Genomic DNA, 57,671 nt, shown 5'->3' on the forward strand with positions numbered 1-57,671 from the left:
CATGGGGCGCCTTTTGAAAGGGGAGGTGGTCCGAAAAAGGGGTGGGCAGTGCAGCTTAAGCTGCACTGCCCGTGATCGCGGTTGACGTCAGCTCGACTTCTTTTCTTTCATCAGCTTCTTGCCGCTGGTCTTCTTGAGACGTTCGGGCAGGTCGTATCCGGACTTGCGAAGCAGGTCGGCCACGGTGCCGCTGGGCTGAGCGCCGACGCTGAACCAGTATTGGATGCGGTCGGTTTTCAGTTCGTGCTGCTTGCCATCGGCGGCCAGCGGGTCGAACCAACCGAGTTCCTCGATAACCCGACCGTCGCGAGCGGCGCGCTGGTCCATGGCATTGAGGCGATAGTAGGGACGGTTACGACGACCGAAACGCTTGAGACGAAGTTTGACCATTGGGTCTCTCCGGGTGGGTCGGCAATGTTCCGGAGGAGTTCCGGGGGCCGACGGTGTCCGTGAGCAGGTGCCGAGGCGAACGCTTCGCCAGGGCGAGTCGGGGAGTATAGCGGTTTTGGTGGGTGGGGGCTACTTGAGGGTTTGTGGCGGGCCCACGGTCGCCGACCGTAGGCTTTATTGGGGGGAGAGTCGTTGTCGGGGGGTTAGTTGTCGAAGGTGTGGGTTGAGACGAAGTGGCCCGGTTCGCCTGGCACTTCTTTGAGCGGGGGGCGGTCGAGCAGGCTTTCGCGGGAGATGTAGGTGACACCTTTTTCCTCGCGTACGGCGGGCTCGCCGGAGTGGGCCTTTACAGCGTCGCCGTGGAAGAGGCGGATGGGGCTGGGGACGTCGCCTTCGAGCATGATGCGCTGGCGTTTGGTGTTCGGGTCGGGCGTGGGGGCGGCGGAGAGCAGCGCTTTGGTGTACGGGTGAAGCGGGTTGCGGTAGAGCGTGTCGCGGTCGGCGAGTTCGACAATCTTGCCGAGGTACATCACGGCGACGCGGTCGCAGAAGTGTTCGACGACGGCGAGGTTGTGGGCGATGAACAGGTAGCTGAGGCCGAACTCATCCTGGAGATCGTTAAGCAGGTTGAGGATCGCGCTCTGAATGGAGACATCGAGGGCGGACACGGGCTCATCGCAGACGATGAAGCGGGGTTCGAGGGCGAGCGCCCGGGCGATGCCGATGCGCTGGCGTTGACCGCCTGAGAATTCGTGGGGGTATCGGTGGCCGTGGTCAGCGTGGAGGCCGACGCGTTTGAGCAGGGAAGCGACGCGGTCTTCGAGTTCGCTGCCGGAGGCGAGGCCGTGCACGTGAATGGGTTCGCCTATGATGCGTGCGACGGTCATGCGTGGGTTGAGCGAGCCGACGGGATCCTGAAAGATGATCTGCATCTGGCGTCGGAGCTTCTTCATCTCCGCGCGGTTGGCGTCGAAGACGTTTCGGCCGTCGAAGATCACTTCGCCGTCGCTGGCGGGGATGAGTCGAAGGAGCGTTCGTCCGACGGTGGACTTGCCGCAGCCGGACTCACCAACGAGGCCGAGCGTTTCCTGTTGGCCGATGGTGAATGAGACGTCGTTGACGGCTTCGACCTGGCCGACCGTTCGGCGAAGCAGGCCGCGCTTGACGGGGAAGTAGGTTTTGAGATTGCGCACCTCCAGCAGCGGCTGCTGGCTGGCGGGAGCATCGTGCACGGCGGTGGGGGCGGTCGTCGGGGCGGCGATCATATAACAAAAGTGTATTAGGCTACTTGAAGAACGCAACCGGCTTTACGGATGTTCCCCGCTCACAGCAACTCGCGCGGGATCACGCGATGCCAACTGCGGGAGAAGACGCGTCGCTCGCCCTCATACGCGTCGAGGTCGGCAATCAGGTGAAAGTGGGTTTCGTCCGAGGTCAGCACCGTTCGGCTGATGGACTTGACCGACCAGTCGCCGCGGCTGTAGCTGCGGGTCCAGTGGGTATCGCCGCGCAGCGATTTGAGATCGTCGTGTTGCACGGTGTACTTTTCCACTGCTTTGCTTTCGATGGTCCAGCCGGTGTCGTCGACGCGCCAGGCACCGTGGTCGCGGACCACTTCGAGGCATGACTCGTCGCGCGGCAGGTCACGGATGACGCGCCAACTCGGCTCGGCGGGCCGTAGTGGTACCAGCGGCTTGCCCGGGGCACCCTCCGGCTCGGGGAAGCGTACCTCCGGCCCGTCAGCTTCATGCGGTAACCGCTGTGGCAAGAGCAGCCGCGACGCCTCGGGGTAGACCGTTAATGTCACCGGCTCGGGCGGGGGCCATGCGAGCGGCCAGTAGCTGGTCGACAGCGCGACGCGGACACAATGACCGGCGGGGAAGAGTTGGCCGATGTCGTTCAGTTGAATCTGGACACGGTATCGCTTGTGCGGGACGACCGGTTCGGGGTGTTCGTGGCTGTGGCGGTGGGTGAGGTTCAACAGGGCATAGCTGACGCGCGTGGCCCGGCCGTCGGGCAGGATGTCGGACAGCCGTACCGCCACCATCGCCACAGGGCGGTCGACGCTGAGTTCCAACTCGATCACCGGCGGGCCGAGCACTTCCAGGTCGTTGCTGAGCGGCGCGGTATCGAAGGTGAGGGCGCCGCCATCTTCATGTCGTTGGTCGTCGGGCAGGTCGGGCGGGGCGGCTTCGGAACACCACTTGCCCGCGAACAGTCCGAGCGACAGCGGCGACTGCACGGACATACTGTGTTGCACCGGCAGGGCGTCGTGCAAGGTATCGGGTACGAGGCCGCGATAGGAGAGGTGGAACCGGCGCGTGCCGATGTTCGGTGAAGGCCAGGTCGGTTCGCCGACCCACCAGCCCGGCCGACGTTTGTAGCCGGTCGCGGGGGGCACGCTGTCCTGCACGTAGGCCCGCAGCATCGGCTCGTTCATGATGCCCGTGTCGATGTGCTTGAGCCATTGGTCCCACCAGCGGACCGCTTCCTGCAGGAAGCCGATCGCCGGGCCGGGCACACCGAAGTGCGGATACTTGTGACTCCAAGGCCCGACGAGCCCGCAGCGGGGCACGTTAAGGTATTCGAGCAACCGGAACACAGCGTTGGTGTACGCGTCGGCCCAGCCGCTGACCGCCATGACGGGGCATTGAATGGCGTCGAAGTATTCGTTGATCGAGCCGTGCTTCCAGAAGTCGTCGCGGCGCTGGTGGGTGAGCCAGTCTTCCAGCCAGAGGCCGCTGTCTGCCAGGCGCTTAAGCCACATGTCGCGCCAGCCCTCGCCGACGTGTTCCGGGTCGGGCGGGCCGGTGTTGTAGGCGAACATGGTCGAGGCCCATGAGAGGTTTTCACCCAACAGACAGCCGCCGGCGTAGTGCACGTCGTCGGCGTAGCGGTCGTCGGTGCTGGCGATGGTGATGATGGCCTTGAGCGCCGGCGGTTGACGGGCGGCGATCTGAAGGCCGTTGAACCCGCCCCACGAGATGCCCATCATGCCCACAGAGCCGTCGCACCACGGTTGGTCGGCGAGCCAGGCGATGACGTGTTCGCCGTCGATGAGTTCCTGTTCGAGATATTCGCCTTGCAGGACGCCTTCGGAGTCGCCGCTGCCGCGCAGGTCGACGCGGGCGCACGCGTAGCCGTGGCCGGCGAGATAGGGGTGGGTGATCGAGTCGCGTCGGGCGGTCCAATCGCGCTGGCGGTAGGGAATATATTCGAGGATGGCGGGTACGGGATGTTGCTCGGCGTCGACAGGCAGCCAAAGCCGCACCGCGAGGCGGATGCCGTCGGGCATGGGGATCTGAACGTACGTCATTTCGCGGATTTCACGCGGCAGGCGCTCGACGGTTTTCATGCGGCCACTCCCGTATGCGCGTTGGCTGGCCGACTTCACCGATTCCGAATGGAAGCATTCGAACGCTTTGCTCGTAACGTTCGAGCAATTGCGCTTCGTCGGGCGCAGACAGCGTGATTTCGGCCAGCAGGTAACTGTAGCTGTCCTGGCTGAGCAAGGTCGACAGCCGATCGCCCGGCCGAACCATCAACTCCACCACCGCACCAGGGAACAGGTGCTCCACGCGGAGGCAATCTTCCGCCGACGGGACGTGACAGACGACGCCGTCGTGAAAGGCGCGCAACGAGAACTTCGCCGCGCAAGCCGCGCGGCCGAGCTGCTGCGGCATCTCCGGCAGACGCCGCAATGCCAACTCAACCAGCACGTGAAAATTGGCGACGCCGTCTACCTGCTCGAACAAGATCGCGTGCGACTGCGAAACGCGGGGGTTGATTTCCAGCAGCCACAGCCGATCTGTCACGGCGTCCCAGAAAAACTCGACATTCACCGGCCAGTCCTCAAAGCCGATCTGCCGTAGTACTGCTTCGACAATGGCTTCGACGCGTCGCTGCACCGGCTCGGGCAGGCGCGAGGGATATTGCAGGCGGTGGAACACGCTCGTGCCGGGATAACAGATTGAGTCGACGATGCCGTGGCTGTGCAGACGGCCCGCGTGGAGGAAGCCTTCGAGCGTCGCCTGCCAACCCTGGACGCTTGCCTCGGCAATGCAATGTCGGCCGTCGACCGCGGCGATCTCCGGCGGCAGCTCGACCATCGCGAGAATGTGATTGAAAGGCTCGGCAAGGCGCGGCAGCTTGTCGCGGATCGATGCCACAGCGATATTGAAATCATGCTCGTCATTCACCCGGTAGCTGAGCTGTCCCAGAAACGACTTGACCGGCTTGATCCAATAAGGCGTGGCGAGTGTCAGCTTTTCAAACGCGCAGTTGTCAAACGGATTAACCGCTTCGAATCGGGGACAGGCGTCGGTGGCCTTGGATTGTTCGCATCGGGACCAGTACTTGTGCTCGCAGCGCAGGGTGGCTTCAAGCGACGGGCTCGCGCAGCCAAAGCGTCGCGCGAGGATTGGGGCCAGCAGCGTGCCGGGAAAGTCCCAGAAGCTCAGGATCGCGTCGATCGTGCCCGTGAAGCGATCCAGTCGGTCTGTGGCTTCGCGGATGAGCGATTCTACCGGTACCTTGGCGCCTTGCTGGAGCTGTTCGAAAGTTAGCAGCTGGTGAAAGTGACAATTCGAAGCGTACGGCAGACGTTGAAGGCAGCGGTGGTTCAACGGGTCCAGGCCGATCACAAAGACATTGTTCATTGCTCGCGGGTCCACGCCCCTCATTCGCGATGCGGGTGCTGGACCGACGAAGCCCGAGCCGCAGTGCGAGTGATTCTTAAAGACGTTACGTCGCGGACACCCGAACGTGCGGACATGTCGGCTAGGGGAGCGGGGGCTACTTTTGGTAGGGGAACCCCCGGCTAGCGGACGAGCCGCGTCGGCAGGTCGAGCGATTTCAAGTGATTGGTCAGATCATCGCGCGACCAAGGTTCGAAATCGCCGTCCCATGGCTCGATCAGCCGAAGCTGCTTGCGGCGATGCAACAGTCGGTAGCAGTCGGGCAGATCGAAGTGGTGCAGCGCGTCGGCAGGGAGTGCAGACAGCGGCCAGCGGAAAGCCGGGCGCTGAGTCAACTCGTGGTACGAGAGCAGGGCGTGTTTGAGCGTGACCTGCTTGACCAGCGGATGCAGGCAGCCGGCGAAGGTCGCAAGGATCGCGCCGATGCCTCGGCCGACCAGATGCACCCGCTTCGCACCGCGGTGGGCGAGCAGGTCGAGCGAGGCGAGTACGTCGTGTACGCGTAGGCCGAGGTAGCTTTGGTCGAGCATCTGGCCATGGGCGGCGTACATGTAGTCGCTGCCATAGGGAGCGAAGAAGTCGCCGTCGTTCGCGGTCATGGCCATCGACTGTCCGATGCCACGCACGTCGAGCGTGAGCAGCCGATCGGGCGGTGCGGGCACTTGCCCATTTGCAACATCCTGCAAGCTGGAAACGTGCGGCAGATAGAGCATTGCTTCCCGGTCGGCGGGCGGATGGGCGAGCATTGGCGGCCGAGTACCGTCCGGCTCGGTTGGCTCCCAGGTATGGAGCATCGCGCGGATGTCGGGCTCGGTTTCGATAGCGAAGTTCCATCGAACGCCGTACGGCTTGGCAGGGCTCGGCTGCTGAGGCTGCAGCGTGCGGTAATGCGGTATGCCTTTGCGTGACGAGAGGTCCAGCTGCCGGGGCAACAGCCTTTTGAGTGCGGCTTCACCGACCCGGCCGCGCTGCGCGGCAAGTGCTTTGCCGGCGTCGCGGATGAACGAATGCACGAGGCGGTTGTCGGGTAGACGGTGCACCTGGCCATTGGGGGTGGCGTGTAATGCTTCGACTGTTTCAAGCGGCCGATCGAGTTCGCGAGCGGGCGCATTGACTTTCGCGGTCTTATTGAAGAAGCGGTACATCGCTTTGCGTGCGTCGGACTGGTAGCCGTGCGTGCCTGGGCCGATGTGCAGTTGTACGCGATCGCCGGCGCGGAGGAGCTTGTAGAACCGGCGTACTTCGTTATACGTGCTTTCCAGCCCGCGGCGATCGAAGAAGTCCTGCTCTTGGCCGAGCAATAGCACGGGGCGGGGCGCGCGGGCGATGAGGAAGTCGCCCATGTCGAGGCCGAGGCTGAGGATTTGCGGCGGGACCTGTTCGGCGTCGGTGGGAAGTTCGTTTTCGAGGTTGTGGATGAAGCGGGTGATGAAGCAACTTGGCGCCGCCATGGTGAAGCGGTGATCGAGCGCGCTGATGTAGCTGGAGAGTGTGCCGCCGCCGGAGTTTCCAGTGATGCCGACGCGTGAGCGGTCGGCCTCGGGACGGGCGAGCAGGTAGTCCAGCGCGCGGATGCCGTCCCAGGCCCGCCACATGCCGAAGAACTCGCCGACGAGCGACATTTGCTTGCCTGACATATTGTGCTCATGGGTCGGCGCGGCCTGCGGCAACGCCGGCTGCTGGACGGGATATTGAAGGCGCTCGCCTTGCGAGAGTGGATCGTAGATGAGCACCATGTAGCCCATGTGAGCGAGCGTGCGAGAGTAGGCCTGGTAGTTGCCCGCCGCTTTGCCGGTTGCCGCATGTCCGCAAGGGCTCAGCACGACTGGGAAGGGGCCTGTGCCTTCAGGTCGATAGAGGTTAGCGGTGACGATCAGGCCCGGCCGAGCGTGGAACGTGAGCTTTTCGATCGTGTAGCCGTCGCGAGTGAGCACGTCGCGAACTTTGGCGTTCAAGGGCGTGCGTTTGGGGAGTCGGCCGAAGCATCTGCGAAGCTTGCGCAGTACGCCGTCGCGATATCTTTCAGCATCGGCACGTGTGCGCAGTGATGCAAGCGTCTCCTGTCGACGCTTTGCCAACTCGCGGACGCGAGCGACGTAGTGGTCCTGAACCATGGACGGAAGCGTATGTTCTGGCATCATCATGATGTCGATTCTACAGACTGTGGCTATTAGTGTGATACAGGGTGGCCGCGCTGTTCATCATGGCGAGTAGGACGATGGTATAACTTGGAGTGGAGGTAGGCGGGCTATTATTCGAACGTGATGGATACCGTCAGTCAGCTTACACTCGCTGGACAACTGCGTAACCTCGGCGTGCAGCCGGGGGGTGTGCTGCTTGTGCATACTGCGTATTCAAAGATCAAACCGGTCGAAGATGGGCCAAAGGGGTTAATTGCTGCGTTGCGCAAGTCCGTCGGGCCGACGGGGACGCTTGTCATGCCGAGTATGTCATTTGACGATGAACACCCCTTCGATATCACGGCCACACCTTGTCCGGAGATGGGGGTTGTGGCGGATATGTTCTGGCGGCAGCCGGGCGTGCTTCGCAGCGACAGTCCGCACGCGTTTGCCGCCGTCGGCCGACATGCTGATGTGATCACCGCCGACCATCCCATCGATCCGCCACATGGCATGAACAGCCCAGTGGGGCGTGCATACGAACGAGATGCGCAGGTCCTGCTGCTGGGCATCGACCACACTGCCAACACCACAATACATCTTGCAGAAGAACTGGCAGGTGTTCGCTATCGGCGTGATCAGCGGATCACGATTCTTCGCGATGGCGAACCTGAAATATTCGAGTATCGCGAAATTGATCATTGCTGTGAGAACTTCGCCTTCGTCGACCGCTGGCTCGATGAGCGGTCATTACAACGACGCGGTGTCGTGGGCCACGGCGAAGTACGGCTCGTGCGATCGCAAGACATCGTTGACGTCGTGACATATCACCTGCGCGACAACGAAACCACATTCCTTCACCCCAAAGGCGTCTGCGAAGAATGCGATGACGCATGGCGAAGCTTGTCGAACGATGCACCGCAGTAAGTCTCGAGCGGCAGGCACGGTGCGCGTCATACGATGCAGCGTACCGCCAAGCCAGGCACATGGGAGTGCGGTGAGCACCAAGGCGTGCATTGGCTCGCCCCACGGTGGATACACTTCAAGCGAATGGAACAGTTGGCGTTGGGGAGGGCATTGCGGACGGTATCGCGTATGGATGGAAGTGGTGGGCTCAGCTTGCCTGCGGCGTGGCCGAACCCGTGAGTTGATCGAAGAGCGATGCAACTACGGCGGCGCAGGCTGCGGGCGTGAACATCGTCAGCGCTCTTTCACGGGCACGTTTACCGAACGAGGCACGCTTCTGCGGGTCGCAGAGCGTCGTCAGCGCCTCGGTCAGCGCTTCGGTCGAGCCGGGTTCGACGAGCAGACCGGTGTCGGCCAGTGCCCAGCGGATGGGCGGTAGGTCGGAGGCGATGACGGCGCGGCCGAGCATCATGCCGGCGAGCAGTTTTGCGGGCAGTTGTGCCGTACCGTAGTCGACTGCGATTGAGGGCAGGGCCATGATGTCGGCTTCGGCGGTGAGGCGGTGCGCGGATTCGATCGACACTGTGCCGAGCCACTGCTCCCAGGGCTTGGCGTCGGCGGGGGCGTCGGCGGTAATCTTCAGGCACACGGGTTGCGCGTCTTGTATGGATGCGACGGCACGGCGGAGACTGTCGATGCCTTTGTGCTCGCGCACCGTGCCGACGAATGCAACGGTTGGGGCGTTGTTGACGTGTGGTGCGCCGGGGCCGGTGTCTTCGATAGCATGCGGTACGATGATGCCGCCGTAGCGTTGCTGGAGCATTGGGTTGGAGGTCGTGCCGGGCAGGGTGCGAGTCAGTCGCTCTGCCATCGCCAGTTTTGCGAGGCGACCAAGTCGTCGTGGAAGCTTACCTAGCCGTTTCCATTGAGGCTGAGCGTAGACGGCCCGGCGGACATCAAAGTCCGGGTCATCTATATCGATCATCAGCGGCAAGCGGTGCTGCCGGGCCACGCGTTTGGCGGGGAGGAGGCATTCTGGCATCGGCTTGCATGCGACGACAAGCCGGGCGCGCTTCGCCAGTGACGAGAGCGCCGCCTTGCTGCCGTCGGTGATGGTCGTTTGTTCGGTCCATCGCGGCGTGCCCGCCAGGGGTTGCCAGATTGCGCCGGTGGCTGAGGGGCCAGCCACGTGCCAGCCCCAGCCGATTTGATCGCAGATCAGGCAGAGCGAGCGCAATCGATTCATGTGATTGCTGCCGACGTCGGGTACGACGAACAACACACGGTGGTCATGATGCATTCGCGGCTTTCGATGTGTCGGCGTGCTGCAGATGATGCTCGATGGTCATCGTCAGCGTGGTGTCCAGATCATACTTGGGCGTCCAGCCGAGGCCGGCCATTTTTTCGATGGACGGTGGATGTCGGCCGGCGTCGTCGTACCCTTCGCCATAGAACGTTTCGCCGGAGATGTTGATGATTTCACATTCCGATCGCGTACCGGTGAGCTTTTCGTAGATACGGATCATGCGATCAGCCAGCTCGCGGATAGTCAGGTTGTTGCTGGGATTGCCGATGTTGAATGCCTGGTTGTTGGCGCGTTCGGGCTGTTCGAGGATGGCGGTGATGCCGCGTGCGGCGTCGTTGGCGTGGGTGAAGCTGCGAGTGGCCGTCCCGCTGTCGACCAGGTGGATCGGTCCGCCGGAGAGCAGTGCGGACATGAAGTGCATGAACACGCGGGGTCCGCCGAGGGTGCCTGCAGGCACGAGGTAATCCAGGCGGGGGCCGATGACATTGAACGGGCGGATGACGCTGAACGCCAGTTCGCCCGAGGTGCCGTAGGCGAAGAGGATGCGTTCGAGCATCTGCTTGGCGTTGGCGTAGATCCAGCGTTGCCGGTGGACGGGGCCGTAGGTGAAGTCGGTTTCATCTTCAATGAACGCGGTTTCGCCTTCGCGTGGCTTGCCGTAGATCTCGGCAGATGAGAACTGGATGATTCGGCGTTTGTGACGTCGGCAGGCGTCGACAACCAGCAGGTTGCCGTGCAGGTTCAAATCGACTACCTGAATCGGCTCGGTCACGTACAGGCTCGGGTTCGCGTACGCGACGAGGTTGACGACGCAATCGCTGGAAGCGACCGCTTCTTCGAGCAACTCAGGCGACTTTGTCACATCGCCGAGGTGAAACGTCATGCCTGTCGTATCAACGTTGGCCAACTTCTCATCGGTGACGTCGACACCAAGGACCTGGTGGTCAGTCTGATGTAACAGGTGCTCGACTAGATGCGAACCGATAAAACCGCCCGCTCCCAATACCGCGACTTTCATAATTCGATTCCTGAAAAAAGAACAAAAAGGGCCTTGCATCCATCGGAGTTCAGGCTTATCGGCCTTAACCGTGGGCATCGCCAGGCTTGCACGGGTTTTGCGCATAGCCTGCAGGCCCCTCGCTGTGCGGTCATGCTAAGCGTACTCCGCTGCAACCAGCTTGCAATTAAAAATACTGCTCCCTATCCATTTGATCGGTCGGATAAGCCGTACGTCCTGCATAAACGGGCGGCCATCAACCCTTCTCTACGTAGCAGAGCCCGCAGATGGTTTGGTGCGGCGTCAGCGAATATTTTGTAAAGCACCCTGAAAGCAGGTATTGCGACCCTGAGTCGCAAGGGTTGGCATTCGTCCGCGAAAGGCGATCAATTTTGCATGACGGCGAGAAAGATCTCGCGCGGCGCGGGTCGGCCGGTCCACAACTCGAACTGGGCGGCGCCCTGTCGGACGAACATTTCAATGCCCGAAACGGTGATGCAGCCGAGGGTCTCGGCCTGGGCGAGCAGTCGGGTCCGCGCGGGGTTATAGATCGTGTCAAAAACGACCGTGGTCGGGCCCCAGTCGGCGATCGCGTTGGCGTCGCCGAGTGGCGAAGCGTCCACCTTCGGGTGCATGCCGATAGGTGTGCAGTTGATGTAGACGTCGCAGCCGCCGGCGGGCAGGTGGTCGATCGGCTCGATAGTGATGTCGCCTTGCAGATCGTCCGCCATCGCTTGAGCGCGCTCGAGCGTGCGGTTGTAAACGACGACGCTCGCGCCGTGGCCCGCAAAGCCGGCGGCGATGGCTCGCGCTGCGCCGCCGGCGCCGATGAGGCCCACGCGTCGGTCGGCGAGCTGATCTCGCTGGATGTTCAAGCCATCGCATACCGCGTCAAGGGCTGCGGCGTAGTCGGTGTTGGACGCGTAAAGCGAGCCGTCGTCGCGGACGGTCAGCGTGTTGGCAGCGCCGATCATTTCGGCAAGCGGCTCGATCTCGCCATCGCGTTCGCGGACGAAGCGCAGCAGGTTTTCTTTGTGCGGGATGGTGACGGATGCGCCGCGGAAGTGCAGCGGCTTGTGATCGAGCCAGGCGGAGACGGTGGCTTTGAAGTGTTCGTACTCGGGAGGGATGGGCATGGGCAGGTAGACGCCGTTGTAGCCGGTGGCGTCGAAGCCTGCGTTGTGCAGAGCGGGGCTTTTGGAGTGGCCGACGGGCCAACCGATGACGCCGAAGACTTCGGTGTCGGGGGTGAGGTGGTCCCAGCGAAAAAGTTGCTTGAGCTGGTCGAGCGTGGGTTGGCCGGGGGCGGTGGCGCTGTCTTCGTCGAGTGCGGCGAAGGTGAGGAGGCCGGCGAACTTTTTTGCGAGGATGCGCGACGCTTGGCCGAACTCGCCCATGCATAGGGCGATGGTGGGCTTGTACTGCTGGGCGATTACTTCGAACGCTTCGAGGTTGTCGCGCAGCGAGCGGGCTTGCCAGGCGAGCTTGACGACACGGCAGGCGGGCTCTCGCACCATCGCTTCGAGCGTTTGCAGGAGGTTGCGTGGCCGTTGGTCAAAGTCGTGGCTGGAGAGGATCAGGCCAGGCCCGTTGGCGCTGGCGACGATCGGGCCCAGCGTGTCGCGGAGGTTTGGCTCGCGCTGCCAGGCGAGCAGTTCGATGTCGAGGTAGGCAGGCGGGTGGGTCGCGGTGGCGAGGCGGTGTAGCAGGCGATGACGGTCGGCTTCGTCGCCGGCGTATTCACCGCCTTCCCATGTCGGGCGGCAGGTGATGATGCAAGGCAGGGCGGATCGCTCGACGAGCGAGAGCACAGCGGCTTCGCCCTCGTCGGCAGCGGCGAGTCGATCGATGCGGTACTCGACCAGGTCGGCCCCGAACTCGGCCGCCCGCGCCGCGTCGGCCAAGGCCGCGTCGGGCTGGTCTACGAAGATGGATACGGTCAGGTGCGTCATGGGGCAGGGTTTCTGGTTTCTGGTTTCTCGTTTCTGGTTGAATTGATGCTGGCCCGCTGACATGGGTCGGCCAATCTCTGCCAACGCGAAACTCGAAACTTCAAACTCAAAACTGTATCGTTCTGCCATGACCGACGCCAGCCAGCAATCTTCCAGGCAACCGCGGCAGCGCCCATTGTGGCGAAACCTCAGCTTTACTTTGATGTGGACCAGCACGGCGGCGAGCGGGTTCGGCGATCGCATGATCATGCTCGCGGCGCTGGCGCTGCTCGGCGGACTGGTCGCGGGTACGCTGGAATCGACGGCGATCCAGGCGTCGACGCAGTTCTGGTTCTTCCTGCCTTACGTACTCATCAGCGCACTCGGTGGCTGGCTGGCGGACCACTTACCGCGCAAGTGGCTGCTGTTGAGCTGCGACGAAGCGCGGGCGATTATCCTCTTCGCCTGCTACTTCCTGCTGGCGGAAGCGAGCGGGACGGCTGACATCGACCGCGACCTGGTCTGGTTCAGCGTCGCAGGCTATGACGTGCCAACCTTCTGGAAGGTCTATCTCGCGCTGTTTCTGATCGGCTGCTTCGCCGCGACGTTCAACCCGACGCGCAACGCGATCATCCCGCAGATCATCCCCACGCCACAGTTGCAGGCCGCCAACGCGGTCATCCTCGTGATCACGGTCATCGCGTCGCTGGTGGGCATGGTCGTGGGCGAGCGGATCATCTCACAGGAAGCGGCCGACTCAGTGCGGTTCGGGCTGCTGCTCGGCGGGCTGTTCTACCTGGTGTCGGGCACGTTCTTCGCCTTCCTCAAGCCCGTCGAGCCCGAGAAGGCAATCGTCGGCTCACGACGTACGATCCGCCAGGCGGTGCGCTACGCGCTGGCGCATCGGCGGGTGATGATTGTCATCGGCCTTAACGTGCTGATCTGGGCGTCGGCGGCGGCGGTCTCCAGCGGGCTGATGGGCATCGGCAAGACGCACCACGATCTGCATGGCGACGCGTTGTTGTCCATGTTCGCCCGAGCGAGCGTCTTCCTCGGTGCGGGTATGCTGGTGGGGTCGGTGGTGATTATCGCCATCCGCACGCGACGCGAGTCGACGCTGTTCACAATGCTCGCGGTTATCGGCGCGGGCGTGGGCGTGTTTGTAATGTCGATCGTGCCGCTGCTGTGGGTGACGTATGCGGCGGCGTTTTTCGTGGGGCTGTGCGGCAACGTGGCGATCATCGCCCTGGTGACGATTCTGCAGTCGATCACCCCCAACTACATCCGCGGCCGAACGATGGGGCTGAACTCGATGGTCAACACCATCTTCAGCGTCACGACGTATTTTCTTATCTGGCAGTTGCCCGATGCGGACGAAAACATCGTTCGCGTGATGTTCGTGCTCGGCCCGGCGCTGATCGGCGTCGGGCTGCTGGGCATGGCCCGCTATCTGACGGTCGGGCCGATGCCGGCGAGGCTTGCCAATGCGATTTGGCATGCGAACCGGGCGTATGCACTGGTGTGGCATCGGCTGTCGTTTCAGGGCCGGGGCAACGTGCCCACCGAGGGGCCGGTGATCCTTGCGTCGAACCACACGACGGGCATCGACCCGGTCCTCATCCAGGCCGGCTGCTCGCGCGTCGTGCGGTGGGTGATGCTCGCTTCGTTCCGCAGTCGGCTGATCGAACCGCTGTGGCGGGCGATCAATCCGATCACGCTCGATCGCGGCAACGCGGGCGTCGGTCAGGTGCGGAAGATCGTTGAAGCGCTGGAGCAGGGCGATCTCGTCGGCCTGTTCCCCGAAGGCGGGCTGCAACGCGAGAAGCGCGAGCTGCAGCCGTTCCAGGCGGGGGTCGCCCGCATCGCCCAGCGAAGCGGTGCGTGGGTCGTGCCGGTCTGGATCGAGGGCACGCCGAGGCGCCGGTGGATGGTGTGGCATTTTGTTCAACCCAGCCGATCGCGGGTGGTGTACGGGAAGCCTTACAAGGTCGATCCGGAGGCGGACACGCAGCAGGTGCTCGACGAGCTGCGCGAGCGGATGGTGGCACTGAGCGGTGACGGCGAGGGTGGTGAGAAGTCCTAACGGACCCGATGGCTCCGTAGGGCCGGGGGCGCAGCCTTGCGGTGGGGGGCGTCGTCCGCGTACGATATGCACTTGGTTTGAAACTCCGTGTTTGGACCCTCGTGGCCGAGTCGGGCGGTGCGGGGCTTTATAAAAACACTCACCCGACGACAGTTTGCCTGATTCGCCGTGCCCGTCGGCTTGCCCGATGCGGTGTGCGGTGTTGATACACACGGAGCCCCCATGTCAGGATCCATTACCCCGTTGCCGGTCATGCTTGAAGAGGAAGCGGACCGCAAGGTATACGAGCACCTCGAGCCGCCGAAGACCATCGTCGTCCGCTACGGCTATCAACGCCTCGTCGCGGAGCTGGCTTACGACGGCCAGGACAAGCCCGGCTGCGGGTCGAAGATGGTCATCCGCACCCGCCGCGGCGTCGAGATCGGCGAGATGCTCACCAGCACCTGCCCCAACGCAGGCTGCTCGAAGAGCGTCACGCGCAAAGAGATGCTCGACTACATCCAGAACTCCGGCGGCAAGGACTACCCGTTCACCACCGAGGGTAAGGTGCTTCGCGTCGCCACTGTCGAAGACCTCAACGAGCAGGGTCGACTCGACGCGGGCAAGCCTGAGATCATCAAGACCGCCAAGCGCCTCATCAAAGAGAACGAACTGGCGGAAGAAATGCGCCTCGTCGACGTCGAGCTGCTGCTCGGCGGCGAGCGGATGCTGTTTTTCTACACGGCTGAGAATCGCGTCGACTTCCGCGAGCTGGTCAAACAGCTTGCGGCCGAGTATCAGACGCGCATCGAGATGTTTCAGCTCAACGCCCGCGAGGAAGCGCGCATCGCCGCCGACTACGAGAAGTGTGGCCAGCACTGCTGCTGCAAGCAGTTTCTTAAGGTCCTCAAGCCCGTGTCGATGCGGTCGGCCAAGGTGCAAAAGGCCACGCTCGACCCGATGAAAATCTCCGGCCGATGCGGTCGACTGATGTGCTGTCTCCGCTACGAAGACCAGACCTACTCCGACCTCAAGAAACGGCTGCCACATCGCAAGACGGTGGTGGAAACCGAAGACGGCATCGGCATCGTACTAGACACGCAGATCCTCACGCAGTTGGCGCTGGTGAAGGTGGGGCTCGATAAACCCGCGGCGTACCCGGTGGAGAACATCCGCATCCTGGAGAAGGACGAAGTCAAGGCCTGGCAGGATGAACAGCAGCAGCAGGCCGAGGCGCACGCGGCACGTGTTGCCTCACGGTCAGGTGGTGGCGATCGTCGGCCGCCCGCGCCGCGTCGCGAGCGTCCGGCACCGCAGGCGGGTAACGGCAACGGCAACGGCGACGGCCACGCCGACGACAAGGCGGACACATCGAGCACGTCGCGGGGTTACAGCAATGCCCGCACAGGTGGCAAGGCGAAGTCGGGCCCGCCCGCCGCCGAGCCGCGTCGCCCGCAGCCAGGCAAGCCGGTGACCGAAGACGAAGTCGAGTCGCGCGAAGACGTCGAGTCGCGTGAGGACGACACGTCGGCCAATGACACGTCGGTCAACGACGTGAAGTCGGCCGACGGTGGGGAGGGTGCTGCCGATGGCACGGCCGACGACAACGCAACGCAGGGCGAAGCCGGCGGCGCGGAAGGCGATAAGCAGTCCGGCGGACGTCGGCGTCGTCGGCGTCGGCGACGTCGCGGCGGTCGCGGCCGACGTGGCGGGTCGTCGGGTGGCGATGGCGGCAGTTGATGCGACCCACCGCATCGCGTGTTTAGCCCCGCCGCCCACGGCGGGGCATCCCCGCAAGTAACCCCGGATCATCCCCGGCTGCGCCCCCGCGTCGGCGCGGGGGCTAAACCTCGTGGTGGGGTGATGACGCAATGGTTTCAACGTTGCTTTGCACGTTGCGACTGCTGCGGAGCAGTTCGCGAAGGCTTAGCGTGTCGGCTTCACGAGAGGGGCGGTAGCAGGCGAAGATCAACCCGCCGACGATGCACCACGCAGCCCAGCAGCCGAACCCGCCGAGGCCGATGAGCACAGCGGCCTCGGCGGGCACGTCGGCCATCGCGTGCAGCATGTTCTCCAGCAGCGCTTCGCGGACGCCCAGGCCCGAGATCGAGATCGGCAGGGCGGAGGCGACGTCGATCAACGGCATGACGGAAAACACGTCGATGAACGAAGCCGGTGCGTTGAACGCCCGTCCGGCGGCGTAGAACACCGCGAAGTAGCCGTGCAACGTGACGAACGACAGCGCGATACCCGCAAGCGACCACCGCCATTGGGTGAGGAAGAGCGTGAACGCAGCGAGCAGGGCGTTGAGCTTGTCGCGTGCCGGGACGAACTCGGGCAGGCCGCGGTCGAGCCGACGCTTGCTGACGATGAGCATGGCGAACAGGCCGAGCACTGCGAAGCTGAGCCCGACGAGCACGCTGGCCGTGCCGCCGATGCCCACCGGCGACTGCGCCAGCCACTCGTAGCGGAATGCGACGATCGCCGCGGTCGTGGCGAGCATTGCGACCATGCCTGCCATGTGGTCCATCATCACCGATAGCGCAGCGGCGGTCTTCTGCTTTGGTCTTTCACGGCAGATGTAGACCATCCGCACGGCCTCGCCGCCGATCAGCCCAGGCAGGAACAGCGTGAAGAACATGCCGATGAGGTAGATGCCCGTCGATCGTCGGAAGCTGATGCGAATGCCCTGAATGCGCAGGAAGATCTGCCACCGACACGCCGCGGCCGAGATCCACACCGCTCCCAGCCCGACGCCCACGAGCAACCAGCCGAGATTCGCTTGCGTAAGCGTGCGGGTGATGCCTTCGCGTACCGCTGGGTCGCTGAAAAGCCATGTCAGCAGGGCGACCGTGAGCCCGACCTGTATGAACGTGCCCAGCCATGCCTTGACGGATCGCCGTCCGCCGACGGCGGCGTCGACGTGGGAGGGCGGCGAGTTGGTCAGCGAGTCGGTCATAGGTCAAATCGACGTTTGCCTGTTAGCCGCGAAGCATCGCGGAGTGCGGGCGTGGATGGAAGTTCACGAAACCTGACCGCGACGATCCACTGCCCCCCCTATGCAAAGTGGGGCGAAAGCGCCCATAATAGAGGATCGTCGCAGCTGTGAAGCGACCTGTCGATTCAGTGCCCGCACGCCGTTGCGGGTTGTGGAGATATTCAAGTGACGCATAACGACCCGACCCACGCCGGCGTGGCGCTGGATCAGCCCAATCCCCTCGCCGACGTTCCGCCCGCGGGCTCTGCCCCGGTATCGCAGCGCCCAATGATCCGCCGTATCGCCAAGCGCTACCCCGGCCATTACCTGCCCGGCTATGCCAAAGGCAAGTTGCGCACCGACCCGGCGTACGCGGCGGTGTGGCATTACCTCAAAGGCTCAAACCTACCCGTGCTCGACCTCGGCTGCGGCATCGGCCTCTTCGAACAATACATCCGCGAGCTCGGCTACACCGGCCTGGTCGTCGGCGTCGACCCCGATGAAAGCAAAATCACCGCTGCCCGCCATGCCACTCGCGACCTGCCCGACCTGACCTTCAACGTCGGCAGCGCCACCGACGCCATCGACTTTCAAGGCCACGTCGTCATCCTTGACGTGTTGCACTACCTCCGCCCGGAAGATCAGCAAGCCCTGTTGCACCGCCTCGCTGAGCAGGTCGCCCCCGGCGGCTACTGCCTCATCCGGGCCACGCCACGCGACAGCAGTTGGCGATACACGTTCAGCCGACTCGAGGAATGTTTCGTTCGGCTGATCGGCTGGATGCAGCGGCCGGCGGTCGCGTTCCCGACATGTGATGAAATCACCGCCCCCTTCCAGCAACGCGGCTATCGCGTGCACGTCACACCAGCGTGGGGCAAGACGCCGTTCAACAGTTACCTGTTCGTCTTTCAACGCGCCGCCGAAGGTGATCAATCGGGATGATCAGCTTCATGGCAAGGCAATCATTGCGCTACGGATTCTCCCCAACTGGCTGCGAATTACGTTGATCTGCCGAGCGGTGGGGATATAGTCGAAATCAGTCACATTGATCTTGCACCTTTATTCTGAAGGGGGCGTGCGATGCAGCGAACAGCGTGGTTGTTGATGGCGACGGCCAGCCTGACCTTAGGGTGCGAAGGGTTGCAATCGCCTGCGGGATTGGACCATGTACACGAGGTGGCGGCGGTGACGCCCGAGCAGGTCGCGTGGTCGCCGGCGCCGGAGGTCGTGCCGGAAGGGGCGGAATTGGCCGTGCTCGAAGGTGACCCCGCCGAGGCCGAGCCGTTCGTGGTTCGGATGCGCATGCCCGACGGCTATAACTTCCCGGCTCACTCGCACCCGCACGCCGAGCGCGTCACGGTCATCGAAGGCACGATGCACCTGGCGATGGGCCACCGCCTCGATCGCGATGCAGCGGAGGCCTACCCGACCGGCAGTTACGTCGCCATCCCCACCGACGAACCGCACCAGGTCTGGGCCGAAGAGCAACTGGTGATTCAGGTTACCGGCGTTGGTCCGCTGGAGGTGGACTACGTCGACCCCGCCGACGATCCGCGCACCGGGCAGACGGCTGCGGTGGGTGGCGGCTGCCCCCTATGCCAACTCGCCGCCGCCTCCGAGCCCTCGCGATAAGCCTGGCCCGCGTGACACCGTCGGCCAAGCAGCACGTATCGCATGTGTTCAAAGGTAAGGCGACGCCAGCCGGGCAATGCCGTCGCGGATCTTCCAGATGACCCGACGGCTGGCCAACTGCTCGGCGGTCACACGCTCCGCGTTGCGCAGTTTCTCGTCGATGATCGTGTTCAACTGAGCGGCTAGGCCCGTATCGTAGTACTCGACGTTGAACTCGAAGTTCAGCCGAAGGCTACGTGCGTCCCAGTTGGCCGAGCCCAGCAACGTCCAGCGGTCGTCGACGAGCATCAGCTTGCTGTGATCGAATGGCGGGGGGGTGAGCCACAACTCGCAGGCGTTGGCGACGATGCGCGGCCAGATCGCCATCGACGCCCACTGCACCAGCCGAAGGTTGCTCGTTCGCGGAAGGATGACCTGCACCTGTACGCCCCGTCGCGCCGCCAGCGCCAGCGAAGTCATCACCGCGTCGTCCGGCAGAAAGTAAGGCGACACCACCACCACCCGCTTGCGCGCCGCGGCGAGCGCGCCCATCAGCGTCATGCGAAGGTTGTCAAAGTCTTCATCCGGGCCATCGGCGATGCCCCGCGCCAGGCCCGAGCCGACCGGTGTGATTGTCGTCGTCCAGGCGGGGCCGTCGAGCACTTCGCCGGTGGCGAACGCCCAGTCCTCGGCGAAGGTTTCTTCCAAGTGAGCGACCACCGGCCCGCGCAGGCGAAAGTGCAGGTCGTGGATGGGCGAGCGCGGGTTGGTCGCGAGCATGTTGCCGACGCGGATGTTCATGCCCCCGGTGAAGCCAATCTCGCCGTCGATGACGAGCAGCTTGCGGTGGTTGCGCAGGTTGGCGTAGGCGAACTTCCACGGGATCAACGATGGCATAAAGCGCGCGGTGGTGATGCCTGCCCGCCGCAGCGACCGCAGCACGGGCGGCCAGGTGTAGCGCGACCCCACGTCGTCGATAAGCACGCGCACTTCGACGCCGCGCTTGACTGCGTCGGCCAGCGCGGTGCGAAACATCTTGCCCGCGTCATCGTTATCGAAGATGTAGCTGCTGAGCGCCACGCTTCGCTGAGCGGTGGTGATCGCATCGATCATCGCAGGGTAGGCCATGTCGCCGGTGGACAGCGGGTCGATGGCGTTGCCCTGGAGCAGGGGCCTGTCGGTGATGTTGCCGATGAGGTTGGCCAGCGGTCGCAGGTTGACCGGCTCTTCGCCGAACGCGACGTCGCGCTGAGCGTCGGTTGCGGTGGCTTCGTCGGTGGCGACGTGCACCTCCGGCTGCGCCTCGCGAAGCGTACGCGCACGTCGACGGATGCGGTTGACGCCGAAGAACCAGTAAAGCGACGCACCGAGAAGTGGCGAAAGCCAGATCAGCCCGGCCCAGCCGATGGCGGCGCGCTCGTCTTCCTTATGCAGCACCACGTGGATCGACGCGAGGATCGCGATCGGAAGGTGGAGGCTGGCAATGAGCTGCGACGCGTAGAAAAGCAGTTCCTGAATCATGTGCGTTGGACGTGAACATAACACAAACCACGGACGAGCATCGGCAAGCGATGGCAGAACAAGCCCTGCCCCGGCTGCTGATACGATAACGCGGCCTCGCCTCCCCCATTTAGCCGCGGGCCTTGGCCCGCGCTTTGGGTTCGTGACGCCGAAGAGCGCGGTGCAAGCACCACGGCTAAATATTGCAACTGAGAAACTTGTCGCGGTATTAATCGGCTGTGTGCTGGGCGCTGAGTGTTTGCGTCTGGCAGGGCGGTTCGTCGGCGTGTTTGAGCATGGTGATCTCGTTGCCGGCGTCGTTGAAGTGGACTTCGTCCATGAACGAGTGGATCAGTTGCAAACCGCGGCCGTCGATGCGTTCGAGGGTGGTGGGGTCGTGGAAATCGGGCAATTGTCGCCAGTCGAAGCCCTGGCCGTCGTCGCGGATGACGAATGTGCCCAGGTCGCGGGTGAAGTGGATGTTGACGTTGACGTGGCGGTCCGCGTAGGGGGCGGTTTTGCGTTGGTGGTTGAGGTGGGCTTCGTATTCGTCGTGGCTCATCTCGCGCAAGTGTGGGCCGGCTTCGAGGTTGCCGTGGCGGATAGCGTTGGTGATCGCCTCGTCGAGCGCGACGCCGACGCGCATCATGGTTGACTCGTCGTAGAGGTGCATCTGCAACAGGTCTTCGCCGAGGTAGTGGATGAGCGGTTGAATGCGGGCGGTGTCGTTGTCCAGTTGGAAGTGATAAGTCGTATCGCGGAGCACTTCGAGCACGGGCTGATACTTGCGTCGCGGCCGAACGAGTTTGAGCACTCGGCGGACGGTGGTGGCGAGGTCGCGGGCGAGGTGTTTCTTGGGCACGTAGCCGGTCGCGCCGCATCGCAGCGCTTCGGAGGCGACCTCTTCGCTGCCGTGTGCGGTCATGAGAATGACGGGCACGCCGGGGTATTTTTCGCGGACGGTCGCGACGAGTTGGAGCCCGTCGAGGACGGGCATCTGCAGGTCGGTGAGCACGAGGGTCGGCAGTTCGTCTGCGATGGCGTCGAGCGCGGCTTGTCCGTCGGCGGCGTAGCGCATGTTCAACCCGGTCCAGTGTTCGAGCAGGCCGCCTGCCCGTCGCGCGTCGACCGCCGCGTCGTCCACGATGAGGATGCTTGTCGACTCTTCCATCGCAGGTTGCCTTTCATACGGATTGCCCATCAAGCTCGAGTGCTTTGTATTAGGGCTGACGCCCACGGCGTCACGCCGTGGGCGTCGAGCGCATCCGAGATTCATATCCGATCCGTATCATCCGTTCTTTTCGCTGGTGGTGTTCATCGCGACGCGCTCGACCGTTTCGTACAGCAGGCCGGCACGGATGGGCTTGGCGAGGTAGTCGTCCATGCCGGCGGCGAGGCAGCGTTCGCGGTCGCCTTTCATGGCATGAGCCGTCATCGCCACAATCGGTACGTGGCCGCCGTCGGCTTGTTCGCGATCGCGAATGTGGCGGGTTGCCTCGAAGCCGTCCATGCCCGGCATCTGTACGTCCATGAGCACGAGGTCGAACGCCTCTTGCGACAGCTTGGCGAGGGCTTCGTGCCCGTTGTTGGCCACCGTCGCGCGATGGCCGCGATGCTCAAGTAAGCGAACGATCACCGTCTGGTTCACCTGCCCGTCCTCGGCCAGCAGCACGTGCAGCGGCCGGGTGGGTTTGCTTGAGGAGGCGGCCTGTGCGTCGTCGCCGTCGGCCGGTTGAACGTGCAACGCTTCGGTGATTGCCTTGAGCAGGTCGGACGGCTTCACCGGCTTGATCAGATACCGCCGTACGCCCAAGTCGCGCGACCGCGAGACAGGCCCGCTCTCGCCGCTTGATGACAGCATGATCACCGCTGTGTCGCGCAACGCCTGTGATGCTCTGATTCGTCGCACGAGTTCCAGGCCGTCCATGTTCGGCATCTGATGATCGACCAGCGCCAGCGGCACGGCTTCGCCCATGGCGGCGCGGCGTTCGAGTTCGTTGATCGCTTCGACGCCGTCGTGGGCGGTGGTGGGTCGCATCTCCCAGCCGCGGAGCATTTCGTCGAGGATTTGTCGATTCGTGCGGTGATCGTCGACGATGATGGCGGACACGCCGTGCAGTGAGGGCGGTTCGATGCGCTTGCGTTGCGGCGCGTCGGGGTCGAGCTCGAAGGTGGCGGTGAAGTGAAACGTACTGCCTCGGCCGAGCTCGCTGTCGAGCCAGGTCCGTCCGCCCATGAGTTCGACGAGCTGACGCGAGATCGCCAGGCCGAGCCCCGTGCCTTCGAAGCGTCGCGACGGCGAGCTGTCCGCCTGCTCGAAGGCTTCGAAGATCAACTCGCGCTGTCCGCTGGCAATGCCGGGGCCGGTGTCGCTGACCGCGAAGTGCAGCGTGATCGATTTGTCAGGTTCAAGATGATCGACAGACACATCGACGACGACTTCGCCTTCTTCGGTGAATTTGATCGCGTTGCCGACGAGGTTGACGATGACCTGTCGTAGCCGGTTGACATCGCCGACGACGACGTCGGGCACGTCGGGTGGGATGTGGTAGGCGAGTTCAAGGTTTTTTTGTGAGGCCTGCGTCATGAGGGCCTGCAGCGTGTCGCCGAGCATTTCGTTCAGGTCGAAGCCGGCGCGTTGCAGTTCGAGCTTGCCCGCTTCGACCTTGGAAAAGTCGAGGATGTCATTGAGCAGTCGCAGCAGCGACTCGGCTGAGCGGTCGACGAGGCGGAGGTATTCGCGCTGCTGCTCGGTGAGGTCGGTCGCCAGCAGCAGCTGGGTCATGCCGATGATGCCGTTCATGGGTGTGCGGATTTCGTGGCTCATGTTGGCGAGGAATTCGCTTTTGACGCGGCTGGCCTGCTCGGCCTGCGCCTTGGCGCGGACGAGGTCGTGTTGTGAGCGTTGGAGCTCTTGCGTGCGTTCGTGTACCTGGCGTTCGACGAACTGCGTGCGCGTGGTTTGCGAACGGACGAAGGTCGCCAGCAGTGCGGTGAACAGCAGGCCGGCGACGAGCGTGACCGTCGGCGTCCACGTGCGACGCTGCTGAAGATAGATCGGCAGCGGCGCGACATGCACCGTCCACCGTCGGCCGGCCAGGTCGAACGTCTGCTCGACAAGCATGGACTCGGGCGGCTCGGGCCCCGGCGCGTCGGGGTTGCTCAGCAGCCGCGACGGGGCCATGTGCAGCAGCACGGGTTTGTCGTGCGTTACGTCATAGACGTTCAGATTCAGCCCGCGGTCGGGGATGTGCTGTAACGCTTCGTTCACCAGGTCGCGTACGCGGAAGGCGACGATGACGAAGCCCTTAAGCTGTTCGCGGCGCTGCTCAACGGTGTCGATGGCTTCGATGATACCGTCTTTGAAAAAGACGGGGCTGATCAGCAGCAATGCGTTCGTTTCTTCAAAGGGCATGGACTCCGGCACATCGGAGAGTCGGCCGGTGAGCGTTGGTTCGCCGGTGTCGCGGGCGCGGATCATGGCCTGGCAGACCATGGGATGCGACCACCAGTCGTAGCCGTGCTGCCAGCCGTGCCCGGTGGTGGGCGCCAAATAGAGGAGGGGGAAGTGGGCGGGTCGTTCGTCGGCGCGAACGAGAGTTTGTTGTTCGCGGTCAAATTGGAGTATTTCGTAGGATTGGCCGAGTTCGGCACGGCCGTAGGCTTCGTGGGCGGAACGTGTGGTGGGGTGCAACGATCGCGGGAGGCTTGGGTCGGCGTTGATCGCGTCGTCGGCGTCGTCTGCGATGACGCGCGGCGCCCACTGCAACGAGAGCACGGTGGGCTTGTGCATCAGCAGCGGGTGGCAGAACGCGGGCCATTCATGCCACTCCACCAGCCCTGAGCCGGCAAAGAACGCTTCGAGAGCCGAGCCCGCGCCGCCGACTTCGGCGAAGACGCGTTCGATGACCTGACTGCGCGTTTTGGCGTGTGAATGCAGACCTTCGACGACCAGATCGCGATCGCGACTGACGAGCGTCTGCCACGCCGCCAGCGTCATGACCACGCCGAACAAGGCCACGACCAGCGCCGGCCACCAGCGGCGCACAAACCCTTTGGCCGACTGCTGCGGCGTCGATGGCTCGGGCGAAGAGGTGGCGGAACTGGACATGCTGCTGGCCTGCGTTGCGCAACGACTACGCTCGCTCGGCTCGACATTCCGCGGCCGCGCCTGGTCCGCGGCGAAACGGCGAGCGTAGCAGCTATATCTTACGCTCTGCGCATGGCCGGAGTTTTCCGCGACGCCGGGTCGAGCTGCTCATACAACGCGGCATGCCGGGCTTTCATCTGCTCGACCTGTTGCATGTCTTCCACCAGCCAGCCGGCGATGGTTTCGTCCATGCCGGCGAGCGGGTCGGGGATGACGAAAACCGATCGGCATGCCGAACATCTCGCTCGTCGGCCCACCTTGTCGTCGGGAACTTGAAGTGGCTTGTCGCAATCTGGACATCGCATCAACATGACTGTCTCCCGGGCTGGAAGGGCTAAAAAAGACGTGTACCCCATCTCCCATTACTTTCATCATAAGATACAACGCGCCGGCCACCAATCGAATTCCAGCAGCGAATCAATTTTTACAGTGGCGTGCCGGCGGGCGGGAGGCGCGAATCATGCGAGCGACATTCGACCGAGAAATCGCGCTGACGCAGGCCGGCGGGAGCGAGTCATTGCTGGCCGAGCTTGCCGGGGTGTTTCGACGGGAATGCCCTGCATTGCTGGCGCAGCTGCGCGATGCGATTGAAAACGGCGATGCGGCGAGCGTTCGCCGAATCGCCCACACGCTCAAAGGCTCGGCCGGCGTGTTCGGCGCTGAGCCGGTCGTCGAGGCGGCGCTGCGGCTGGAGCAGATGGGCAAAGCTGAGCAACTCGGCGATGCGCCCGAGGCGCTCGCTAGGCTTCAGGTTGAGGCCGACCGACTCATGGAGGCGCTTGCGGCCGAGGCCGAGTGACGTTTGCCCGGCTACACTGGACGCCATGCATACGAAGATGGACAACTCACCCACGCCCGGCCCGGCGAGGCATAAGCCGGTGATCGGGCTGCTCGGCGCGCCGGGGTCGGGCAAGAGCTTCGTGGCGAAGGTGTTTCAAGAGCATGGCGCGGGCGTGATTGATGCAGACCGGTTAGCGCGGGAAGCGCTCGATGAGCCGACCGTCCGCGAAACGCTGCGGCAGTGGTGGGGCGACGCGGTGATTGACGAGCATGGTCGAGTCGACCGCCGAGCGGTGGGCGAGCGGGTGTTTGATGACCCTGCGGCGCTGCGTCGGCTGGAGGCGGTGGTGCACCCGCGCGTGCACGCCGGGCGGGCGGCGATGCGGGCGAAGTACGAGGCGGACCCGGGAGTGCGGGCGATCGTGGAGGACTGCCCGCTGCTGCTGGAGCAGGGGTTGGACGGGGATTGTGATGTGCTGGTGTTTGTGGACGCCCCGCAGGCGGTTCGTGAGGCGCGGGTGCGGGAGCGCCGGGGCTGGTCGTCGGCGGAGCTGGCGCGGCGGGAGAAAAATCAGGCGTCGCTTGACATCAAGCGAGAACGAGCCGATCATATTGTGAACAATGGCGCGGAGCGTTTGCTTGCTTACGAGCAGGCTCGCCGCGTGCTCTCTCAGATACTCCAACCCTCAGAACCAGCCTGATGGAACGCCAGCTTCGCTCTGGAGCGAGCTGTAAGTCGAAAGTGTATTTCGACACCCGTCGCCGTTCGCTGTGGTTGACCTGCGATTGATTTCGGTTTGTGCCGACGATCGCGGTTAATGGACGGCGGCGACCAACTTCCAAACGAAATGGCCTGTTGATCCGATTGATCAAAAGATTCGGTTTTTAACCAACCCGCCGTGGCCGGTATCTAAGCCGTGCCACACCCGACCCCAAAGGAGCTTCGATAAGCATGGCTACGACCCCCCGCACTCGCCGCAAATCCTCCAGCAGCACTGAGGAGACGGAGAAGAAAACCACCAAGACCAAAGCCAAGGCCGAGGCCGCGACCGCTGTGGACGACGGCGACGCGGAAACCGAAACCGACGCGAAGACCGACGCGAAGTCTGAGGCAAAGGCTGACGCGACGTCTGACGAGCAGTCCGACGAGAAGGCGGAGGCTAAGTCGCCGCCCAAGCCCAAGTCGCCGCAGACCGACGCGCAGCTCGACGCCGAGACGCAGGAGCGTTACGAGCTGGCTAAGAAAAGCGACCTTTCCATTCGCGACCTTCAGAAGCTCACGGTTGAAGAGTTGCACGAGATGGCCAAGGCCGAGGGCGTTACCAACTACTCGGGCCTGAAGAAGCATGACCTGATTTTCCAGATCCTGCAGAAGCATGTGACCAAGCAGGGTTTGATGTACGGCGAAGGTGTGCTCGAAATTCTGCCGGACGGCTTCGGCTTTCTGCGCAGCCCCGAGTTCAGCTACCTCGCCTGCCCGGACGACATTTACGTTTCGCCGTCGCAGATCCGCCGTTTCGGGTTGAAGGTCGGCCACATTGTGCAGGGCACGATCCGTCCGCCGAAGGAAAGCGAACGCTACTTCGCGCTGCTTCGCGTTGATGCGATCAACGGCCAGGCACCCGATGCGCTCAACGATGTGGTGCCGTTTGAAGACCTGACGCCGTTGCATCCGCACGAGCGTTATGTCATGGAAATTTCCGGTGCGGACGACAATCTTGAGATGCGCATTGTTGACCTGGTCGCCCCGATCGGCCGTGGGCAGCGCGGTTTGATCGTCGCGCCGCCGCGTACGGGCAAGACGGTTCTGTTGCAGAAAATGGCCAAGTCGGTCATCACCAACTATCCGGACGTGAAGGTGTTGGTGCTGCTGATCGACGAACGGCCGGAGGAAGTGACCGACTTCCGCAACAACACGCCCGACGAGGTGGAAGTTGTCGCCAGCACGTTTGACGAGCAGTCGGCCCGCCACGTGCAGGTGTGTGACATGGTGATGGAGAAGGCCCGCCGACTTGTTGAAAGCGGCGAGCACGTGGTCATCCTCATGGACTCGATTACGCGTATGGCCCGGGCGTACAACACGGAAATGCCGCATTCGGGCAAGATCCTCACCGGCGGTCTGGACTCGAACGCGCTGCAACGGCCGAAGAAGTTCTTCGGCTCGGCCCGAGCGATCGAGAACGGCGGCTCGCTGACCATTATCGCGACCGCGCTGGTCGACACGGGTTCGAAGATGGACGACATCATCTTCGAAGAGTTCAAGGGCACGGGCAACAGCGAGTTGCACCTTGACCGCCGACTGGTTGAGAAACGTGTTTACCCTGCGATCGACATCGCGGCGTCGGGCACGCGTCGTGAGGAGTTGCTGCTCGACCCGAAGGAACTGGAACTGGTGTATCGCCTTCGCAAGGTGCTCGCGGACATGAACGTGGTTGAGGCCATGGAATTGATCAAGAGCCGACTGAAGAAGGTCAAGACCAACGCCGAATTCCTGATGACGATGAGCCTGGACTGATCGTGCGGATCGTGGATTGTGGATCTGGGTAAGTTGGGTGTTATTGAGAGTTATCGAAGCCCACGGCGACACGCCGTGGGCTTCTTTTATATGGGTGGTCGCGGCCGGGGGAGCATCCGGCGAGGACGCGGTTGCGTATACTGGCTAGGGTGGGCTGTGATGTGCTGCGCTGGGGCGGGAGGGGGAAATGGGGGATTTCCTGAATGCTAAAGCTGCTGTGTGGTGTATGTTTATTAGCGGACGGGCGTGGCCCGCTGCTGAAGAAGTTGTTGTAAGGAGGGTCGGCTTGGGGGAAAGCCGACAGCAGGTGGCCCGATGAGCAGTGTTTCGATATCTCGCATTTTCGCCCGACCGTCGGGTGGAGGAGATGGCTCACCCTCGGGGGGGGATGTGAGTCTGAGAGAGACGCCTTGGGGGTGGGGGCGGTTGCTTGGTGCGCTGGCGTTGGCGGCGTTGGCGGTGTGGCTGACGCGCGACGCGTGGCAGGCGATTACGCATTACGCGCTCAACGACGAGGAGTCGAGCCACGTTCTGCTCGTGGCGGTGATTGCGCCGTGGCTGTTCTGGGTGCGTCGGCACCGAATGGCGGCGTGTCGGCGGCGCGGGTTCTGGGTCGGGCCGACGATTGTCGCGGTGGGGTGGGCGTGTTTTCTTATTGGCTACGACTATCGCTTCGACGTGCTATGGCATGCGGGGAGCGTGATGTTGGTGGCCGGCGCGGCGCTGACGTTTCTGGGGCGGGATGTGCTTTTACGGTTTTTGCCAGCGTTCGGTGCGCTGGCGTTCCTGCTGCCCGTACCGGGTCGTATCCGCACGGGGATTGGTATTCCGTTGCAGAATGTGATGGCCCAGTTGGCCGAGTCGCTGGGGCAACTGCTGGGGATGGGCATCAGTCGATCGGGCAACGTGTTGATCGTCAACGGCCAGTGGATTGAAGTGGCCGAGGCGTGTAACGGGATGCGGATGTTTTTCACCTTCTGGGTTGTCAGCTATACGCTGGCGTTTGTGATGCCCTGGCGGTTGAGCATTCGGGTGTTGTTGCTGCTGGCGACGCCGGTGCTGGCGCTGGTGACGAACCTGGCGCGGATTGTGCCGACGGTCTGGCTGTACGGGCACGCCAGCGAGGAGGTCGCGTCGGGGTTTCACGATATGGCAGGCTGGCTGATGATCGTCGCCAGTTTCCTCGCGCTGCTGGGCCTTCTCCGCTTGTTGGAGTGGGGGGGGCTGCGTGTGCATCGCGAGGCGGGTGAGGGCGATGATGCAGGCAGCGGCGAGGGGGCCGCTGGCAGCAAGGCGGTCGCGTGGCGGGGCATGCGAAGCTTGCGCTGGGTCACGCCGGTGGTGACAGTGCTGCTGTTGTCGGGGCTTGCTTACAGTCAACACACACGCGGTGTGCCGGCGGATGCGGACTGGTTCCACCAGACGCTGCGCGAAGAGGCGCGCGAGATGCCATACCTGATCAATGACTGGTACGGCCGGGACGCCGAGGTGCCCGCGGCAGCGCAGGTCATTCTTCAGCCGAACATTCTGATCAGTCGGCGATATGAGAACCTGACCACGCGACAGTCGGCGCATTTCGTGCTCGTGCAGTCGCGGGACGCGAGGCATATGGCGCACCACTATCCGCCGGTGTGTTATCCGTCGGCCGGGTGGCAGTCGATGTGGGCCGAGCCGCGGGACTGGCAGCTGGGTGCAGGCGTGATGCCTGTGACGGAGTATGGCTTCCTCGAAGAGACATTCGACCGCTCGCGGCGGATTGTGGTTGCCAACTGCATGATTGTGCCCGAGACTGGATGGGACCGGGACATGACCCCGATTTATGCCCATGCCCGCGATCCGGTGCGCCGACACTACGGCGCGGCGCAGGTGCAGATGGTTTTTGATGCGGAGATGCCCGAGCACGAACGCCAGGCGATCTTTGAGATGTTTGTAGAAGAGAACCTTGAGTTGCTGGAGCGGATCGCCGGTGGCGTCGCCGTTGCGAGGGAGCAGTAGTTTATGAACACGATGCAACCGAGAACGCACCGGCGCTTGTGGTGGCTGGCGGGCGTGACTTGCCTGTTGACCGCATTGATTGTCGTTGGCTTGCTCGTTCGCGTGCATCAGGTGCGCGTGCAGACGCAGGCGGACCGGCAAGACGGCTTACAGGCGGTCGAGTCGGGCGAATACGAACGTGGGCTCGGTCTGCTCGGGTCGTACCTCAACCAGAAGCCGAACGATGTTGAAGCGTTGTACGGCTTCGCCCGTGCTCGGCGTGAAGTCGAGCAGCCGCGGCGTGAGCACCTTGCCGCGGCTGCAACGGTGCTCGAACGAGTCGTCCGACTGGACCCGGATCATGATAGTGCTGCGCGCGAGCTTGCGGATCTTTATCTCGTTGGCGGCCGATATGATCAGGCGGTTGAAGCGGCGGACCGCGTGCTTGATCGCAAGCCGGGGGATGAGGCAGCGCTGCGGGTGCGGATGATGGCGTTGCGCCAGCTTGATCGCAATGACGCGGCGATCGCCACGGCTCGTAGCGCGGTTGAGGCGAACCCTGACGAGCTGAGCTGGCAGTTGTTGTTGCTGGATCTCTACGGCGAAGCCAATCGGCCGGGCGAGGCGCTTGAGCATGCACGCAGTTGGCATGCTCGTAACGAAGGCGACGCTCAATCGCTGCTTGTGCTAGCTGCGGCGCATTACCTGGCCGGCGAGACCGACGAATCGCTGGCTCGGCTGGAGGAGGCGGCGGCAAGCCCGGCGTCTGATGCGAGCTTTGTCCGCGAACTGGCCAGGCGTTTCGATGCGTTGGGGGAGCACCAGCGTGCGACGGAACTCATCGAACATGCGGTGATGGAGGACGAGCCTGAGTCTGAGACCGTTCAGCTGTATGCCCGCCGGCTGTGGCATGGGGGCGACGCCGTGGGCGTGCTCGCTATCCTCGATGACCATGCACAACTCGAGCCCGGCGACAACATCGAGTTGGCTGCGATTGAAGTGCAGGCTGCATTGTTGCTTGACGAGCGAGAGCGTGCCGCCGATCGGATCAATGCTTTGCGCACAGTTGACGAGCCTTTGGCGCGTGCATGGTCGGCGTTGCTCGAAGTGATTGCCGAACCGGGGCCGATGGATTCGCTTCGGGTGATCGATTATGCAAGCGAGGTGCTCGCCGAGACGCCGACGAATCCGGAGGCGCTGTTGCTGCTTGGTGATGCGTATGCGTTGAGTGATGAGCCTTATGCGGCGATCTCCGCGTGGTCGAGCGCGGCGGAGCGTGCGCCGGCGTGGGCGGAGCCTTTGCTGCGTGCTTCGGAGCTGGCGCGGACGCATCCTCATGCGGGGCGTGCGCTGGCATTGGCGCGTGAAGCGCGCCGGCGTGCGCCGGAGCAGGTTGAGGCCAGGGCCGCGGTGGTGCTTGCTCTGGCGGAACGGCCACACATTACCGATCGCGAGACGCGTCAGTTGCTTGAAGCCGTGCGCGAGCTTCAGGCCGAGCATCGTTTCGAGCCGGGCACGTTGCCGTTGTATGTTGCATTGCTGTTCGACGCCGGGGAGCCTGATCAGGCTGAGGCGGTTGTTCGCGATGTGCTCGAAAGCGAACCGACGCTGGACGAGCGGGTGTGGCTGCGCCTCGCCGCGTCGACGCAATTGAACGACGATGCGCTTGCCGACGACGTGCTGGCCAAGGGGATTGCGGTGCATGGCCCGACGCCGAAGCTTGCGCTCGCGCGGGCGTTGCACGAAGCGGATCGCCATGATGATGACTCGGCAGAGCAGGTATTTGATCGCCTTCGCGAAGCGGCGGATGTGGACGAAGGCGACGCTCAATGGATGCTGGCACGAGCGCAGTATCTCGAGCGGCGTGGCGACGCGAATGCCCAAGCGGTCTGGTTCGAGTTGCTTGATCGACATGCGGACGACCTTTTGGTGCAACTGGCAGCGGTGCGGGCGGCGTCGGTGAAGGCGGATCGCAGCCAGCATCGCCGAGCGATTGATCGGATTGAAGAGCTGACGCAGCGGCGTGGTTATACGTGGCGTGTGGCGTATGCGCGTTGGATGGCGGACCATCCCAACCCGACGCCGACGCGGTTGGTGGAGGCGTTGCAGCGTGCGACGACGGTGCTTGATCGTGTACCAGATCACGTTGAAGCGAGGTTGATCGCGGCGGCTTGCCTGCATCAGCTTGATAACCATGATGCTGCGATGGAGCATCTGCGTGCGGCGCAGCAGCGTCGGCCACACGATCCGGAAGTGAACGTGCAACTGGCGGCGATGTTGCTTGATCGGGGCGACTTCCCGGCGGCGCGTCGGCCGCTGGAGCAGTTCGCGACCTATGCGGCGTTGGAGGCAGGGCAGCCGTGGCGTATTGCACTGCGGCATGATCCGACCGATCCGCCGCGGACGTTTGACGCGTTCGTGTCATCGGATGTGGTGAAGGCGAGGCAGTACTGGCAGGCCGGTGATCTCGCGCAGGCTCGCGCGATGCTCGAACGAATGTTTGAATCTGAAGCAGACGAGCAAGCGACGTGGAGCTTGCCGACGCTGATGCTGTCGGCTGACTTTTTCGCAGGCGTTGGCGATTGGGAGCGAGCCGAGGCAGTTGCGTCGCGTGTGTCGGGGGGGCATGATCTGCCCGAGGGATCGGCGGCGTTGCTGCTGGCGGAATTGCACCATCTTCACACGGGGCCGGAGGCGGCGGCGGAGCGTTATGAAGCGTTGACGGCGTCGATGTCGGAGAATGCATTTGCGTGGCGTGAGCGGATCGGCCTTGCGGTCGCGGAAGGGCGCATCAGCGAAGCGTTGACGTTGCTTGGCCAGGCGGAGGCGGCGGGCTCGGATGATGTGATGTGGTCGGCGATACGTGAGGCCGAGCGGGCGTTGCGCGTGGTGGAGATTGAGCCGGACCTGCGTGCGTTGGGTGTCGCGATCGTGCGGGAGGCGGAGCATCGAGAGTTGGCTCAGAGTGTGTTGGAACTGATTGCCACGGCTTACATCCAGCCGAGCGAGCGCGAGACACTGGTGTCGCGATTGCGAACGTTGGCCGGGCAGAACCCAAGTCTGCTGGCGTTGCAGACCACGGTGATTCGCTTGCTCACACTCACCGGCGACCAGGAACAGGCGATTCAGTGGGCTCGGCGGACAATGCGGCAGTTCCCAGGCGAGCGTGAGCCTGCCGAGTTGGCAACGCGGTTGGTTCAGGCGAGTGGAGCGTGGGATTCGCTTATTGACGTGGCCCATGAGCGCAACCGATTGGAGCCGAGTTGGGCGATGGAAGGTAACGTCTTGCTCGCGGCTACCTATGTACGAGCAGATCGCCCGGCCGAGGCTGTGGCGCAACTTCGGCCGCATGTCGAATCGCTGCAATCGGAACCCGAGCAAAACTTCGACGTACTGGCAACCTACCTGCACGCTTTGGTGGCCGCTGGCGGGGTGGATGAGGCGGCGGGGGTGATGCGGCCGTGGCTGAGTGCGTCGGCGCAGTGGCGGCAGGCGTGGCGCTGGATGGCCGGGCTCGTGGTGGATGATGGTGAGGCGGCAGCGATGTGGCTGGAAGAGGTCGCCGGCTACACGCCGGCTGATGCGTTCAGCGAGCAGTTGGATTTGATTCAACAGTGGCGGCTGCTCGGCCGACGCTTCGATCGACCGAACTATCAGGCGACGGCGGATGATCGGCTGGCGGCGTTGGCGCAACATGCCGAGGCGCCGGCGGAAGTGCACTTTCAGCACGGCGAACGTGCCGAAAGTGAAGGCGATTTTGAGCAGGCCGAGCGACGCTTCCGCCGGGCGATTGAGGTGGATGAAGACCACACGCGGGCGGGCTATCGACTTGCGCGCTTGCTCGCGAATGAAAACCGTTCGCTGGATGAAGCGCTCGGCTATGCTCGGCAGGCGGCCGAGCAACAGCCTAACGTGGCCGAGCATTTGGACTTGCACGCGTCGATCGCCGTTCGCGCCGGTGAGCACGACGAAGCCATCGCGGTTGTTGAGCAACTGCGAGCGCGAGGCGGCGTGAATCAGCTACACTGGCAGTTGACACACGCTTGGGTGCTTGTAGAGGCGGGCGAGATGGATCAGGCCCGTCGAGTCTTCACACCGATCGCGGCGCAGTTGCCCGCCATGCAGCCGCTACCTGATATCATGGGCGATCGGCTGGCACGGATTCAGGAGGCTTTGCCTGAGTTTGCCGACGTCCAGTCAGATGCGCTGCCCACATTACAGGAGTAAAGGGGAGCTTGGGGGGGGTGGTATCGATGTGTGAACGATGGCAAAAATGAGAAAATTGTTCAGTTTGTGAGTAATAATGCTATGATTTGGACGTATACGGGAAACCCCTTACATAGTTTGACGGTAGTCACCCGTATATTCGACGTGCAGGGTTTTTTCTCCATTTCAGGAAGGAGGGTGGTGCGAATGAATTGATCGTGGGTTGTCTGGGGGGGGACCCCCCGTTCAACGCGAGGGAGCGCAGCCGTTTGCCGGTTCAGGAGGGGGGGCGTAACAGGATTCTGATTTGCACCCGATGGGGACGAGTCATTTAGTGAATCCGGTAACGGTAGCGTGAGAGGCCACGTTGGTTTCTCACGAGAAAGAAGTTTTGGTTTTTTTTGAGAGAGGGTAACAGAGATGTTTTCAAAACGTTCGTTTACTTTAGCGGCCGCTGGTGCTGCGATCGCCATGGGTGGCGCGATGGTGTCCACCGCTCAGGCGTATTCCTACACGGAGCTTGTTCGCAACGTGTTCGAAGCGCACGGGGGGAACGCGCAAACGCCGCTCATCTACCGTGACCAGGGCTCGAACTACAGCCTGACGTTCACGCAGAATGGTACTGAGTACGTGCTCGGCGCGGTCCTGTACGATTCGATCCATGCGGGCAACACGCAGATTCCTGCGATCAAGGACATCGCCGCGTCGCCGGCGAATCGTGAGCGTCTTGGTCTGAATGAATCCGCACCCGCAGTGGGCGGTCTTTTCCTGGCACAGGCTGCTGGCGTCCAGGAAGCTGGCGCAGTGGGACCTGAAGGTGGCACGTTGCCGCATCAGTACTTCGCCCCGGCGGAATCGGGAAGCTACAGCTTCACCGACCGTCAAGGTAACGAAGTAAGCTTTGACTGGAATCCGATGGACCCCAACGCCCTGCTGCAACTGTTCGCTGACGACACGGGTGCGTTTGCAAACAACATGCAGTTCGGTGCTCAGCAGGCCATCGATAACATGAGCACCAACATGCTCGCCGAGATCGGTTTCTTCGGTGACGCGATGGTTGGCGCCCAGTATGCCTTGGGTCAAGAGTACTACGCTGTCGAACTTGAGTTCGACGGTACGGACTTCGTCGGCCCGCGCGAGTTCGTTGCGAACCTGAACGTTCTCAACGACTGGGGCGGTCTGTTCCCAGGTGTGAAGGACCACGACGGTCAGAACCAGATCCACATGTTCGGTCGTCTGCTTGACGATGCGTCAGGTGGCTGGGACTTCACCGGTGACGGTGCTCGCATCAGCTTCATCGTTCCGAGCCCCGTTGCTGTGGGCCCGGGTCTGGTGCTGCTCGGTGTGATCAGCATGCTCCGTAAGCCGCGGCGAAATGAAGCAGCGGCTGCCTGATAGCAGGCTCACCACGTTTTCGCCTCCTTACATAGGGGCGGGCCTTTGTGCCCGCCCTTTTTTTATGGACTTTACGCCGACGTCAAGGGCACGGAAGTGGTGGCGGTTGGCGTCGCAGGCGATGCCGGTGCGATGAATTGTTCGATAGCGTCCGCCGCATTGCTTTCGGCATTCCACTGCTGCATCCAGCTTCGCCACTCCGGTAGACGATCGCGGTAGGTAGGTTGGGCGATAACGGTGTCTAATGCCGTGGCGAGCTGATCCGCCGCCTCGCCGGGCTCAAGCCGAAGTCCCAGTTGGTGGTGGGTGAGCTGGTCGGCCTGGATTTCCTGATCAAAGAAACTTGGAATGGCGATCACCGGCACGGCGTGGCTCAGTGCCTGATACACCGTGCCGTTTCCGCCGTGGCAGACCACGGCCGCGGCACGCGTGAGCACTTGCGGCGCACTGGCAAACGGCAGGGCGTGAATGTTGTCGGCAGGCTGCGAAAACGCTGCGGCTCCGGCTGTCGTGACGACGAATTGGTACGGCAATCGGGCGAGCACAGGCGCGGTCGATTCGAGCAATGCATGCAGCCCCGAACTGCCCATCGACAGGTAAACCAGCGGCTTGGCCGGGTCGATCTGATCTAGCAGTTGCTCCGTGGCCGACTTGTGTTCGGTGTCGTCACCCCAAAACAGCGGACCGATGTATTGGGCATGGGCCGGCCGATTTTTGGTGGGTTGAAACTGGGGCAGGTCAGCCAGCAGGTGAAGGTCGTCGGACGTGAACATGACACGGAAGTCACGGCATGGCCGAGTCGCTCCGAAAGTCCGCTGCGCCTGGGCGAACGGCTGGTTCATTGCTCGACAGGCCAGTGACTGAATCGGCCCGCCCAGCCAGGGCATGACGTAGCGGTCGACGCGCGGTTTGCCGACGATGCGATTCAGCGGCAAGGCGGCCGGCGCGTTGATCGTGCCGGCAAACCAGGGGGTGCAATTGGCATTGCTGATCGCAACGTAGGGGATGTTGCTGAGTTCGCTGCTGATCCGCAGGCTGTTACGGCAGTCGCCCACGAGCACGGTTGGCTGAAAAGCTTCGATCTCGGCGAGATCCGCGCGGACGCTTTGCTCGATCTCACGGCGGGTGTACATCGCGCGCATGGCGCGTAGTCGGCTGTAGACCTTCTCGGCGTCGGGTGTGTAGGCTGGTCGAGCGTCCAGGCCGCGTTGGGTAGCCCACTCGGCATACCGTGGCGATGAGACGAATCGCACGGTCGCCCCACGTGACTGAAGCGTTTGAGCGATCATGAACGCCCGGCTGACATGGGCAAACGAGATGCCTTCGCCGAACACGAGGATCCGTGATGATGCGTCCATGATGGCTTCGCAACCCTTGTTGGAGGAGTTCACACCCAGTCGAGATTCGCGCTCATGCACATGCAGCCACGAGGGCGTGCGATGCGGCGCGTTTCGGCCTGGGCTTGCTGTCTGCCAGTGTGAACGTATCGGATTCCTGTCCATTGGCCAGCCACTCGAGGTAGGCGGGCAGGCTGGTGTTGGCCAGTTTTCGTTTCGTGAACTCGAAGCGATTTTCGAACGTTTCCGGCTCGAGCCGATGTTCGCGCCAGTAGCGCAGGCCGCGCGGGGCCGGGGCGCTGGATTCGAGCTTGCTCAGATCGAATCGCAGGAGGACGACCGGGTTGTTTCGTACGACGCTGTAGCGTTGCGTGGCACCGGCGGTGACAAAGCCAAGCATGCCACGATAGAACGCCGCGTGCCGGGGGTGGACCCCGATCACAACCTGGTCGACGTTCTGGTGGTGCAGGGCAAAGATGGGGTATCGCATGAAAGCGAACAGGTCGCGCGGGCCGCAGCCGGGCTCGTCTTCGTGTTCAGCAAAAAGGCCGATCTCGCCGAGGCGGTGGCCCTGCTTGCGCAGTTCGTCGAGGTCGGCCTTGTATACTTTGTCCAAGGGTAGCCCCTGGCGTCCATCTCGATAACAACTGATCGAGGCGACGGTCCGGTCGCCACGTTTTTTCACCGTAACGGTTGTACCGCGTTGAATGGCTTCCGGGGCGGTGTGGCAGCGAAAACGATGGGACGCGATCAATCCTTTAGCCCGATAGCTTTCGTACACGAGACGCCAGGCGTCCATGATGTCATCGACGGATTGAGCGACCTCAATCCGAGACGGCGCCGGAGCGGCCGGAATGGGAAGCGCAAATGTGTCGTCAATGGGTGGAACGGTCGTGGTGTCGATGGTGTGGGCAATGGTTGTGGCGGTCATACGGCAGGGCGTCCTTGTTTTACGAACTTCAAAACAGAGGCGGCAACCTCAGCAGGTTGGCCGATCGGCGTCAGTTCATTTTTCTCGTCCGCTTGACGGCGCGGACTGACTTTCGCCTGTCTTGTTTCTCTCCCCCTCATGGAAGCTTTAAAACGTGGCTCGCTCTTCATTAGGTATTCATGAGGGCGGGCCGGTGAAGTTGCCAGATTTCCTTACAGTAGTTGCAGTAAACCCCAGGGCCGGATGATCCGCATCCAACCCCCGAAGGAAAGCGATGGCATTCAAGTTGTTACAAATTGGTTTTGTGTCCGCACAAACTGAGGGTGCGGACCTGTGGCGGGCGTTGTCAACGCGACGCGCGTTTTCTGCGAGCCAAGTTTGCACGGCCGGGTAAGCCGAGTCTTGCTGCGTTTCGGAAGGATTGCATACTATGTCGTTATCGGACGGTGTCAAACCGGATCTCCAGCTTGAGAATCTCGTGGCCAGTCTTGCCGACATCGTTGGTCAGGAGCATGTCCTGATCGACGGACCGACTCTTGATCGCTACGCGCGAAGCAGTTCGGGAAATCCCACACGGCCTCTGGCACTCGTTCGGCCTGCTGATACTGAGCAGGTGCAACGGCTTGTACAACTGGCAGTGGACGCGGGCCTGGCTCTGCATCCAATCGCGCGTGGCCGTAACTGGGGTTACGGCGACGCATGCGCCCCCACGCAGAACCAAGTCGTCGTGGACATGGCTCGCATGAATCGCATCGTCGAGGTCAATCGTCGGCTCGCGTATACCGTCATCGAACCCGGCGTCAGCCAGGGTCAACTTTGGCAATATCTGCAACAGTACGCCCCGGATTTGATGATGGATTGCACCGGAGCCGGACCGGATGCAAGTTTAGTTGGCAATACCCTCGATCGCGGCTTCGGTCATACACGCTACGGCGACCATTTCCTCACCACCTGCGGCATGCAGGTCGTCCTGCCGGATGGACGCGTGCTCGAAACCGGGTTCGGCCATTATTCTCCTAAACCCCATGCACAGCACGTTTACCGTTATGGCATCGGTCCGTTTCTCGATGGCCTGTTCGTACAATCCAACTTCGGCATCGTCACGCGCATCGGCCTCTGGCTGATGCCGAAGCCTGAAGCGTTCTCCGCATTTTTTTTCTCAGATCCGAACCCCCAGGCCATTGAAAAAATTGTCGAAAGCCTCGCCCCGCTCCGCATGCAGGGACTGCTCACCAGCGCCATTCACATCGGCAATGACCTGCGACTGCTCTCGGCTCGAACACGCTACCCCTGGGAGCGCGCCCAAGGGAAAACCCCGTTGTCCGACGACCTTCGCAAACAGCTTTGCAGCGAATTCGGCATCGCCGCCTGGACCGGCTGCGGCGCGATTTCCGGCACGCGGGAAACCGTCGCCGCGACGAAAAAAGCTGTCCGACGAGCCGTGCGGACGCACACGCTTGTCTTTCTCGATGATCAACGCATCCGTCGGCTCGATCAGGTGAGCCAATGGCTCGGTCGGCTGGGCCTGGCAGGGGGGCTGCGGACCAAACTCGCGTCGATTCGCCCGATCTATGGGCTCCTGAAAGGCGAGCCCACCAGCGAATCGATCGCCGGCACTGCCTGGCGCGTCCGCGGGCCGGTCTCCGAACCGATCGAAAGCCCGCTCGACGCGCATGCGGGCATCATCTGGGCATCGCCTGTCATTCCCGCCACAGGCGACGACGCCCGCCGACTGCTCGATCTGATGGAGCCGATCTACAAGAAGCACGGCTTTGAGATGCTCGTCACCTTCACCATGATCAACGAACGCGCCATGGTCGCCGTGACCAACCTTGCCTTCGACGCCCGCGAAGCCGACGAAGCCCGACAAGCCGCCGACTGCTATCACGAACTGACGACGACCATGCTCGCCAACGGCTACCCGCCGTACCGCTCGAGTCCGCTCGGCCAGCGGCATCTTCGGCATGGGTCAGAGGTGTATTGGGATGTGGTCGACCAACTTCGGCAGATGCTCGACCCGCGCGGGATCGTCAGCCCTGGCCGTTACGAGCCGCCCCTGCCATCCGCGAGCAGTTCCAGCGGGTCGGCCAATGATGAGCAGGATATGTGATGGACTGCGCTGGCTGGCGCCTCGGCGTCAGGTCCGTCGTCGTAACGTCTTCATCGGTTTGAGCAACTGCTCGACCTGGTGCGATTCTCCTTTAGCCCGTCGTCCGCAGGCCCGCTGCGATGCCCTGCACACTCAGGCGAAGCAACTCGGCCAGCTGTTCCAACTGCGCTTCGGAGGCGGTCGACTGGCGGAATCGGTGAATCAACTCGATCTGAATGAAATTCAACGCGTCAACATACGGATTGCGCGCCTGGACCGAGCGTTGCAGCCACACGACGGCGTCGAGCAGGGCGGGTCGGCCGGTCACCTGCTGCAGCGCGTCGCAGGTGCGGTCGATCTCGTGGACCACCATGCCGACCAGCTTTTCGCTTATCGACGCGTCGGGTACGAGCCGGGCATACTGGTGGATGATGTTGCGATCGCACTTGGCCAATCCCAGTTCCGCGTTGTCGATGATGCTGCGAAACAGCGGCCAGTGCTGGTACATTTCGCGGAAGTTGGCCCAGTCGCCCGCTGCCGACGCGTTGAGCGCGCCGCCTAGCCCGAAGTACGCGGTGAGCATGTGTCGGCTCTGCGTCCAGGCGAACGTATAAGGGATCGCGCGCAGGGTTGAAAGGTCGCGCTGGGCTTGGCGTCGGCTTGGCCGGGAGCCGATGGGCAGGCTCTCGATGACCTCGATCGGCGTGGCGTGTTCGAAATAGCTGATAAACCCCGGCGTTTCGAGCAGTTCGCGGTACACGCGCTCCGAGGCGTCGGCGGCGCGGTCCATCGTGCGACGCCACTGCTCGGGAACCGGCTCGGCCGACTTGGCGCTGACCAGTAGTGTGGCCCACGTCACCTGCTCAAGATGGCGATAGGCGACCTGCGGATCGTCGTAACGCTCAGCGAGCACCTCGCCTTGCTCGGTGACGCGCAGGCGGCCGTCGACCGCCTCGGGCGGCAGCGTGAGGATGCCGCGCGCCGCGGGCCCGCCGCCGCGCCCCAGCGACCCGCCTCGCCCGTGGAAGAACGCAACTTCGACGCCATGCCGTTTGGCCACTTGGCTCAGTTCGCGCTGCGCCTGGTGGAGGCACCAGTTGGCGGCGAGGAAGCCGCCGTCTTTGGTCGAGTCCGAGTAGCCGATCATGCACAACTGACGGTTGCCCGTTGCGCGCAGGTGCCGGACGTATGGCTCGCAGCTCAGCAGCGTCTCAAGAATGGCGGACGATCGCTTCAGGTCGTTGATCGTCTCGAACAGCGGGACGATCGGCAGCCGGAACGCGGCCGACTCTGACGATTCGTGCGCCGCGGTCTGCTCACATCGCGTGGCAGCGAGTCGACCGAGCCAGAGCATCGCCAGCACATCGGAAGGGTGATGCGTCATGCTGGCGATCACCGTGCCGAGTGCCTCGCGTCCGAGCGTGGCGACGGTGCGTTGCATGAGCATGAACAGGTCCAATGTCTGACGCGTGTCGGCCGAAAGCCGGGCCACGTCGATCCGCTGCGCCACGGCGGGGGGAACGGGCTCGGTTAGCCGGGCCTGTTTGCTCGGCTCGTTGAGCGTGGCGTAGTCGGGCTCGATGTCAAGTTGCTGCATCAGTTCGCCGACGGCGGCGTTGAGCTTGCCGGCATCTTCGCGGATATCCATCCGCGCCAGGTGAAAGCCGAACATCGCCACGCGGTCGAGCCAGTCTTGCACGGCCCCGTCGGCCAAGCGGTGAAAGTTGTTTTCACGCAGACTTTCGCCGACGAGATTCAGATCGTTTGCCAGTTCGTTCGGCCCCGCGTAAGCCGCCTCCGGCAGCGGCTGGCCCGGCTCGGCGTGAACGGTCTGCATTAGGCGGTGCTTCACAATCACCAGCCAGTGGCGGTACTTTTCATGCGGGTTCAGTTCTGCCAGCAGCAGCTCCACGGTCGGCCAACGCTTGATCGCTTCGTTCAGCGCGCTGCGCAAGTCGGGCGTAATCGGATGCCTCCGCTCTGATACGCTGAGTACCCGCGTCAGCTCACGACACTGCTCAAGATGCTTTTCGATCGCTGCGCGACGAAGCGTCATGAGTGATTCGATCGTCACGTCGGTGGTGACGAACGGATGGCCGTCACGATCGCCGCCGATCCACGTGCCGAACCGCAGAAACACTGGCAGACGAAACGTCCGCTCCGGGTAAGCGTCGGCCAGTGCTTCGCGCATCGCGCGGTACAGCCGGGGCCCGACTTGCCAGATTGAGTCCAGTGCAAAGAGGCTTCGCCGAACCTCTTCGATCACGGTCGGCTTGCGCGGGCGAAGCGTGTCGGTCTCCCACAAGCAGTCCAGGTCGGCACGGATGCGCGACAACAACGCGCGGCGCTCGCGCGGCAGCACGTCCGTACGGTCCAGATCGACGAGATCATCGCGCAGGCGGTTGAGTGTGTTGCGGACAGTACGGCGCTTGGCCTCGGTGGGGTGGGCGGTGAACACCAGCTCGATGTCGAGTTTGTCCAGCAGTTGTTGCATGGCGTCGGCATCAAGGCCCTGATGCTGCAATGCTATGATCGCAGCGCCGATCGACTCGGCTTGCGGTGCCGGCGCCAGCGCCCGTTCACGCTGGCGCAGTACACGGATGCGATGACGATCCTCCGCCAGATTTGCCAGGTCGAGAAAGCACGTCAGTGCCCGAATCAACTCACCCAGTTGTTCGTAGTCGAGTTCGGCCAGGAGTTGGCAGAGCTTTCCCTCCGCGTCCGCCGTCCCCGCTCGCCGCTGCTTGGCGAGCTTGCGCACGCGCTCGACCAACTCGTACAGCCCCTCGGGCGCGTGACGATGCAGCACGTGTCCGAGCTCGAACCCGAGCATCCGCACGTCGCGACGAAGCGGGGCTTCGGGCGACGCCGACCGACGCGCCCGCGCGGGCGATCGTCGCCCGATGTCAGGCTGGGGCATATCCATCGCCGCATGTTTTGATTCAGACGGTGAAGACACGTCAACAAACTCCTCTTGTCATGGTCGGTCTGCCTGCCTGCGACCCGGTGCGACCATGCGAAGCAGGTCTTGCACCGTGCGATGCGCTTCGATCGGATGACGCAACGACTGCTGCGTGTGAATGCGGTAGTGGTTTCGTCGGCCGTGCCGCTCACGAGAGAGCACCGCGGCTTCTTCAAGATCGGCCACGATCTTCTGCACCGCTCGCTCGGTGATGCCCACCTGCGCCGCTACATCGCGCAGCCGTGCCTCCGGATCGGCTGCGAGGCAGATGAGCACGTGTGAGTGGTTGGTCAGAAACGTCCAGTTCATCATAGGCTACACGTCTCCTTCCCACGCCGTGACCCACTTGCTTCACGAGCGTGGTTGCATCGACGGCATCTTGTTCAATGAACCAACCACTGGCAGTCACTGACCAGACACACCCCGCCGGACTGCCGAAGCAACGGTTCCACCGCGTCGACGATCACGCTAACCATCTGCTCCGGTATGGCCACCAGCACATACGCGTTCGTCGACGCACCGCTGACTTCGTCGGCGTACTGCTCGCCACGTTCGCCATAGCCTGCCACGCCCGGCAGCACCGTATAGCCGGACACCGCGGCTGCCCGCAACGCCTCAAGCACGTCAGGCAGGTGCGGGCTGTCGATCACAATCTCGATCCGCTTCATCGGTTGCAACGTCATGTCATCCACCACCATTCAATGATCGCCATGTACAGTGGAATGCCAACGGCAATGTTCAGCGGAAACGTTACGCCCAGCGACATCGGCAGGTACAGGCTCGGGTTGGCATCCGGCAGCGCGAGACGCAACGCGGCCGGCACTGCAATATAACTGGCACTGGCGAAAAGAATCGTCAGCAGCAACGCATCGCCCGGCTGCAGCCCAAGCGCCCGCGCCGTCACGATGCCCACCCCCGCTTGCGCCAGCGGCGCCAGCAGTGCAAAAGCCAGCAGCATCATTCCCGACTGCCGCAGGTCCCCCAGCCGCTTCGCTGCCACCAGCCCCATGTCCAGCAGGAACAGACACAGCAGGCCTTGGAATGGCTCCTTGACCAGCGGCCGCAGCGCGTCCCATCCGGCATCGCCGGTGAGATAGCCGATCACCAGACTGCCTAGCAGCAGCAGCACTGCTCCGTTGGCAAGTGCCTCATGCGTCAGCGCCCGCCACCCACGGCCGTGCGGCGCGGCGGGCTGGGCCACGGGCGACGCCGGGGTTTCCGTCGGCTTCGATCGACTCGCCCAGCGCGCCAGCAACACGCCGCTGATGATCGCCGGCGACTCCATCAGCGCCATCGCCGCGACCATGTAGCCGCTGTGAGCCACCTCCGTGCGATCGAGAAAACTGATGGCCGTGATAAACGTCACCGCGCTCACCGAGCCGTAGCACGCGGCGATGCCCGCGGCGTCTGCCGCCCTTATGCGCAGGCGCAGCACCATATAACCCGCCATTGGCAGCAGAAAGCTAGCCAGAATCGCTGCCCCCAACGTCCAGATTACGATCCACTCGAAGCCACTGCGATACAGTTCCACCCCGCCGTGAAACCCGATGGCAAACAGTAGATACACTGACAGCGCCTTCGCCACCGCCGGCGGCACGGCCAGGTCCGACCGTACCCAGGTGGCAATCAGCCCCAAGGCGAAAAACAGAATCGGTGGCGAGAGCACGTTTTGGGCAATCAAGCTTGGGTCCACAAGGCGGCCCCTCCTCGCTGATGGCGCAACATTGACAGTTCATGGCTTGGAATTAGAATTCACGAATCATACATCGCTAATTGCGATTCGCAAGTGTCGGCCATCCGGCCCCCCTGGAGCCTCCCTATGGAACAATCTGCAACCGCCCCGCGAGTCGGCGTCGTGATGGGCAGTAAGTCCGACTGGGCCACCATGCAGCATGCCCGCGACGTGCTTGCCGCCTTCGACGTGCCCCACGAATGCCAGATCGTCTCGGCTCACCGCACGCCGCATCGGCTAGTGCAATACGCCGAGTCGGCCGCCGAACGCGGCCTGGCGGTGATCATCGCCGGCGCTGGTGGCGCGGCGCACCTGCCAGGCATGCTCGCGGCGCACACGGTCGTGCCCGTCCTCGGCGTGCCCGTGCAAAGCCGGGCGCTGAGCGGGTTGGACTCGCTGCTGTCGATCGTGCAGATGCCTGCCGGCGTGGCGGTTGGTACGTTGGCGATCGGCGAGGCCGGTGCGAAGAACGCTGGCTACCTGGCCGTATCGATCCTTGCCAGCCATGAGCCGGCGCTGCGACGCAAACTCGAAGCCTTCCGCGAGCAGCAGACCGCCAACGTGATGGAGCAGACCCTGGAATGACCGACCATCCGCCCATCCTGCCCGGCGCAGTGCTGGGGCTGTTCGGCGGCGGCCAACTCGGCCGCATGTTCATCCAGGCCGCTGCCCGGCTGGGTTACCGTGTGCACCTGTTCGCCCCGGACGACGATCCGCCGGCGGCGCACCTCGCCTGGCGTCATACACGCGCCGAGTACGACGACCGCAAAGCGGTGGAAAGTTTTGCCCGATCCGTGGCAGGGATCACGTGTGAGTTCGAAAACGTGCCCGCGGTGGCGGTCGCGGAGGCGGCGCGGCACGTGCCCGTTTCGCCGCAGCCGCACGTGCTTGAGCTTGCGCAGGATCGCATTAAGGAAAAAGCGTTCCTGAAGAAGCAGGGCTTGCCTGTGGCCCCTTACGCCGAGGTGCGTTCGAGCGCGGATGCGAAGCGTGCGGCAGCCGAACTGGGTACGCCGGTGGTGTTCAAGAGCGCCCGCGGCGGGTATGACGGCAAGGGTCAGCAGAGGGTTGATGACCCAGCCGACGCGCCCGGCGCATGGGCCGAGCTTGCTGTGGCCGAAGCCGTGGCCGAAGCGTGGGTGCGATTTACCGCCGAACTGTCGGTGATTGTGGCACGCAACACGCAAGGCGAGGTCGTGACGTATGGTCCGATGCACAACGTGCATCGCAATCACATCCTCGACTACAGCCTCTTTCCCGCCGACCTGCCGACCGCTACTCAGAAGCAGGCCGAACAACTCGCGGCAACTGTCGCGCAAGCAATTGGACTCGTCGGCCTGTGTTGCGTCGAGATGTTTCTCACGACCACGGGCGAGCTGATCATCAACGAACTGGCGCCCCGGCCGCACAACTCCGGCCACTTGACCATCGAAGCCCACCGCACCAGCCAATTCGAGCAGCAGGTGCGAACGCTGTGCAATTTGCCGCTGGGCAGCCCACACCCCATCGCCCCCGCTGCGGCGATGGCGAATCTGCTCGGCGACCTCTGGCGCGACGCCACTCACCCCCCGGCGTGGTGCGAGGCGCTGGCGGACCCGGATGTGGTGCTGCATTTGTATGGCAAACCCGCTGCCCGCCCCGGCCGAAAGATGGGCCACCTGACCGCTTGTGCCGACACGGCCGAGCAGGCGCTAGCCCGCGTGCTGACCATCCGTGACGCTTGGGCCGCAGCACCGATGGAGTAGCGAGACCTCATTTGCAAAGCCTTAAGGCAGGCAAATCAATGTAAGTAAACAAGTTTCTCGTTACTGCGAAAATAAAAAGAGCGACGATTCGTCCTGAATCGCCGCCCGGAGGGAAAGAGAGACGCCTGTTTTTGGGGTCGACGCTTGTGAGGTCGACGCCCCCCGAAAGAACCCGGTGATGCCTTGCGGCACGACCACTGAAAATCAGCCCCGGTCGGCTTTCGCAGCCAGGGCAGACGTGGGTCAGGCGATGGCGTCGGAGAACAGGGCCTGGGCCTCTTGCACCGCGTCGGGCATCGCCTTTTTGACTTCATCGATCATCGCGGCAGTCAGCTTTAGCTCCGTCAAAAGATTGGCCGGTATTTCGCGGGTTTCCACCGTGCCGACGAAGCCCATCTCCAACTCAGCTGCGAGGATGTCCGCCATGTGCACCAGACTGGTGAGCGTGCGGTTGGCAGGCTCCAACTCATTCGGGCGATGGTGGAAGCCGGTGACGTACGCAAAGCTGGCGGGAAATTTCCAAGTTCGGCAAAGGGCGGCGCCGAAGTCTTCGTGAGAGGCGCCGATGATGCGGCGCTCGGCTTCGCGCATGGTCATGTCGGGCGTCCGCTGCTGCAACTCGAGCGCTTCGACGAACTTCGGCCGACGGGCCTGAATCTCGACGAGGATGCCGATGTCGTGGATCAGCCCGGCGAGGAACGCTTCGTCGGGCAGACCGAGCCCGGCTCGCTCGGCGAGCAGGCGCGTGCCGGAGGCGACGGCGATGCAGTGGGTCCAGAGGTCGCGGGCGTTGAAATTCGCAGCGATTCGGCCGCCTCGGAAAAGCTTGGCGAGGCTGGCGGCGATGGCGATGTTTTTCACCGCGTTCAGGCCCAGCAGGACGATTGCGCGGTTGATCGAGCCGATCTGCCCCGGCAGGCCGTAGAAGGCGGAATTGACGACCTTGAGGATGCGTGCGCCAAGGGCGGGGTCGTTGCTGATGATGTTGTTAAGGTCTTTGGCGGTGGAGTCGGGGTCTTCGACGAGCTTGATGATCTTCATCGTCACCTCAGGGAGGGTGGCGATGCTACTGATCTCGGCGATGGCGGCGCGGGTGACCTGGTCGACATTGCCGACCGCGGACGCGGGGCCAGCGGTCTGGTTGGAGCCGACGGCGGCGTTGGATGGGGCGTGGGACATCTGCACGGTCTCCGCTTGACGTTCGGGCTGTACTACGGAATTTATCGGTGGGTGAAGATGGCGACTTGATGCCGAGCGGCGAATTTTGCGGGTCAACCCGGCGGCTGGGCCCATAAAAAAGGCCCGCCAGCGTAATTGCCGGCGGGCCCGTGGAGGCAGGGGTTGTCAATTGAGGCGGGATCAGGTGCTCTCGGCACTGGCCTCGGCGACCTTGTCCTTGTCGCCCTTGGACTTCTTCTCGCTGGCGTTGAGGGTCAGCTTGTCTTCGCCCGCGGTGTGGGCGATCTTGATGACCTGGCCTGCCTTGAACTCCTCGCGGAGAATCGCTTCGCTGAGCGGGTCTTCCACGTGTTGCTCGATGGCACGCCGAAGCGGGCGAGCGCCGAAGTCGGGGTTGTAGCCCTTTTCGATGAGGAAGTCCTTGGCGGACTGGTCGAGGTCGAGCGAGATGTCGCGCTCTTCCAGTCGCTGGAAGACTTTCTTCAATTCGTACTCGACGATGTTGACGAGGTTGTCGCGCGTCAGCGGACGGAACACGATCACGTCGTCGAGGCGGTTGATGAACTCGGGGCGGAAGTAGCGCTCGATCTCGCTGTTGAGCGTCTGCTTCATCTTGCCGTAGTCGGCTTCTTCGTTGGGCTTGGCGAAGCCGAAGCCGCCCTTGTTCTTGATCAGCTCCGCGCCGATGTTGCTCGTCATGATCATCACGACGTTGCGGAAGTCGACGTGTCGGCCGAACGAGTCGGTGAGCTGCCCCTCTTCCATGATCTGGAGGAGCATGTTGAACACATCCGGGTGCGCCTTCTCGATTTCGTCCAGCAGCACGACGGCGTAGGGGCGTCGGCGGATCTGCTCGGTGAGCTGGCCGCCTTCCTCGTAGCCGACGTAGCCGGGGGGCGCGCCGATGAGGCGGGAGACGTTGTGCTTCTCCATGTACTCGCTCATGTCGATACGGATGAGCGAATCTTCGTTGCCGAACATGAACTCGGCCAGCGCCTTGGACAGCAGCGTCTTACCGACACCGGACGGCCCGACGAACACGAAGCTGCCCATCGGCCGACGCGGATCTTTCAGACCCGAGCGGGCGCGTCGCAAGGCCTTGGCGATCGCTTTGATCGCTTCGTCCTGGCTGACGACTTTCCTGTGCAGCTCTTCTTCGAGTTTGAGCAGGCGCTCGGTCTCGGCCTTTTCGAGACGCTTCAGCGGCACGCCGGTCATCTTGGAGACAACCTCGGCGACCACCTCTTCGTCCACCACGCCGTCGACCTCCTTGGCCTTGGCGCGCCAGTCGCGCTGGATGGTTTCCTTCTTGCGACGGAGACTCTCGGCCTGATCGCGCAGTTCGGCGGCCCGCTCGTAGTCCGCGGCCTTGACGGCCTCGTCCTTCTCGATGCTCAGCCGTTCGATCTGCTCCTCGATCTCCGCGAGATCTGGTGGCTTGCTCATGCTCTTAAGGCGGATGCGGGCGCCGGCCTCATCAATCACGTCGATCGACTTGTCCGGCTGCACGCGAGCCGTGATGTAGCGGTTGCTCAGCTCCACCGACTGCACGATTGCCGCGTCGGTGATCTGCACGCGATGGTGCGCCTCGTAGCGGTCGCGAAGCCCCTTGAGGATCTCGACCGTGTCTTCCTTGTTCGGCTGCTCGACGATGATCGTCTGGAAACGACGCTCGAGTGCGCCGTCCTTCTCGATGTACTTGCGATACTCGTCGAGCGTGGTCGCGCCGATGCACTGGATCTCGCCACGCGAGAGGGCGGGCTTGAGCACGTTGGACGCGTCGATCGCGCCTTCCGCGCCGCCGGCCCCGACGAGCGTGTGCAGTTCGTCGATGAACAGCAGGACGTTCTTCGCGCGACGCACTTCGTTCATGACGGCCTTGATGCGCTCTTCAAACTGGCCGCGGTACTTCGTGCCGGCGACCATCATGGCGAGGTCGAGCACGACGATGCGACGGTCGGCGAGCAGCTCGGGCACGTCGTTGGCGATGATCTTCTGGGCGAGGCCTTCGACGATGGCGGTCTTGCCCACGCCTGCTTCACCGAGGAGCACGGGGTTGTTCTTCGTGCGTCGGCAGAGGATCTGCACGAGGCGCTCGATTTCGTTGGCCCGGCCGATGACCGGGTCGAGGCTGCTTTCGCGGGCGAGCTCGGTAAGGTCTCGGCCGAAGCTGTCCAACGCGGGGGTCTTGCTCTTGCCACCCTTGGCCGAGCCGCTGGGCTCGTCGCCGGCGCCTTTTGCGCCCGCAGCCTCTTCCGGGTCGACGCCCGCGCCGAGGAGGTTGAGCACCTCTTCGCGGACCTCTTCGAGCTTGAGGCCGAGGTTCATCAGCACCTGGGCTGCGACGCCTTCGTGCTCGCGCAGCAGGCCGAGCAGCAAGTGCTCCGTGCCGACGTAGTTGTGGTTGAGGTTTCGGGCTTCCTCGATCGCATACTCGATGACCTTCTTGGCCCTCGGCGTCTGCGGGAGCTTGCCCATGGTGACCATGTCCGGTCCGGACTTGACCAGCTTCTCAACTTCGAGGCGGACCTTTCGCAGGTCCACGTCGAGGTTCTTGAGAACGTTCGCGCCGACGCCCGACCCTTCCTTCACCAGCCCGAGCAGGATGTGCTCCGTGCCGATGTATTCGTGGTTGAAGCGTTGGGCTTCCTGGTTGGCCAGGGCCATGACTTTACGGGCTCTGTCTGTAAATCGTTCAAACATAGTTGGGTCGCTCGTTTCCGTGTGGTAATCGGGAGACTCCACCCTATTGTAGCGCGCCGAGCGAAATCAGGTTTGATTTCGGCCAGCGGGTTTTGATTCTACGCTCAAGTCACCGCTCTGGCACGAAAAGCAAGCAAAAATGAGACGATGTCTTCTGTAAGTCGGCATACCGGGGTCTCTGCTTCAGCTAACTTACTGTAAACCGCGTTTGTTCCCATCTCAGGCCGGGTTTGTGGCACGATGCGGAGGCCGTGGCAGCAGCGGCACGCTCCGCCATGTTATCGGCAGACTGCCGAATCGACCGCCAAACTCGGCGCGGCATCGTTTTAAACACGCCGATCTGACATACGGGCAGACTCGGCTTGCTGTTCGCGCCGGAGCCAAGCGGCTTCAGTCGCTTGGGCTCTATTGTCGACGGCAGGCGACGGCGGGTAGGTGGATTCGCTATCATGCAGGCTTGACGGATTGGGGCTTCAGTTAAATTCAGTACCAGCCTTTTGGGGCCGCACCGGGCTGTCGGTGCGTAGAGGGAGCGGTTCGAAGCTATGGCCAAGAAATCGATCACCGACGTTGAAGTGACAGGCAAGAAGGTGTTGATGCGCGTGGACTTCAATGTCCCGCTGGATGGGGAGCGTATTACAGATGATCGGCGGGTCCGCATGGCGCTGCCGTCGATCCGTAGCGTGCTGGACCGCAGCGGCTCGGTGATTCTGATGAGCCACCTCGGTCGGCCGAAGGGCGAAGGGGCCGAGCCGAAGTTCAGCCTCGCGCCGGTGGCCAAGCGGCTGGGCGAGTTGCTGGGCCGACAAGTGAAGTTCGCGACGGACTGCGTGGGCGACGAAGTCACGAAGTTGGCGGACGGCATGGCGACCACCGGCGATGTGCTGCTGCTGGAAAACCTCCGCTTCCACAAGGCGGAGAAGAAGGGCGAGGCCACATTCGCCGACCAGCTCGCCGGGCTGGCGGACGTGTATTGCAACAACGCGTTCGGTACGTGTCACCGCGACGACGCGTCGATGGTGGCCGTGCCGCGGAAGATGAAGGAGCAGGGCAAGCCAGCGGTGGCGGGCGACCTGGTGGAGAAGGAAATCGCGTTCCTGAAGGAAGCGATCGAAAGCCCGCAACGGCCGTTCGTGGCGATCCTGGGTGGGGCGAAGGTGTCGGACAAGATCGCGGTGATCGACAACCTGCTCCAGACATGTGACAAAATTCTCATCGGCGGGGCGATGGCGTACACGTTCGCGCTGGCGCGTGGGAAGCAGGTTGGCGACAGCCTCGTGGAGAAGGACAAGGTCGAAGACGCGAAGCGGATGCTTGAAGCCGGCGGCGACAAACTCGTGCTGCCGGTGGACACGCATTGCGCGGATGACTTTGGCAATCCGACGCAGACGAAGTTTGTCGAGGGCGATATTCCCGATGGGTTCGAGGGGATGGACATCGGGCCGAAGTCGATCGAGCAGTTTGTCGCTGTGGTGAAAGATGCGAAGACGGTGGTGTGGAACGGGCCGATGGGCGTGTTCGAGAAGCCGCCGTTTGATTCGGGTACGAAAGCGGTGGCGGAGGCGATCGCCGAGGCGACGCGAAGCAACGGCGCGACGAGCATCATCGGCGGCGGCGACTCGGCGGCGGCCATCGAGATCATGGGCCTGGCCGACAAGGTCAGCCATGTCAGCACGGGCGGCGGCGCGAGCCTGGAAATGCTCGAAGGTAAGAAGTTCAACAGCGTGGAGCTGTTGGACGAGGCGTGAGCGGGCGTCGGGTGTCTGGATTTTAAGTTCGGAATAGCTCAGCTCAGCACCGAAGTCTACGGCTTGGCAACGCTGCGCTCGCATCGTGGATTGCCCGCATCAACCAGTGCCAACGTTCGCGTTTCATGCTGTTGCTCCTTGATGAGGAAAAGTTTGCAACACCAGTGTGGACGCGAGCTGTGCCGAACGAGCGGGGTTATATCAATTGCGCAACATGATGCCCGTCACGCCGTGGCTTTGATGATGCATGTCTGAGCATCATGTGAGCGTCGGATTACTCGACCGGTTCCATGCGCAGTTCGAGGCGGCGGCCGTCGCGGAGGGTGACCGAGCCGACCCATGAGCCGTCAGGCTGGGGGGCGAGGTCGAGCGGTTCGCGGACGTTTTCCAGTGACAACTCGGCGAGCGACTCGTCGCGGAAGCCTTGCAGGGCGTGTACGCGTTCGATGCGGATGGCCAGCTCGCGATCGGCGAGTGTGACGGGGACGATGTCGTTGCTCAGCGAGATCGATCGGCCGTCGGCTTGAAGATCGACGACGCCGAGCGTGAGGCGGGCGACGGGCTCGCGATCGCTTTGCGTCGGTCGTCCGTCGGGCGACATCACGTCGTAGTCGTTGCGGCTGCCGCGTGCGTGTATGAGGGCGACCACGCGGTAGCTGCCTTCGGACTCGGCGAGGCGGCGGGCGTAGATGTCCTGGCGGGCCGAGTCCCATGCGGACTGCAACTCGGTTCGCCCGGCGTCGCTCATTTCGCCGAAGCGATCGACCTGTTCCTGCACGGCAATGTCGTCGCCGCCGGCGGCGTAGACCAGTGCCGCAACCGCGCCGGCCGCGAGATTCGAGTCGGATGAAATCGCCAGTTCGAGCAGGTCATCTTCATTGCGAAACGGCTCGGTCCACTCGCCGGGCATGGGTGGGGAGCCCTCTGCGACGCGTTGGCCGAACCACTGGGGCAGGTTGTTGCGGCCTCGGCCGCTGCTGTCCATCGCGAGCAGGCCGGCAACGATGGATGCCTGGCCGACGGCGTGTTCGTAGATCAATTGCCCCACTTGCACGCGTTCGTCGGCGGACATGCTCGCGAGCGTTTCGCCCAGCGGCCAGTTTGAGCCGACCAGGGCCCGTGCGGCTTGTGACGCGGCGGCTTCGTCGGCTTCGACGAGCAAACGGAGCATGGCGGCGGCGGCGCGCTGGCCATCTGGCTGACGTTGGAGAAACGTGACGGCTTGCGGCGGGGTGGGCGACTGGCTGAGGGCGGCGTCGACCAGCTCGCTGTAGGGTGAGGGGGCGTCACGATCATCGCTGCCGCGCTGCGCCGGGCGAAAGCGGCCGCGGCGGTCATCGCCGGCGAATTCGAAGTTGCCCAGCGACTGCCAGGCGAGGGCACGCACGCGTTCGTGGCCGCTGTTTAACGAGCGGAACATCGCGTGGTTGGCGTTGTGAATCGGAATACGGCGGGTCAGGTCGATCGTCTCGGTCTCCGCCTGTTCGACGTCCGGCGGGCCGAACAGCGCGGCGATACCACGCTCGGCGGCCTCACGAACCCATGGCGCGCCCGTCGCGGCGGCGGCGATGACTTCGAGCGTCTGCTCCACGATGTTGGGGTTGGCATTGCCGAGCAGTTGTCGATCGAGCCAACCCGCGGCAAGCGGATGCTCGCCGGCGGAGGTGACGATGTAACGCACGGCCGAGGTCAAACGGTCAGATGACAGCCGATCGAACGAAAGATTTGACGAAACATAAACGATCGCTTCCTCTCGCTGATCGCTCACCGCTTCGATCAGTTCCGCGAGCACGAGCGCCGGGTCGGGGCCATCGCGGTCGGCGAGCACTTCGTTGGTCGCCTCGACCATCTGGCTCAGGCGGTTGGTGTCGCGGAGGTCGCCCTGGAGAATGCCGCGCAGCGACATCAGCTTCATTTCCGGGTCGGCCTGTGCGGAGGCGTGGCGCATCAGCGACAGCGCGCCCGAGCCGGGCCGGGGCGATTCGATCAGCGCGGTAAGCACGGTCCGCCGGGTGATCTGGTCGTCGCTGCTGAGCAGAGTCTGGAAGAGGTTGTACATCGCATCGTGCGGTTCGATATCGTTGATGACGCCGGCATTGACGACGGCGTATGCGACGAGTCGACTGCTCAGCGGATGGTCCGATTCGACGATGCGGTGGAGCGGTTCGATCATCGACCGCTCCGTGCCGCCGCGCCGTCCGCCCGCGCCGGCAAAGCTGCGCAGGGCTTCGAGGTCGCTCAGGCCGATGGCCCAGGGGAGCGAGGGCTGATCGCCGGTGATGTTGATCTCGCGGGTGGTGTCGGCGATTTCGTAGATGGCCCAGACGCGAGCCGGGCCTTCAAGCTCGAACTCGTCGGGCAGGTTCATAACTTCGGTGCGCAGTTGATTGAAGGCCCGCTGTTCTTCGAGGAAGGTTCGCTGGGCTTCGCGTCGGCGTTGGGCGAGCTCGGCGCGGTTGACGTTGCCGCCGGCTTCCATACGGCCGGGGCGGTCGGGCTGCATCTCGCGAAGGCGATCGGGGCGGATGCGAAGAATGTAAAGCTCCTGGCTATCCTGGAGCACAGCGTTAGGCAGGGAGCGTTCGAGTCGCCACTGCACACGACCGTCGGGTTGGATGGTGACGCGGCGGGCGAAGCGTGGCGCACCGGGGGGCAGTTGGTCGTCGCCCTGGTCTCGGGCGCCGCGCTGGCGTTGTTGGCGGGCGGGCTGGGGAGCGTCGTAGCCGTAGCCGTCGGGCATGTCCACCATTTGATTGCGACCAGCGCCGCGGCCGCGCCGGCTTTCGTCGGCGGCGTCGACAGGCTCGATCATCCACATGAGAAAGCGGCCGCCACGGACCGAGAGCGACGGCGACGTGCCAAGCTCGGCCTCGTCGTCGGAGGGCGTGATGATCAGGGGCAGCGCGAGTAGACGTCGGCCGACGTTGGGCTCGACCAACCATGCGGCGGTGTTGATGCGGTCGGGCAGTACGCCGGCGTGTTGAAGCAAGGGCTCGGCATCAAGCTCGAAGGTCGGCTCGGAGGCGTCACTTGGTTCGTCTGCTTGAACGGAGAAGGGCAGGGCCCACGCGAGCATCGCCGCGAGGGCAATGACCAGCCGAGCGGTTGCCGATGCTGGCCGATCGGCGAAAGCGATCCGTGGCCGCAAGCCAACCCGCATGGGCGAGGCTACTGACGCAATCAGACGGATCATTTGGCTGGTCATCTTCAAAACTGCCTCCAAAAGTGCAATCCCCTCAAATTTTTGAAAAACAGGCCACCGCACTCTGACGGCAGTCGGGATGCCCGGAAAGGTGAAAACGAGCCGTGATATCAAGGCACTGTATTATTTTACCCGGCTACACCATGTTTCGCATCTTAATGAGATAGTGTTTGCTGGGCGGTGATCATTGCCCGTCACAGCGCGGCGGCGAGTTGAGCAAACAGGCCCATGCCGGTTTGACTGATTGTGCGGTAGCCGCTGCGTTGGAGGGCCTCGCCGCCTTCTTTTTTGTTGGATTGCGAGACGCCTGTGAGCAGGCCATCGGGGGTGAGGTACTGTTGAAGTTGGACGAAGGCACGTTGGGCGGCGGGCAGAGCGTCGTCGGGCGCGAAGCCGTGGCGGTGGGCAAGGGCGAGGGCGGCGGCGATGCCGGCGGAGCCTGAGGTCTCGGCCTGGGTTTCGGGATCGTGCAGATAGCAGTTCCATACGCCGTCGTCGCGCTGGTGGTCGATGGCCCAGCGGTAGAGGCTTCGAGCTTCGGCTATGAGCTTGTCGAGCGAGCCGGGGGGTGACCAGTCTTTCAGCTCGATGATGGACCGGGTGATGCCGAGCATATGCCAGGCCGCGCCGCGTGCCCAGTTGCGGTAGGTGTGGGTGTTGGTTTCAAGTGTGTGTCGGAGGTAGAGGTCTTCGCCGACGCGGAGGCGGCGCTGTCGGCCGAGCAGTTGGGCCACGGCGAAGCGGGCGAGTTCGCGGTCCTGTCGCAGGCGGGCGAGCACGCTGAGCGGGTAGCCGACGGTCAGGCTGCCCTCGGCGGTGGCATGGCCGGCGCCGACGAGATCATCGTCGCCGGCGTGTTCGCGCCAGAAGCGAAGCGCGTCTTCGATGGCGGGGTGCTCTGGCCGATGGCGGGCGAGGGCGACGACGACGAGCGTGGCCTCGACATTATGGAACGGCTTGTCGCTGGCAAGGCCTTGCGGGTTTTCGTAGACCATGCGGTCGCCGGGGAAGAACATTGCGAGTTGCGTGAGCAGTGTTTCGCGTGCATGGCGAGCGATGGTGGGATCGGATGAATGGTTTGCGAGGTCGTCGAGGCCATCGAAGACGCAGCCCTGCATCCAGCCGAACTGCTGGAGGCTGGCCAGCGAGGTGAAGCAATCGTAGAAGGCGTCGAGCGGGTTGGCGTGCGGTTCGGTTTCGGGCAGCAGGTGTGGGAGGAGGGCTTCGTGGCCTCGGCCGCAGGGCTCGGGGTCGTAGAACAGCCAGAGCGGTGTCGTGCCCTCGGTGAGCGAGAGGGTGATGCCCTGCTCGATCGCGGCGTCAACATCGGTGGCGGCGAGGGGCAGTTCGAAGGGTTGAAGCACCACGCCGTAGCGGATGTCGAGCTTGCCAAGCGTGCGGTTACTGCCTGCCAGGGCGAACCGGAGCTGTTTTGGTTCGCGGTCATCGCTGGCGATGGTGACGCGCAGGCGGGCGGGGCAGTGGAGTGAGGCAGTGGTGGGCCAGGCCAGGCGAGCCGGGTCGCCGAGTTCGTCGGGTCGTACGGCGAACGCGCCCCAGCCGAAGGGGATTCGCCGCTGCGGCGGGTCCATGGCAACGGAGGGGGCGTGCACCAGTTCGGGGCGGAGGTACCTGGCGTGTAACGTGCTGCTGAGGTCGGGTGTGGAGGTCATGCCGTCATGATAATTGAAGATGGCGGACCGTTGATTGGCGATCGAAGAATGGGGCGAAGATCATTGATCTGTGTGTGAAATATGCAGATAATAAAGGGCGTTATATTTGATAGAGCATTGACGCCGTTCGCGGGAAGGAGCTTGCCATGAGCCGACGAACGCTGCATTGGCCGGTGGGGGTCTGGTTGACCGGGTTATGTGTGTTGCTGCTGCTGCCGGCGGCGGCGGTTGCTGATGAGCGGGCGGATCGCGAGCGAACGCAGCTGCGGGCGACCGAGGCACTCAACCCGGCTGCGCAGCGGCAGGCGAGCGAGGTGCGGGTGATACGTGACGAGCGGACGAATCGCCGAGCGTATGCGTACGAGGTGAACGGCCGCGAGCGGGTGAGTGTCGCACCGCCGCAGCGTGTCGATCGTGAGCCGAGGCGTGTGCAACGGACGACGCGCACGGCTGATGGTCGTCGCGTTGACGAAGCGGAACGCACCGCGACGCGTGATCTATCGAGCCGATACCAGCGGGCACATCATGATTCGTATGAGCCGGTGACGGTGACGCAGGCGGCGCATCGGTCGAGCGCCCGGGCGCGGGCAGAGGCGTCGGTGCGTGAGGCGAGCCGACGCGGGCATGTGCAGCGCGAGGCGTATGCGGGGTATCGACACACGCCGCGCTCGCGCGTTTCCGGATCGGTCGGCTACTACAGCGGGCCGACGTATGGCTATCGCAGTCATCGTCACTATCGCTACGACCGCGGCCCCCACTGGTACGACTGGCCGGTGAGCGTGGGGTATCACTACCACTACAGCTCACGGCATCGCCATCGCTTCGGCACGAGCATCGGCGTGCACCTCGGCTC

General features: G+C 63.4%; 40 protein-coding genes (2 of these 40 running past the window's edge). 16 read left to right on the top strand and 24 right to left on the bottom strand.

All coding sequences use genetic code 11. The features are described 5' to 3' along the window. The 6 genes from trmD to ACERK3_04275 all read right to left on the bottom strand — a co-directional run. On the bottom strand, positions 1-3 hold the start of the coding sequence (gene trmD / locus ACERK3_04250) for a tRNA (guanosine(37)-N1)-methyltransferase TrmD (protein MFA9477501.1). Its footprint begins 1,263 nt before the window's first position; only the first 3 of its 1,266 coding nucleotides appear in the window; it begins with the start codon at positions 1-3; its stop codon lies off the left edge, out of view. 84 nt (positions 4-87) lie between these two features. Then, positions 88-390 (bottom strand): 30S ribosomal protein S16, encoded by a 303-nt coding sequence (rpsP, locus tag ACERK3_04255; GenBank protein ID MFA9477502.1) that lies wholly within the window; start codon positions 388-390, stop codon positions 88-90. Between the two features lie 203 nt (positions 391-593). Beyond that, the gene (locus ACERK3_04260) at positions 594-1,655 is read right to left on the bottom strand and encodes an ABC transporter ATP-binding protein (protein ID MFA9477503.1); all 1,062 of its coding nucleotides are present in this window, start codon (positions 1,653-1,655) and stop codon (positions 594-596) included. 59 nt (positions 1,656-1,714) lie between these two features. After that, the gene (locus tag ACERK3_04265; protein MFA9477504.1) at positions 1,715-3,745 is read right to left on the bottom strand and encodes a CocE/NonD family hydrolase; all 2,031 of its coding nucleotides are present in this window, start codon (positions 3,743-3,745) and stop codon (positions 1,715-1,717) included. Further along, positions 3,717-5,048 (bottom strand): acetyl-CoA carboxylase biotin carboxylase subunit family protein, encoded by a 1,332-nt coding sequence (locus tag ACERK3_04270; protein ID MFA9477505.1) that lies wholly within the window; start codon positions 5,046-5,048, stop codon positions 3,717-3,719. Before ACERK3_04270 ends, ACERK3_04265 begins: the two co-directional genes overlap by 29 nt. Before the next feature lie 161 nt (positions 5,049-5,209). After that, positions 5,210-7,231: an alpha/beta hydrolase family protein gene (locus ACERK3_04275; GenBank protein MFA9477506.1), complete on the bottom strand. Its 2,022-nt coding sequence runs from the start codon at positions 7,229-7,231 to the stop codon at positions 5,210-5,212. Between the two features lie 120 nt (positions 7,232-7,351). On the opposite strand from ACERK3_04275, the gene ACERK3_04280 reads away from it, so the two are divergent. Then, positions 7,352-8,134 carry an AAC(3) family N-acetyltransferase gene (locus ACERK3_04280; protein ID MFA9477507.1) on the top strand — a complete coding sequence of 261 codons (783 nt, stop codon included), beginning with the start codon at positions 7,352-7,354 and terminating at the stop codon, positions 8,132-8,134. 187 nt (positions 8,135-8,321) lie between these two features. Here ACERK3_04280 and ACERK3_04285 read toward each other — a convergent pair whose 3' ends face one another. From ACERK3_04285 to ACERK3_04295, 3 genes are all read right to left on the bottom strand, one after another. Further along, positions 8,322-9,413 carry a glycosyltransferase family 4 protein gene (locus tag ACERK3_04285; protein MFA9477508.1) on the bottom strand — a complete coding sequence of 364 codons (1,092 nt, stop codon included), beginning with the start codon at positions 9,411-9,413 and terminating at the stop codon, positions 8,322-8,324. After that, positions 9,403-10,437: an NAD-dependent epimerase/dehydratase family protein gene (locus ACERK3_04290; protein MFA9477509.1), complete on the bottom strand. Its 1,035-nt coding sequence runs from the start codon at positions 10,435-10,437 to the stop codon at positions 9,403-9,405. The genes ACERK3_04285 and ACERK3_04290 overlap by 11 nt, the downstream gene beginning before the upstream one ends. 365 nt (positions 10,438-10,802) lie before the next feature. Further along, positions 10,803-12,368: a type I 3-dehydroquinate dehydratase gene (locus tag ACERK3_04295; GenBank protein ID MFA9477510.1), complete on the bottom strand. Its 1,566-nt coding sequence runs from the start codon at positions 12,366-12,368 to the stop codon at positions 10,803-10,805. A 127-nt stretch (positions 12,369-12,495) separates the two neighbouring features. On the opposite strand from ACERK3_04295, the gene ACERK3_04300 reads away from it, so the two are divergent. Both ACERK3_04300 and ACERK3_04305 read left to right on the top strand, forming a co-directional pair. Further along, on the top strand, positions 12,496-14,430 hold the full coding sequence (locus tag ACERK3_04300; GenBank protein MFA9477511.1) for an MFS transporter: 1,935 nt from the start codon (positions 12,496-12,498) through the stop codon (positions 14,428-14,430). A gap of 222 nt (positions 14,431-14,652) precedes the next feature. After that, positions 14,653-16,149 (top strand): stage 0 sporulation family protein, encoded by a 1,497-nt coding sequence (locus ACERK3_04305; protein MFA9477512.1) that lies wholly within the window; start codon positions 14,653-14,655, stop codon positions 16,147-16,149. Positions 16,150-16,252: 103 nt separating this feature from the next. Here the strand turns inward: ACERK3_04305 and ACERK3_04310 are convergent, their stop codons facing one another. Next, positions 16,253-17,368 carry a lysylphosphatidylglycerol synthase transmembrane domain-containing protein gene (locus tag ACERK3_04310; protein MFA9477513.1) on the bottom strand — a complete coding sequence of 372 codons (1,116 nt, stop codon included), beginning with the start codon at positions 17,366-17,368 and terminating at the stop codon, positions 16,253-16,255. Between the two features lie 204 nt (positions 17,369-17,572). Here ACERK3_04310 and ACERK3_04315 point away from each other — a divergent pair, with 204 nt between their 5' ends. Both ACERK3_04315 and ACERK3_04320 read left to right on the top strand, forming a co-directional pair. Further along, a complete protein-coding gene (locus tag ACERK3_04315; protein MFA9477514.1) occupies positions 17,573-18,328 on the top strand; it encodes a methyltransferase domain-containing protein in 756 nt (251 codons plus the stop codon). 138 nt (positions 18,329-18,466) lie between these two features. Further along, positions 18,467-19,018, top strand: coding sequence for a cupin domain-containing protein (locus tag ACERK3_04320; protein ID MFA9477515.1), 552 nt, complete (start codon positions 18,467-18,469; stop codon positions 19,016-19,018). Positions 19,019-19,066: 48 nt separating this feature from the next. On the opposite strand, the gene ACERK3_04325 is transcribed toward ACERK3_04320, so the two are convergent. From ACERK3_04325 to ACERK3_04340, 4 genes are all read right to left on the bottom strand, one after another. Next, positions 19,067-20,518 (bottom strand): phospholipase D-like domain-containing protein, encoded by a 1,452-nt coding sequence (locus tag ACERK3_04325; protein ID MFA9477516.1) that lies wholly within the window; start codon positions 20,516-20,518, stop codon positions 19,067-19,069. Positions 20,519-20,726: 208 nt separating this feature from the next. After that, on the bottom strand, positions 20,727-21,668 hold the full coding sequence (locus ACERK3_04330; GenBank protein MFA9477517.1) for a response regulator: 942 nt from the start codon (positions 21,666-21,668) through the stop codon (positions 20,727-20,729). Positions 21,669-21,785: 117 nt separating this feature from the next. After that, positions 21,786-24,608, bottom strand: coding sequence for a response regulator (locus ACERK3_04335; protein ID MFA9477518.1), 2,823 nt, complete (start codon positions 24,606-24,608; stop codon positions 21,786-21,788). Between the two features lie 98 nt (positions 24,609-24,706). Beyond that, positions 24,707-24,958 (bottom strand): hypothetical protein, encoded by a 252-nt coding sequence (locus tag ACERK3_04340; GenBank protein ID MFA9477519.1) that lies wholly within the window; start codon positions 24,956-24,958, stop codon positions 24,707-24,709. Between the two features lie 149 nt (positions 24,959-25,107). Between ACERK3_04340 and ACERK3_04345 the strand changes: the two genes are divergently transcribed. The 6 genes from ACERK3_04345 (at position 25,108) to ACERK3_04370 (ending at position 35,517) form a co-directional block, all read left to right on the top strand. Beyond that, the gene (locus tag ACERK3_04345; GenBank protein MFA9477520.1) at positions 25,108-25,446 is read left to right on the top strand and encodes an Hpt domain-containing protein; all 339 of its coding nucleotides are present in this window, start codon (positions 25,108-25,110) and stop codon (positions 25,444-25,446) included. Between the two features lie 37 nt (positions 25,447-25,483). Beyond that, a complete protein-coding gene (gene coaE / locus ACERK3_04350; GenBank protein MFA9477521.1) occupies positions 25,484-26,128 on the top strand; it encodes a dephospho-CoA kinase in 645 nt (214 codons plus the stop codon). A gap of 251 nt (positions 26,129-26,379) precedes the next feature. Further along, positions 26,380-27,942, top strand: a complete 1,563-nt coding sequence (gene rho, locus ACERK3_04355; GenBank protein MFA9477522.1) for a transcription termination factor Rho — start codon at positions 26,380-26,382, stop codon at positions 27,940-27,942. Positions 27,943-28,332: 390 nt separating this feature from the next. Then, positions 28,333-29,937, top strand: coding sequence for an exosortase/archaeosortase family protein (locus tag ACERK3_04360; GenBank protein MFA9477523.1), 1,605 nt, complete (start codon positions 28,333-28,335; stop codon positions 29,935-29,937). 3 nt (positions 29,938-29,940) lie between these two features. After that, positions 29,941-34,143 (top strand): tetratricopeptide repeat protein, encoded by a 4,203-nt coding sequence (locus ACERK3_04365; protein ID MFA9477524.1) that lies wholly within the window; start codon positions 29,941-29,943, stop codon positions 34,141-34,143. Between the two features lie 399 nt (positions 34,144-34,542). After that, positions 34,543-35,517 carry a hypothetical protein gene (locus ACERK3_04370; GenBank protein MFA9477525.1) on the top strand — a complete coding sequence of 325 codons (975 nt, stop codon included), beginning with the start codon at positions 34,543-34,545 and terminating at the stop codon, positions 35,515-35,517. A 71-nt stretch (positions 35,518-35,588) separates the two neighbouring features. Here the strand turns inward: ACERK3_04370 and ACERK3_04375 are convergent, their stop codons facing one another. Both ACERK3_04375 and ACERK3_04380 read right to left on the bottom strand, forming a co-directional pair. Further along, the gene (locus ACERK3_04375; protein ID MFA9477526.1) at positions 35,589-36,875 is read right to left on the bottom strand and encodes a glycosyltransferase; all 1,287 of its coding nucleotides are present in this window, start codon (positions 36,873-36,875) and stop codon (positions 35,589-35,591) included. Positions 36,876-36,927: 52 nt separating this feature from the next. After that, the gene (locus ACERK3_04380) at positions 36,928-37,785 is read right to left on the bottom strand and encodes a hypothetical protein (protein ID MFA9477527.1); all 858 of its coding nucleotides are present in this window, start codon (positions 37,783-37,785) and stop codon (positions 36,928-36,930) included. A 430-nt stretch (positions 37,786-38,215) separates the two neighbouring features. On the opposite strand from ACERK3_04380, the gene ACERK3_04385 reads away from it, so the two are divergent. Next, the gene (locus ACERK3_04385; protein ID MFA9477528.1) at positions 38,216-39,895 is read left to right on the top strand and encodes an FAD-binding oxidoreductase; all 1,680 of its coding nucleotides are present in this window, start codon (positions 38,216-38,218) and stop codon (positions 39,893-39,895) included. 91 nt (positions 39,896-39,986) lie between these two features. Here the strand turns inward: ACERK3_04385 and ppc are convergent, their stop codons facing one another. From ppc to ACERK3_04405, 4 genes are all read right to left on the bottom strand, one after another. Continuing rightward, complete coding sequence (gene ppc / locus ACERK3_04390) at positions 39,987-42,833, bottom strand: phosphoenolpyruvate carboxylase (GenBank protein ID MFA9477529.1); 2,847 nt, start codon at positions 42,831-42,833, stop codon at positions 39,987-39,989. Between the two features lie 18 nt (positions 42,834-42,851). Beyond that, positions 42,852-43,148 (bottom strand): helix-turn-helix transcriptional regulator, encoded by a 297-nt coding sequence (locus tag ACERK3_04395; GenBank protein MFA9477530.1) that lies wholly within the window; start codon positions 43,146-43,148, stop codon positions 42,852-42,854. Between the two features lie 71 nt (positions 43,149-43,219). Next, on the bottom strand, positions 43,220-43,519 hold the full coding sequence (locus ACERK3_04400) for a P-II family nitrogen regulator (GenBank protein ID MFA9477531.1): 300 nt from the start codon (positions 43,517-43,519) through the stop codon (positions 43,220-43,222). Continuing rightward, positions 43,516-44,529, bottom strand: coding sequence for a sodium-dependent bicarbonate transport family permease (locus ACERK3_04405; GenBank protein MFA9477532.1), 1,014 nt, complete (start codon positions 44,527-44,529; stop codon positions 43,516-43,518). The genes ACERK3_04400 and ACERK3_04405 overlap by 4 nt, the downstream gene beginning before the upstream one ends. A 126-nt stretch (positions 44,530-44,655) precedes the next feature. Here ACERK3_04405 and purE point away from each other — a divergent pair, with 126 nt between their 5' ends. Further along, positions 44,656-45,153 (top strand): 5-(carboxyamino)imidazole ribonucleotide mutase, encoded by a 498-nt coding sequence (gene purE / locus ACERK3_04410; GenBank protein MFA9477533.1) that lies wholly within the window; start codon positions 44,656-44,658, stop codon positions 45,151-45,153. Further along, positions 45,150-46,313: a 5-(carboxyamino)imidazole ribonucleotide synthase gene (locus ACERK3_04415; GenBank protein MFA9477534.1), complete on the top strand. Its 1,164-nt coding sequence runs from the start codon at positions 45,150-45,152 to the stop codon at positions 46,311-46,313. The genes purE and ACERK3_04415 overlap by 4 nt, the downstream gene beginning before the upstream one ends. A gap of 243 nt (positions 46,314-46,556) precedes the next feature. On the opposite strand, the gene ACERK3_04420 is transcribed toward ACERK3_04415, so the two are convergent. Further along, complete coding sequence (locus ACERK3_04420) at positions 46,557-47,492, bottom strand: HDOD domain-containing protein (protein ID MFA9477535.1); 936 nt, start codon at positions 47,490-47,492, stop codon at positions 46,557-46,559. Between the two features lie 180 nt (positions 47,493-47,672). Continuing rightward, complete coding sequence (locus ACERK3_04425; GenBank protein ID MFA9477536.1) at positions 47,673-50,195, bottom strand: ATP-dependent Clp protease ATP-binding subunit; 2,523 nt, start codon at positions 50,193-50,195, stop codon at positions 47,673-47,675. Positions 50,196-50,740: 545 nt separating this feature from the next. On the opposite strand from ACERK3_04425, the gene pgk reads away from it, so the two are divergent. Then, positions 50,741-51,943 carry a phosphoglycerate kinase gene (gene pgk, locus ACERK3_04430; GenBank protein ID MFA9477537.1) on the top strand — a complete coding sequence of 401 codons (1,203 nt, stop codon included), beginning with the start codon at positions 50,741-50,743 and terminating at the stop codon, positions 51,941-51,943. Positions 51,944-52,217: 274 nt separating this feature from the next. Here pgk and ACERK3_04435 read toward each other — a convergent pair whose 3' ends face one another. Together ACERK3_04435 and ACERK3_04440 are read right to left on the bottom strand one after the other, a co-directional pair. Beyond that, positions 52,218-55,136 (bottom strand): hypothetical protein, encoded by a 2,919-nt coding sequence (locus ACERK3_04435; GenBank protein MFA9477538.1) that lies wholly within the window; start codon positions 55,134-55,136, stop codon positions 52,218-52,220. 203 nt (positions 55,137-55,339) lie between these two features. Further along, positions 55,340-56,818 (bottom strand): glycoside hydrolase family 88 protein, encoded by a 1,479-nt coding sequence (locus ACERK3_04440; protein MFA9477539.1) that lies wholly within the window; start codon positions 56,816-56,818, stop codon positions 55,340-55,342. Between the two features lie 146 nt (positions 56,819-56,964). Here ACERK3_04440 and ACERK3_04445 point away from each other — a divergent pair, with 146 nt between their 5' ends. After that, a protein-coding gene (locus tag ACERK3_04445; GenBank protein MFA9477540.1) for a hypothetical protein crosses the window boundary here: on the top strand, positions 56,965-57,671 show its 5' portion. The gene runs 94 nt beyond the window's last position; the window shows 707 of its 801 coding nt (coding positions 1-707); the start codon lies at positions 56,965-56,967; its stop codon lies off the right edge, out of view.

This window comes from Phycisphaerales bacterium AB-hyl4, assembly GCA_041821185.1.
In the GTDB taxonomy this organism is placed as follows: Bacteria; Planctomycetota; Phycisphaerae; order Phycisphaerales; family Phycisphaeraceae; genus Natronomicrosphaera; species Natronomicrosphaera hydrolytica.

Coding starts and splice junctions, on each gene's coding strand:
- rpsP (MFA9477502.1), bottom strand. CDS start 390: ATGGTCAAACTTCGTCTCAAGCGTTTCGGTCGTCGTAACCGTCCCTAC.
- ACERK3_04260 (MFA9477503.1), bottom strand. CDS start 1,655: ATGATCGCCGCCCCGACGACCGCCCCCACCGCCGTGCACGATGCTCCC.
- ACERK3_04265 (MFA9477504.1), bottom strand. CDS start 3,745: ATGAAAACCGTCGAGCGCCTGCCGCGTGAAATCCGCGAAATGACGTAC.
- ACERK3_04270 (MFA9477505.1), bottom strand. CDS start 5,048: ATGAACAATGTCTTTGTGATCGGCCTGGACCCGTTGAACCACCGCTGC.
- ACERK3_04275 (MFA9477506.1), bottom strand. CDS start 7,231: ATGATGATGCCAGAACATACGCTTCCGTCCATGGTTCAGGACCACTAC.
- ACERK3_04280 (MFA9477507.1), top strand. CDS start 7,352: ATGGATACCGTCAGTCAGCTTACACTCGCTGGACAACTGCGTAACCTC.
- ACERK3_04285 (MFA9477508.1), bottom strand. CDS start 9,413: ATGCATCATGACCACCGTGTGTTGTTCGTCGTACCCGACGTCGGCAGC.
- ACERK3_04290 (MFA9477509.1), bottom strand. CDS start 10,437: ATGAAAGTCGCGGTATTGGGAGCGGGCGGTTTTATCGGTTCGCATCTA.
- ACERK3_04295 (MFA9477510.1), bottom strand. CDS start 12,368: ATGACGCACCTGACCGTATCCATCTTCGTAGACCAGCCCGACGCGGCC.
- ACERK3_04300 (MFA9477511.1), top strand. CDS start 12,496: ATGACCGACGCCAGCCAGCAATCTTCCAGGCAACCGCGGCAGCGCCCA.
- ACERK3_04305 (MFA9477512.1), top strand. CDS start 14,653: ATGTCAGGATCCATTACCCCGTTGCCGGTCATGCTTGAAGAGGAAGCG.
- ACERK3_04310 (MFA9477513.1), bottom strand. CDS start 17,368: ATGACCGACTCGCTGACCAACTCGCCGCCCTCCCACGTCGACGCCGCC.
- ACERK3_04320 (MFA9477515.1), top strand. CDS start 18,467: ATGCAGCGAACAGCGTGGTTGTTGATGGCGACGGCCAGCCTGACCTTA.
- ACERK3_04325 (MFA9477516.1), bottom strand. CDS start 20,518: ATGATTCAGGAACTGCTTTTCTACGCGTCGCAGCTCATTGCCAGCCTC.
- ACERK3_04330 (MFA9477517.1), bottom strand. CDS start 21,668: ATGGAAGAGTCGACAAGCATCCTCATCGTGGACGACGCGGCGGTCGAC.
- ACERK3_04335 (MFA9477518.1), bottom strand. CDS start 24,608: ATGTCCAGTTCCGCCACCTCTTCGCCCGAGCCATCGACGCCGCAGCAG.
- ACERK3_04340 (MFA9477519.1), bottom strand. CDS start 24,958: ATGTTGATGCGATGTCCAGATTGCGACAAGCCACTTCAAGTTCCCGAC.
- ACERK3_04345 (MFA9477520.1), top strand. CDS start 25,108: ATGCGAGCGACATTCGACCGAGAAATCGCGCTGACGCAGGCCGGCGGG.
- coaE (MFA9477521.1), top strand. CDS start 25,484: ATGGACAACTCACCCACGCCCGGCCCGGCGAGGCATAAGCCGGTGATC.
- rho (MFA9477522.1), top strand. CDS start 26,380: ATGGCTACGACCCCCCGCACTCGCCGCAAATCCTCCAGCAGCACTGAG.
- ACERK3_04365 (MFA9477524.1), top strand. CDS start 29,941: ATGAACACGATGCAACCGAGAACGCACCGGCGCTTGTGGTGGCTGGCG.
- ACERK3_04370 (MFA9477525.1), top strand. CDS start 34,543: ATGTTTTCAAAACGTTCGTTTACTTTAGCGGCCGCTGGTGCTGCGATC.
- ACERK3_04375 (MFA9477526.1), bottom strand. CDS start 36,875: ATGGACGCATCATCACGGATCCTCGTGTTCGGCGAAGGCATCTCGTTT.
- ACERK3_04380 (MFA9477527.1), bottom strand. CDS start 37,785: ATGACCGCCACAACCATTGCCCACACCATCGACACCACGACCGTTCCA.
- ACERK3_04385 (MFA9477528.1), top strand. CDS start 38,216: ATGTCGTTATCGGACGGTGTCAAACCGGATCTCCAGCTTGAGAATCTC.
- ACERK3_04395 (MFA9477530.1), bottom strand. CDS start 43,148: ATGATGAACTGGACGTTTCTGACCAACCACTCACACGTGCTCATCTGC.
- ACERK3_04400 (MFA9477531.1), bottom strand. CDS start 43,519: ATGACGTTGCAACCGATGAAGCGGATCGAGATTGTGATCGACAGCCCG.
- purE (MFA9477533.1), top strand. CDS start 44,656: ATGGAACAATCTGCAACCGCCCCGCGAGTCGGCGTCGTGATGGGCAGT.
- ACERK3_04415 (MFA9477534.1), top strand. CDS start 45,150: ATGACCGACCATCCGCCCATCCTGCCCGGCGCAGTGCTGGGGCTGTTC.
- ACERK3_04420 (MFA9477535.1), bottom strand. CDS start 47,492: ATGTCCCACGCCCCATCCAACGCCGCCGTCGGCTCCAACCAGACCGCT.
- ACERK3_04425 (MFA9477536.1), bottom strand. CDS start 50,195: ATGTTTGAACGATTTACAGACAGAGCCCGTAAAGTCATGGCCCTGGCC.
- pgk (MFA9477537.1), top strand. CDS start 50,741: ATGGCCAAGAAATCGATCACCGACGTTGAAGTGACAGGCAAGAAGGTG.
- ACERK3_04435 (MFA9477538.1), bottom strand. CDS start 55,136: ATGATCCGTCTGATTGCGTCAGTAGCCTCGCCCATGCGGGTTGGCTTG.
- ACERK3_04440 (MFA9477539.1), bottom strand. CDS start 56,818: ATGACCTCCACACCCGACCTCAGCAGCACGTTACACGCCAGGTACCTC.